Annotated in this window: 60 protein-coding genes and 2 pseudogenes (2 of these 62 cut by a window edge); 10 read left to right on the forward strand and 52 right to left on the reverse strand. The window is 37.0% G+C overall.

Annotated features, from left to right (window positions below; translation table 11 throughout):
* The 12 genes from ACKXGF_RS08405 to ACKXGF_RS08460 form a co-directional block, all read right to left on the reverse strand.
* Nucleotides 1–653, reverse strand: the 5' portion of a protein-coding gene (locus tag ACKXGF_RS08405) for a flagellar brake protein (RefSeq protein WP_411953337.1). 4 nt of this gene lie to the left of the window's left edge; 653 of the gene's 657 nt are visible here — the first part of the coding sequence; it begins with the start codon at nucleotides 651–653; the stop codon falls past the left edge of the window.
* A 308-nt stretch (nucleotides 654–961) separates the two neighbouring features.
* Entirely contained in the window at nucleotides 962–2,293 is a 1,332-nt protein-coding gene (gene ypeB / locus ACKXGF_RS08410; protein WP_411953338.1) for a germination protein YpeB, read from the reverse strand.
* 13 nt (nucleotides 2,294–2,306) lie between these two features.
* Complete coding sequence (sleB, locus tag ACKXGF_RS08415; protein ID WP_411953339.1) at nucleotides 2,307–3,125, reverse strand: spore cortex-lytic enzyme; 819 nt, start codon at nucleotides 3,123–3,125, stop codon at nucleotides 2,307–2,309.
* Between the two features lie 124 nt (nucleotides 3,126–3,249).
* Complete coding sequence (locus tag ACKXGF_RS08420; protein ID WP_411953340.1) at nucleotides 3,250–4,209, reverse strand: asparaginase; 960 nt, start codon at nucleotides 4,207–4,209, stop codon at nucleotides 3,250–3,252.
* Nucleotides 4,206–5,195 (reverse strand): YpdA family putative bacillithiol disulfide reductase, encoded by a 990-nt coding sequence (locus ACKXGF_RS08425; RefSeq protein ID WP_167262427.1) that lies wholly within the window; start codon nucleotides 5,193–5,195, stop codon nucleotides 4,206–4,208. The genes ACKXGF_RS08420 and ACKXGF_RS08425 overlap by 4 nt, the downstream gene beginning before the upstream one ends.
* Before the next feature lie 108 nt (nucleotides 5,196–5,303).
* Nucleotides 5,304–6,578, reverse strand: coding sequence for a Glu/Leu/Phe/Val family dehydrogenase (locus ACKXGF_RS08430; RefSeq protein ID WP_411953341.1), 1,275 nt, complete (start codon nucleotides 6,576–6,578; stop codon nucleotides 5,304–5,306).
* A gap of 121 nt (nucleotides 6,579–6,699) precedes the next feature.
* Complete coding sequence (locus ACKXGF_RS08435; RefSeq protein WP_411953342.1) at nucleotides 6,700–7,635, reverse strand: D-alanine--D-alanine ligase; 936 nt, start codon at nucleotides 7,633–7,635, stop codon at nucleotides 6,700–6,702.
* Between the two features lie 15 nt (nucleotides 7,636–7,650).
* Nucleotides 7,651–8,229, reverse strand: coding sequence for a genetic competence negative regulator (locus ACKXGF_RS08440; RefSeq protein WP_167262430.1), 579 nt, complete (start codon nucleotides 8,227–8,229; stop codon nucleotides 7,651–7,653).
* A 147-nt stretch (nucleotides 8,230–8,376) separates the two neighbouring features.
* On the reverse strand, nucleotides 8,377–8,661 hold the full coding sequence (locus tag ACKXGF_RS08445; RefSeq protein WP_411953343.1) for a hypothetical protein: 285 nt from the start codon (nucleotides 8,659–8,661) through the stop codon (nucleotides 8,377–8,379).
* Between the two features lie 5 nt (nucleotides 8,662–8,666).
* Nucleotides 8,667–9,248 (reverse strand): lysostaphin resistance A-like protein, encoded by a 582-nt coding sequence (locus ACKXGF_RS08450; protein ID WP_411953344.1) that lies wholly within the window; start codon nucleotides 9,246–9,248, stop codon nucleotides 8,667–8,669.
* 10 nt (nucleotides 9,249–9,258) lie between these two features.
* Complete coding sequence (locus ACKXGF_RS08455) at nucleotides 9,259–10,698, reverse strand: RecQ family ATP-dependent DNA helicase (RefSeq protein WP_411953345.1); 1,440 nt, start codon at nucleotides 10,696–10,698, stop codon at nucleotides 9,259–9,261.
* Nucleotides 10,691–11,737 (reverse strand): helix-turn-helix domain-containing protein, encoded by a 1,047-nt coding sequence (locus ACKXGF_RS08460; RefSeq protein WP_411953346.1) that lies wholly within the window; start codon nucleotides 11,735–11,737, stop codon nucleotides 10,691–10,693. Before ACKXGF_RS08460 ends, ACKXGF_RS08455 begins: the two co-directional genes overlap by 8 nt.
* Before the next feature lie 116 nt (nucleotides 11,738–11,853).
* On the opposite strand from ACKXGF_RS08460, the gene ACKXGF_RS08465 reads away from it, so the two are divergent.
* Together ACKXGF_RS08465 and ACKXGF_RS08470 are read left to right on the forward strand one after the other, a co-directional pair.
* Entirely contained in the window at nucleotides 11,854–12,078 is a 225-nt protein-coding gene (locus ACKXGF_RS08465; RefSeq protein ID WP_411953347.1) for a ferredoxin, read from the forward strand.
* A 97-nt stretch (nucleotides 12,079–12,175) separates the two neighbouring features.
* Nucleotides 12,176–12,670 (forward strand): inorganic diphosphatase, encoded by a 495-nt coding sequence (locus tag ACKXGF_RS08470; RefSeq protein ID WP_411955572.1) that lies wholly within the window; start codon nucleotides 12,176–12,178, stop codon nucleotides 12,668–12,670.
* Nucleotides 12,671–12,717: 47 nt separating this feature from the next.
* On the opposite strand, the gene ACKXGF_RS08475 is transcribed toward ACKXGF_RS08470, so the two are convergent.
* The 33 genes from ACKXGF_RS08475 to ACKXGF_RS08635 all read right to left on the reverse strand — a co-directional run bounded on the left by ACKXGF_RS08475 (nucleotide 12,718) and on the right by ACKXGF_RS08635 (nucleotide 41,596).
* Complete coding sequence (locus ACKXGF_RS08475) at nucleotides 12,718–14,475, reverse strand: ATP-binding protein (protein ID WP_411953348.1); 1,758 nt, start codon at nucleotides 14,473–14,475, stop codon at nucleotides 12,718–12,720.
* Complete coding sequence (locus ACKXGF_RS08480) at nucleotides 14,475–15,191, reverse strand: response regulator transcription factor (protein WP_411953349.1); 717 nt, start codon at nucleotides 15,189–15,191, stop codon at nucleotides 14,475–14,477. Before ACKXGF_RS08480 ends, ACKXGF_RS08475 begins: the two co-directional genes overlap by 1 nt.
* Before the next feature lie 26 nt (nucleotides 15,192–15,217).
* A complete protein-coding gene (gene ccsB, locus ACKXGF_RS08485; RefSeq protein WP_411953350.1) occupies nucleotides 15,218–16,408 on the reverse strand; it encodes a c-type cytochrome biogenesis protein CcsB in 1,191 nt (396 codons plus the stop codon).
* A 27-nt stretch (nucleotides 16,409–16,435) separates the two neighbouring features.
* On the reverse strand, nucleotides 16,436–18,067 hold the full coding sequence (locus tag ACKXGF_RS08490) for a cytochrome c biogenesis protein ResB (RefSeq protein ID WP_411953351.1): 1,632 nt from the start codon (nucleotides 18,065–18,067) through the stop codon (nucleotides 16,436–16,438).
* Nucleotides 18,068–18,083: 16 nt separating this feature from the next.
* A complete protein-coding gene (resA, locus tag ACKXGF_RS08495; RefSeq protein ID WP_411953352.1) occupies nucleotides 18,084–18,626 on the reverse strand; it encodes a thiol-disulfide oxidoreductase ResA in 543 nt (180 codons plus the stop codon).
* A 66-nt stretch (nucleotides 18,627–18,692) separates the two neighbouring features.
* Nucleotides 18,693–19,436 (reverse strand): pseudouridine synthase, encoded by a 744-nt coding sequence (locus ACKXGF_RS08500; RefSeq protein WP_411953353.1) that lies wholly within the window; start codon nucleotides 19,434–19,436, stop codon nucleotides 18,693–18,695.
* 83 nt (nucleotides 19,437–19,519) lie between these two features.
* Nucleotides 19,520–20,047, reverse strand: coding sequence for a spore maturation protein (locus ACKXGF_RS08505; RefSeq protein ID WP_411953355.1), 528 nt, complete (start codon nucleotides 20,045–20,047; stop codon nucleotides 19,520–19,522).
* Nucleotides 20,044–20,637: a nucleoside recognition domain-containing protein gene (locus tag ACKXGF_RS08510; RefSeq protein WP_411953356.1), complete on the reverse strand. Its 594-nt coding sequence runs from the start codon at nucleotides 20,635–20,637 to the stop codon at nucleotides 20,044–20,046. The genes ACKXGF_RS08505 and ACKXGF_RS08510 overlap by 4 nt, the downstream gene beginning before the upstream one ends.
* Nucleotides 20,631–21,536: a D-alanyl-D-alanine carboxypeptidase family protein gene (locus ACKXGF_RS08515; protein ID WP_411953357.1), complete on the reverse strand. Its 906-nt coding sequence runs from the start codon at nucleotides 21,534–21,536 to the stop codon at nucleotides 20,631–20,633. Before ACKXGF_RS08515 ends, ACKXGF_RS08510 begins: the two co-directional genes overlap by 7 nt.
* Before the next feature lie 365 nt (nucleotides 21,537–21,901).
* Nucleotides 21,902–22,363, reverse strand: coding sequence for a DUF3907 family protein (locus ACKXGF_RS08520; RefSeq protein WP_411955573.1), 462 nt, complete (start codon nucleotides 22,361–22,363; stop codon nucleotides 21,902–21,904).
* 38 nt (nucleotides 22,364–22,401) lie between these two features.
* Nucleotides 22,402–22,974, reverse strand: a complete 573-nt coding sequence (scpB, locus tag ACKXGF_RS08525) for an SMC-Scp complex subunit ScpB (protein WP_411953358.1) — start codon at nucleotides 22,972–22,974, stop codon at nucleotides 22,402–22,404.
* Nucleotides 22,961–23,713, reverse strand: a complete 753-nt coding sequence (locus ACKXGF_RS08530) for a segregation/condensation protein A (protein ID WP_411953359.1) — start codon at nucleotides 23,711–23,713, stop codon at nucleotides 22,961–22,963. The genes scpB and ACKXGF_RS08530 overlap by 14 nt, the downstream gene beginning before the upstream one ends.
* A gap of 568 nt (nucleotides 23,714–24,281) precedes the next feature.
* Entirely contained in the window at nucleotides 24,282–24,626 is a 345-nt protein-coding gene (locus tag ACKXGF_RS08535) for a GNAT family N-acetyltransferase (RefSeq protein ID WP_411953360.1), read from the reverse strand.
* 181 nt (nucleotides 24,627–24,807) lie between these two features.
* Nucleotides 24,808–25,239 carry a peptidylprolyl isomerase gene (locus tag ACKXGF_RS08540; protein WP_411953361.1) on the reverse strand — a complete coding sequence of 144 codons (432 nt, stop codon included), beginning with the start codon at nucleotides 25,237–25,239 and terminating at the stop codon, nucleotides 24,808–24,810.
* 20 nt (nucleotides 25,240–25,259) lie between these two features.
* The gene (gene lysA / locus ACKXGF_RS08545; RefSeq protein ID WP_411953362.1) at nucleotides 25,260–26,537 is read right to left on the reverse strand and encodes a diaminopimelate decarboxylase; all 1,278 of its coding nucleotides are present in this window, start codon (nucleotides 26,535–26,537) and stop codon (nucleotides 25,260–25,262) included.
* Between the two features lie 125 nt (nucleotides 26,538–26,662).
* Nucleotides 26,663–28,078, reverse strand: a complete 1,416-nt coding sequence (locus ACKXGF_RS08550) for a spore germination protein (protein ID WP_411955574.1) — start codon at nucleotides 28,076–28,078, stop codon at nucleotides 26,663–26,665.
* 65 nt (nucleotides 28,079–28,143) lie between these two features.
* Nucleotides 28,144–28,494 (reverse strand): stage V sporulation protein AE, encoded by a 351-nt coding sequence (spoVAE, locus tag ACKXGF_RS08555; protein ID WP_411955575.1) that lies wholly within the window; start codon nucleotides 28,492–28,494, stop codon nucleotides 28,144–28,146.
* A 2-nt stretch (nucleotides 28,495–28,496) separates the two neighbouring features.
* Nucleotides 28,497–29,507 (reverse strand): stage V sporulation protein AD, encoded by a 1,011-nt coding sequence (spoVAD, locus tag ACKXGF_RS08560; protein ID WP_411953363.1) that lies wholly within the window; start codon nucleotides 29,505–29,507, stop codon nucleotides 28,497–28,499.
* A gap of 10 nt (nucleotides 29,508–29,517) precedes the next feature.
* Nucleotides 29,518–29,970 (reverse strand): stage V sporulation protein AC, encoded by a 453-nt coding sequence (spoVAC, locus tag ACKXGF_RS08565; RefSeq protein WP_411953364.1) that lies wholly within the window; start codon nucleotides 29,968–29,970, stop codon nucleotides 29,518–29,520.
* Between the two features lie 16 nt (nucleotides 29,971–29,986).
* Nucleotides 29,987–30,409, reverse strand: a complete 423-nt coding sequence (locus ACKXGF_RS08570) for a stage V sporulation protein AB (RefSeq protein ID WP_279588355.1) — start codon at nucleotides 30,407–30,409, stop codon at nucleotides 29,987–29,989.
* Nucleotides 30,396–31,007 carry a stage V sporulation protein AA gene (locus ACKXGF_RS08575; RefSeq protein WP_411953365.1) on the reverse strand — a complete coding sequence of 204 codons (612 nt, stop codon included), beginning with the start codon at nucleotides 31,005–31,007 and terminating at the stop codon, nucleotides 30,396–30,398. Before ACKXGF_RS08575 ends, ACKXGF_RS08570 begins: the two co-directional genes overlap by 14 nt.
* A gap of 124 nt (nucleotides 31,008–31,131) precedes the next feature.
* The gene (gene sigF / locus ACKXGF_RS08580) at nucleotides 31,132–31,884 is read right to left on the reverse strand and encodes an RNA polymerase sporulation sigma factor SigF (RefSeq protein WP_411953366.1); all 753 of its coding nucleotides are present in this window, start codon (nucleotides 31,882–31,884) and stop codon (nucleotides 31,132–31,134) included.
* Nucleotides 31,885–31,889: 5 nt separating this feature from the next.
* Nucleotides 31,890–32,330 (reverse strand): anti-sigma F factor, encoded by a 441-nt coding sequence (gene spoIIAB / locus ACKXGF_RS08585; RefSeq protein WP_167262453.1) that lies wholly within the window; start codon nucleotides 32,328–32,330, stop codon nucleotides 31,890–31,892.
* Nucleotides 32,327–32,680, reverse strand: a complete 354-nt coding sequence (gene spoIIAA, locus ACKXGF_RS08590; RefSeq protein ID WP_243864201.1) for an anti-sigma F factor antagonist — start codon at nucleotides 32,678–32,680, stop codon at nucleotides 32,327–32,329. The genes spoIIAB and spoIIAA overlap by 4 nt, the downstream gene beginning before the upstream one ends.
* A gap of 101 nt (nucleotides 32,681–32,781) precedes the next feature.
* Entirely contained in the window at nucleotides 32,782–33,924 is a 1,143-nt protein-coding gene (locus tag ACKXGF_RS08595; protein ID WP_411953367.1) for a D-alanyl-D-alanine carboxypeptidase family protein, read from the reverse strand.
* Nucleotides 33,925–34,077: 153 nt separating this feature from the next.
* Nucleotides 34,078–35,382 (reverse strand): pyrimidine-nucleoside phosphorylase, encoded by a 1,305-nt coding sequence (locus ACKXGF_RS08600; RefSeq protein WP_411953368.1) that lies wholly within the window; start codon nucleotides 35,380–35,382, stop codon nucleotides 34,078–34,080.
* A gap of 14 nt (nucleotides 35,383–35,396) precedes the next feature.
* Nucleotides 35,397–36,218: a purine-nucleoside phosphorylase gene (locus ACKXGF_RS08605; RefSeq protein WP_167262457.1), complete on the reverse strand. Its 822-nt coding sequence runs from the start codon at nucleotides 36,216–36,218 to the stop codon at nucleotides 35,397–35,399.
* Between the two features lie 75 nt (nucleotides 36,219–36,293).
* Nucleotides 36,294–37,472: a phosphopentomutase gene (deoB, locus tag ACKXGF_RS08610; protein ID WP_411953369.1), complete on the reverse strand. Its 1,179-nt coding sequence runs from the start codon at nucleotides 37,470–37,472 to the stop codon at nucleotides 36,294–36,296.
* A gap of 111 nt (nucleotides 37,473–37,583) precedes the next feature.
* Nucleotides 37,584–38,471, reverse strand: a complete 888-nt coding sequence (gene xerD, locus ACKXGF_RS08615; protein WP_411955576.1) for a site-specific tyrosine recombinase XerD — start codon at nucleotides 38,469–38,471, stop codon at nucleotides 37,584–37,586.
* A 146-nt stretch (nucleotides 38,472–38,617) separates the two neighbouring features.
* Nucleotides 38,618–39,055, reverse strand: a complete 438-nt coding sequence (locus ACKXGF_RS08620; protein ID WP_411953370.1) for a Fur family transcriptional regulator — start codon at nucleotides 39,053–39,055, stop codon at nucleotides 38,618–38,620.
* Nucleotides 39,056–39,165: 110 nt separating this feature from the next.
* On the reverse strand, nucleotides 39,166–39,798 hold the full coding sequence (gene spoIIM, locus ACKXGF_RS08625; RefSeq protein ID WP_411953371.1) for a stage II sporulation protein M: 633 nt from the start codon (nucleotides 39,796–39,798) through the stop codon (nucleotides 39,166–39,168).
* A gap of 78 nt (nucleotides 39,799–39,876) precedes the next feature.
* A complete protein-coding gene (locus ACKXGF_RS08630) occupies nucleotides 39,877–41,040 on the reverse strand; it encodes an endonuclease Q family protein (RefSeq protein WP_411953372.1) in 1,164 nt (387 codons plus the stop codon).
* A gap of 4 nt (nucleotides 41,041–41,044) precedes the next feature.
* Nucleotides 41,045–41,596: an NUDIX hydrolase gene (locus ACKXGF_RS08635; RefSeq protein ID WP_411953373.1), complete on the reverse strand. Its 552-nt coding sequence runs from the start codon at nucleotides 41,594–41,596 to the stop codon at nucleotides 41,045–41,047.
* Nucleotides 41,597–41,948: 352 nt separating this feature from the next.
* Between ACKXGF_RS08635 and ACKXGF_RS08640 the strand changes: the two are divergent.
* The 4 genes and pseudogenes from ACKXGF_RS08640 to ACKXGF_RS08655 all read left to right on the forward strand — a co-directional run.
* Nucleotides 41,949–42,196: pseudogene (locus ACKXGF_RS08640) on the forward strand (IS1595 family transposase); the annotation flags it as partial.
* Between the two features lie 83 nt (nucleotides 42,197–42,279).
* The gene (locus ACKXGF_RS08645) at nucleotides 42,280–42,552 is read left to right on the forward strand and encodes a DUF4190 domain-containing protein (RefSeq protein WP_411953374.1); all 273 of its coding nucleotides are present in this window, start codon (nucleotides 42,280–42,282) and stop codon (nucleotides 42,550–42,552) included.
* Nucleotides 42,553–42,759: 207 nt separating this feature from the next.
* A pseudogene (locus ACKXGF_RS08650) lies at nucleotides 42,760–43,622 on the forward strand (MBL fold metallo-hydrolase).
* Nucleotides 43,623–43,741: 119 nt separating this feature from the next.
* Nucleotides 43,742–44,656 carry an aldo/keto reductase gene (locus ACKXGF_RS08655; RefSeq protein ID WP_411953375.1) on the forward strand — a complete coding sequence of 305 codons (915 nt, stop codon included), beginning with the start codon at nucleotides 43,742–43,744 and terminating at the stop codon, nucleotides 44,654–44,656.
* A gap of 644 nt (nucleotides 44,657–45,300) precedes the next feature.
* Here ACKXGF_RS08655 and ACKXGF_RS08660 read toward each other — a convergent pair.
* Together ACKXGF_RS08660 and ACKXGF_RS08665 are read right to left on the reverse strand one after the other, a co-directional pair.
* Nucleotides 45,301–46,263 carry an MBL fold metallo-hydrolase gene (locus ACKXGF_RS08660; RefSeq protein ID WP_411953376.1) on the reverse strand — a complete coding sequence of 321 codons (963 nt, stop codon included), beginning with the start codon at nucleotides 46,261–46,263 and terminating at the stop codon, nucleotides 45,301–45,303.
* Between the two features lie 58 nt (nucleotides 46,264–46,321).
* Nucleotides 46,322–47,947: a M20/M25/M40 family metallo-hydrolase gene (locus ACKXGF_RS08665; protein WP_411953377.1), complete on the reverse strand. Its 1,626-nt coding sequence runs from the start codon at nucleotides 47,945–47,947 to the stop codon at nucleotides 46,322–46,324.
* A 70-nt stretch (nucleotides 47,948–48,017) separates the two neighbouring features.
* On the opposite strand from ACKXGF_RS08665, the gene ACKXGF_RS08670 reads away from it, so the two are divergent.
* The 4 genes from ACKXGF_RS08670 to ACKXGF_RS08685 are packed head-to-tail and all read left to right on the forward strand — an operon-like array spanning nucleotide 48,018 to nucleotide 52,091.
* Nucleotides 48,018–48,737 carry a glycerophosphodiester phosphodiesterase gene (locus tag ACKXGF_RS08670; RefSeq protein ID WP_411953378.1) on the forward strand — a complete coding sequence of 240 codons (720 nt, stop codon included), beginning with the start codon at nucleotides 48,018–48,020 and terminating at the stop codon, nucleotides 48,735–48,737.
* A 6-nt stretch (nucleotides 48,738–48,743) separates the two neighbouring features.
* Nucleotides 48,744–49,763, forward strand: a complete 1,020-nt coding sequence (namA, locus tag ACKXGF_RS08675) for an NADPH dehydrogenase NamA (protein WP_411953379.1) — start codon at nucleotides 48,744–48,746, stop codon at nucleotides 49,761–49,763.
* A gap of 24 nt (nucleotides 49,764–49,787) precedes the next feature.
* Nucleotides 49,788–50,714 (forward strand): ribonuclease Z, encoded by a 927-nt coding sequence (rnz, locus tag ACKXGF_RS08680; protein ID WP_411953380.1) that lies wholly within the window; start codon nucleotides 49,788–49,790, stop codon nucleotides 50,712–50,714.
* A gap of 3 nt (nucleotides 50,715–50,717) precedes the next feature.
* The gene (locus ACKXGF_RS08685; protein WP_411953381.1) at nucleotides 50,718–52,091 is read left to right on the forward strand and encodes an aldehyde dehydrogenase; all 1,374 of its coding nucleotides are present in this window, start codon (nucleotides 50,718–50,720) and stop codon (nucleotides 52,089–52,091) included.
* Nucleotides 52,092–52,584: 493 nt separating this feature from the next.
* Here ACKXGF_RS08685 and ACKXGF_RS08690 read toward each other — a convergent pair whose 3' ends face one another.
* The 5 genes from ACKXGF_RS08690 to ACKXGF_RS08710 form a co-directional block, all read right to left on the reverse strand.
* Complete coding sequence (locus ACKXGF_RS08690; protein WP_411953382.1) at nucleotides 52,585–53,814, reverse strand: DNA polymerase IV; 1,230 nt, start codon at nucleotides 53,812–53,814, stop codon at nucleotides 52,585–52,587.
* A 706-nt stretch (nucleotides 53,815–54,520) separates the two neighbouring features.
* A complete protein-coding gene (locus ACKXGF_RS08695; protein ID WP_411953383.1) occupies nucleotides 54,521–55,642 on the reverse strand; it encodes a M20/M25/M40 family metallo-hydrolase in 1,122 nt (373 codons plus the stop codon).
* 19 nt (nucleotides 55,643–55,661) lie between these two features.
* Nucleotides 55,662–57,209, reverse strand: a complete 1,548-nt coding sequence (locus ACKXGF_RS08700; RefSeq protein ID WP_411953384.1) for an acyl-CoA carboxylase subunit beta — start codon at nucleotides 57,207–57,209, stop codon at nucleotides 55,662–55,664.
* A gap of 11 nt (nucleotides 57,210–57,220) precedes the next feature.
* On the reverse strand, nucleotides 57,221–57,619 hold the full coding sequence (gene mce / locus ACKXGF_RS08705) for a methylmalonyl-CoA epimerase (RefSeq protein WP_341770949.1): 399 nt from the start codon (nucleotides 57,617–57,619) through the stop codon (nucleotides 57,221–57,223).
* Nucleotides 57,612–57,671, reverse strand: the 3' end of a protein-coding gene (locus ACKXGF_RS08710) for a cobalamin-dependent protein (RefSeq protein WP_167262476.1). 348 nt of this gene lie beyond the right edge of the window; the window shows 60 of its 408 coding nt (coding positions 349–408); its start codon lies beyond the right edge, outside the window; the stop codon is at nucleotides 57,612–57,614. The genes mce and ACKXGF_RS08710 overlap by 8 nt, the downstream gene beginning before the upstream one ends.

A 57,671-nucleotide genomic window follows, 5' to 3' on the forward strand; every position in this document is an offset into this window, starting at 1 on the left:
GATTTTAGTTTTCGACGGCGTTGTAATTGTTGATCAAAACAAAATTTAATAATGGCTTCCCGCTTCTCATCATCAATGGAATTAAATTTGATCGATAATTTCCAACTAGAACCATCCATCTGACTATAGCGAATGACTTCACCTATAGCATCTAAATAAATATATTGATTAGCTTCAAGTGGTAACACGATCATCAAGTCAAGTTCTTCACCTTCATTAAAATTGATTTCATGAGCTTTAACAGCGATGCCCCCACCACTTATATCTAGTGTGCAAGATATTAAAGGCTCACGTTCTTCATCTAATGGATATAAAGCAATATCTAAATTCGTGTTGACACGGACATATTCACGACGCTGTATCTTCATTAATTCATCTTTTTGAGGATAATCTAATTCGAGTACAGCCATTCCTTGCCATTTACGACGCTTGACTTCCGAATAAAATTGAAAAACGACTTCATGATCGGATACGAATGATACCCTAACTTTTGTATTCTCAATAAAATAATGAGTTCTACCTGTTTGTTGATTCACAGGATAATCAATAAAAACGTGATCATTCGTCAGGTCAAATACTTTAGAGTGTAATTTTTCTTCTATTTGTTCCCCTTTGACTGTCTCAATGGAAAGTTTTTTACCTACTGACAGCATAGAACGTATCTCCTTTTTCCCCAGCTATTATAATTATGACAAAAAAAACTAAAAAGGAAAAGGTAAAGTTACCTTTTCCTCTAATTATTTATTAATTGCTCTGTTAAACTTTAATGTTTATTTTCAAATGATGTAGCACGGAGTTGTTGAATTGGGAGAAGCGAAGGTGGCGACTCCTTCGGGAATAGCACGAGTCTCGAGACCCCCGCAGGCCACGTTTTTTGGCCGAGGAGGCTCGAGCCGTGCCCGCGGAAAGCGTCCACCGAAAGCGGATCACAATATCAACAACGGACATTAACAAAATTTTATTAATAAACTTCTTCACTTTGGGTTAAACGCTCAACCCGTTCTTCAAAGCCGTCATTAGCATTAATATAAACACGATAAGTCGTACCATCAATTGTCCCTAACACTTCATATGCTAAGACTTCTCCGCTCTCTTCCGTTTCGATCACTGCTAACCGAGTTGTTTGTACATCTATTTGATCATGTATATAATCGATTGCCTCTTCCTCAGTCAGAGTTGGTTCAAATTCACGTTTTTCTCGTTTATTTTCATTTAATATAAAATCCCTTGCTGTCACTCCTGTTACTTGACCATCATCTAAAGCGACTTTTACTTGAATTTCATCAGGATAATAATAAATGTCATCATGAACATGAACAAACTTATAAACGCCTACTTTTTCATATTGCTTACTTTCAACCATTTTAACTTGTTCATAATCTAGGTCTTTTAATAATGTTTCAGCAACTAAACGTCCATCATGTAAGCTTTTTGTTGATTCACCAATATCTCGATTTAACAAGTATGATAAGACATTTCCACCTTGCTCCGTAACTTCCGCGTAGCCATGAAAAGAATCCGTATCGAATGAAACATTATAAATAGGTACTTCAGAACCCTCACCAGTTTCTGTAACTGTTAATTCTGTTTGTTCATTTAGCTCAAAATAATCCGTAACAACTTGTTTAATATCACCTTGATTATAGGTTTCACCATCAAGTTCAACTTGTTTCTTATCATTTTCACTATCATTTAACTGACTTAAACCATCAAACTGACCAGCGTCTTCTTCTACTACCTCTAAACCTTTTAATACTTCATCGTCACGTTGATCATTTGTTGCAACACTGACTTCAATATCCATCCACCTAACACCATCTGTTAAAACTTGATTTTGCACCTGTCTTAAGTCACTTTTCATTTGGTTTGATTGATCTTTAAGCTCTCTCAACACTTGTAATTCTTGATCATTTAATGGCTGATCATTTAAATCTCTAATCGATACATCGTAAGCGAAATCACCAATTTGATTTAACAGTTGTTTTGTTTGATTAAAGGGTAATAATGACAACGGAAGCTGCGAAACATCTGCTTTCGCTTCAGAAGTGATCTTCCAAATATTAGCCATCTGAGGCGAAATATTACTTGGTGCATTCATTGCTAGTACAGTTGAGATTTTCTCATCTAATTCATCCATACGGTATGTTAAATCATGAAATGCTCGTTGATAATTATTCTCCGCTTTAATTAATATCGCATTTTTCTCCTGTTGTTCTTGGTAACCCCAAATAATTGCTCCAACTAATCCTATAAGCAGTACAATATATATAATCCAACGTATCCATCCTGGCATTAAATTCACCTTCCTACTTCATAAAGATATGCTTACCAATTCGTTTGATTTGAGGTCTTGACCAAATCCAATCTGATGTTGCCGTTTCAGGGTTGAAATAATAGATAGCACCACCTGAAGGATCCCAGCCGTTTGTAGCATCCATTACTGCTTCACGCGCTTCTGCATTCGGCTGCATATTAATCTGACCATCTGCAACTGCTTCAAACGCAAGAGGTTCATAAATGATTCCTGAAATTGAATCTGGAAAATCGGGGTGATCTAGTCGATTAATTATGACAGCCGCAATCGCAACTTGACCATTATATGGTTCTCCTCGTCCTTCTGCATAGACAGCTCTAGCCATTAAATTAATATCATTCTGAGAGAAACCACTAGGTACATTAACTGCTTGTGGTTCATTGGTAGCTGCGTCTTGATTGTTTTGCGTTTCTTGTGATTCTTGTGTTGGTTCATTGGTTTGTTGATCAGGTTGTTTACCACCTTCATAGTTAACATCACGATTATTATTGATTTGTTGTTTAATATAACGCTCATCATATTCTGTCGCATTCACTAGCTTTTGTTTAGTTTTATCGCCTACTAAGCCATCTACACTCTCTAAACCAAAAGCTTCTTGAAAATTACGCACAGACCAATAAGTTCCCCAACCAAATACGCCATCAATTTGTCCTTCATAGTAACCGTTATATTGTAAACGCGCCTGCAATTCAATGACGTCATCACCTGTAGCACCTTTTTGAATCACTTGGTCGGAAAAGCCACTAACCGTCATGTTTGTTCCTAGTATGACTAAACAAATAATGATGATCCCTAATAATTGTTTCATCATCTCATGATCCTCCTGTTCCTTAGCTCACGTTAAGGCTTAGTTTCTACTTTTTGTAACAGATTATACAAAGGAACTAAGGTCAAAAGAAAACCCCCGACAACTAGTGTCGAGGGTCTAATAATCGTTATGAGAATGTTAGTGAGGCATTGTCATCTGCTAATTGTACAGCTAACCTTACACGAGCTTTTTTACTATCATAGTCACTTCCTAGAATGACCCCATAATTAAATAAATCATAAGCACTGCCTTCATAATCGTAAGTTGGATAAACAGCTCCTTCTTCTGAGGCTGTGGTAATGACAACTTTGATTCTCTTATCTAAACTACGCTTAATCGCAGGCATCATTTTAGGGGGGACCTGCCCACGGCCTACACCTTCTAGTATGATACCTTGAGTACCTGCTGCAACCAATGCATCGATCATAACACCATCTGAATCGGTATAACATTTTACAATATCCACACGTGGTAAAGGGTGAGATACTTGATGAATATCACGTTGGATTGGACGTTGGAATACCTTAACTAGATCATTATCAATAATGCCTAAATAACCAAATCCAAATGAATTGAATCCTTGTATATTACTAGCGTGTTCCTTTTTAACATGCTTGGCAGCAAAAATTCGTTCATTGAACACAACAACAGTTCCTGCATGGTGTAGATCAGGACTACAAGCTGCATAAATTGCATGTCGCAAATTAATATAAACATCGCTGCCTAAATCAGAAATTGAACGTTGAGATCCTGTTACAACTACAGGGCGCTCGTCGTTAATTGTTAAATCAAGAAAATAAGCCGTTTCTTCTATCGTATCAGTGCCATGAGTCACTACGACGCCTGATACATCAGAATCTTCAAAATAACGATCAATTGTTTGTTTTAATAAAAGCCAATCGTTTGAATCAAGATGTATACTAGGTTTTTGAAAGGCTGAATCAATAACAAGTTCAATTTCATTTGGTAATTCACATAATGATGCTAATTCTTCACCAGTCATTTCCCCCGACGACAGCTTACCACTCGGTTGCTTAGGTTTACTCGCAATGGTTCCGCCTGTCGTGATTAATACAACTTTATTCATCGACTCACCTGTTCCTTCTCAACAATATGTTGTGCGATTTGTTCGCCGTGATGACGACCATTTTCAATAAATATTTCATTATTATTATAACCTGCCGCAATAACACCTGAAACATAAATATTACTTATATTCGTTTCCATTGTTGCATCATTAAATTCAGGTCTTCCTGTTTCAGATTCAATATTAATTCCAATCGACTTTAAGAATTCATGATCCGGATGATAACCGACCATGGCAAATACAAAGTCTGCCTCAGTTGAATAGTTAGCTTCACCTATTTTGTAATGTACTTTTTCTTCGGTGATTTCCTGTACTTCAGCATTAAAAACCATTTGAATTTTATTATGTCGAACTAATGCTTCAAAATTTGGCAATATCCACGGTTTGACACTTGAAGAATAATCAGCTCCACGATATAAAACGGTCACATGAGCTCCTGCCTTTTCCAGTTCTAAAGTGGCATCAACCGCTGAGTTTTTCCCACCGATAACCACGACGTTCTGGTTATAAAATGGATGTGCTTCTTTAAAATAATGGGAAACATGCGGTAATGATTCACCTGGAACACTTAAACGGTTAGGATGGTCATAATATCCTGTAGCGATTACTAAGTATGTTGTGAAATAATAATGCGTTACATCATTTTGGTCCACCGTGCTTATATGATAACCGTCAGGATTTGATTGCATATTTAAAACTTTTTCATAAGTGTTGATTCGTAACTCAGTTCGATCCGCCACCGTTCTGTAATAAGTTAAGGCTTCATTACGCACTGGTTTTTGTCTTTCAGAAATAAATGGAATTTGTCCGATTTCTAGCTTTTCGCTTGAACTAAAAAAGGTTTGATGAGTGGGATAATGATAAATTGAATTAGCTACATTCTTCTTTTCAATTATAAGTGGATCAAAACCTTGACGTTTAAGTTCAATGGCTGTTGAAAGACCACACGGGCCACCACCTATAATGATGATCTTTTCTTCTATCATTTATAAAACACCTCTATGTATTGGCTTCATCATGTTGGTTCATGACAATTAAAAACTCCTACCAAATTAATGATAGGAGATTTTGATTCGCGATTCAACTGTTTTTAATTAAATCCAACCTCTAAAGCGAGCTGCTTCTGTCATCTTACGCACTCCAACCATATATGCCGCAAGACGCATATCAATATTACGGTTTTGAGACGTTGTATAAACGTTATTAAATGCTTTAACGAGTACTTCTCTTAATTTTTCTTGGACTTCTTCCTCTTTCCAGTAATAGCCTTGATTGTTCTGGACCCATTCAAAATAAGAAACCGTCACACCACCAGAAGAAGCTAACACATCTGGAACGATTAAAATTCCACGCTCTGTTAAGATTTGGGTTGCTTCTAATGTCGTTGGCCCATTTGCTGCTTCAACAACAATTTTAGCATTAATATTATGTGCATTATCTTCACGAATCTGGTTTTGGATCGCTGCAGGAACTAAAATATCCGTTTCTAGTTCAAGCATCTCGTCATTTGTAATGGTATCTTCAAATAAGTTAGTGACTGTACCAAAACTATCGCGACGATCTAATAAGTATTCAATATCTAACCCATCTGGATCATGTAGCGCGCCTTCTGCATCTGAGATTGCAATAACCTTAGCACCCATTTCATGCATGAATTTAGCTAAGAAACTTCCGGCATTACCAAAGCCTTGCACAATCACACGTGCTCCTTGAAGTTCAATACCTTGTTTTTTACAAGCTTCTTCAATACAGATGGTAACCCCTTTAGCTGTTGCTGTTTCACGACCGTGCGAACCACCTAAAACAATTGGTTTACCTGTAATAAAACCAGGATTATTAAATTCGTCAATACGACTATATTCATCCATCATCCATGCCATAATTTGTGAATTGGTAAAGACGTCTGGTGCTGGAATATCTTTCGTTGGGCCAACAACTTGTGATAAAGCCCGAACATAACCACGACTTAAGGCTTCTAATTCTCGGAATGACATCTCACGAGGATCACAGATAATGCCACCTTTACCACCACCATATGGTAAATCTACAATACCTGATTTCAACGTCATCCATATAGATAAAGCTCTAACCTCTGTTTCTGTAACATTAGGATGAAAGCGGACCCCACCTTTTGTTGGACCAACTGCATCACTGTGTTGAGCTCGGTAACCAGTAAAAACTTTAACTTTTCCATCATCCATACGTACTGGTATTCTCACCGTAATCATACGTACAGGTTCTTTCATTAATTCATAAGCTTCATCAGGATAACCTAATCGTCCCAATGCGTCTTGAACGACTTCTTGTGTCGATTTTAGAATATCATTGTCTTTTTCTTTTTTAGAATCTTCTGAGTTCTGGGCCACCATTTGTTTACCTCCTATATTTATGCAAACAATGTTGAGTTAAAAGCTTTCAATGTTTAGTATACATCTTAAATAAGAATATGCAACAACATAACAGGACAAATTATCCATTCTTATATGAAATTTAGCTATATTTCTCCAAGCTCAAATCAATAAATAGTTGGACCATTTCCGTATAACTGATCCCTACCGCCCCAGCAGCATCTGGGTATAAACTCGTCGGTGTCATACCTGGCAAAGTGTTCACTTCTAATATAACAGGACCATGCACCTCACTTAAAATGAAGTCTACACGAGAATAAGTTTCACACCCCAGTGCTCGATGCGCTTGGTTTGCGTAGTGTTGAATCGTTTCGGTTAACTCTTCACTGATCTCAGCTGGAACTATATGTTCGCTTCCACCTTCAGCATATTTGGATTCATAATCATAATATTTACTTTTAGGTACGATTTCTATTATAGGCAGTGCTTGTTCATCACCTTTATTACCTAAAACTGAAACAGTTAATTCTCTTCCACTCACATAGTCTTCTACAATAATGTCCGAATCATGTGTGAATGCCATTTGAACAGCGTCAGCAATTTGTTCATCCGATTCTACAATGGTTAACCCTAAGGTTGAACCTTCTTGATTAGGTTTTATCACAAAAGGTTTTGTGAAAGTTGTTTTTATGGTATCAACCATACTTTCTCTAGCTTCTTTATAATGGAAAGATTGACTTCTCGCAACAGGGATGTCGTGCATAGCAAATATTTGTTTAGCTTTTGATTTATCCATAGCCAGTGATGAAGCTAAAACGCCTGAACCAACATAAGGAACTCCCATCAATTCAAGCATCCCCTGAACTGTCCCGTCTTCACCTTGTTTACCATGTAAACCAATTAAAACAAGATCTACTTCCTGTAATTGTTTCCATAACTGTTCCATTTGATTCGGGTCAAAGTCAATAGCCACAACATCATGATCCAACTGATCTAATGCTTGAATCATCCCTTTTCCTGTTGATAGAGACACTTCTCTTTCTTTTGATGTTCCACCGTATAACACTGCGACTTTCATTTGTTCACCTCAAATTTAATTAAAATGTTGATTAATGGTCTTGATTGCATTTTCCAATACAACATGGTTTCCATATTCGATTAAAACATGCGATGTCATTGTACTAGGCGAACCAAATTCAGACAAAATAGAAATTAGATCTTCTCGTTGACTACTCGCTAGATCGTGATCATCGATTTTCATATAATACAACTGTTCAAAATGGTAAATTGATGAAGACATTTCATTCATTGACTTTAGAGTTTTGGCAACTTGAATAACAGATTCGAATGTATCGAAGGAAAAGATGAGTTCTTGACTTTCATCCATTGTTACTTTTAACTCAATATAGTCGTCTCCATCTTCGATTTCACTTTCATTTTGTGTCACAACAATGATCATACCTTGAGCTTGCAACATATGAACACGAACGATTAATCGTCCATCCAATTCCATTTGTAATTCCTCTGACGCTTCATGCAACATATCTTGAAAAAGACGGTTTGCTTGAGGAAGATTATTCCATAAGTCGTCTTTCGAATAGCCTCGATCATAAAGATCATCGTAGGTTAAAAAGATTTTAAACTGGTTTATGCTAATACGTTCTAATCTCATGTCACCACCTCCAAGATTATTACTGCTATTATATGTGATGGATACAGCGAAAATTGCCTGTTTAAGTATGTATAATTTAATACATACTAATATTCTAAAGGATAAATGCATATTTAAAAACGGTTTATCGTGAAATCATCGAAAAACTTAATTATTAGCTAACATAAAATAATAATAAATTGGAATAGCCATACTTAATAAAAGAAATAAGATTAGAACGATATGAAGAGTTAATCGATGATAAAAGAGTGACGGTTCCTGTTCGATTTCTTCTTTTTCATTTGTTGGTTCATGTTGATCATATTCTGAGGCTGAGTTTTGCTTATGTTTAATGTTTCTTCGCTTTGTTCGATGTACTTCTCGGCGTGGTGGCAATGACATGACATCAGCAGAGTCTGACGATTGCAATTCTTGTTGATTTGATGCTGACACTAAAATCACCTCATTTTTTTCCAATAATAAATACCTAACAATAAATCAATCGTGTAATGCGCAGTAATAGTAACCATTAAGTTGTTAGTTATATGATACATATACCCAATTCCAAATGATAATAACACAACAGACAATAACAATACCCATTTACGCAAATATCGAACATGAACTAACGCAAATAATAGACTTGCAACCCAAAAACCAAAGTGTGTTTGGATCACGCCACGAAATAACACCTCTTCAGATAGAGCTACTACTAGTGTCAGTAAAGCAATATGTGGAAGCGAAATCGATGTAAATAAGCGACGATTGATCCCGCCATCATCATATAATCGACCAGGTAAAAATTGAATCATAATAATGTCAACAAGGACGATTATGACGCCTGGTACCAGGCCAAACCAAAAAATTTCATGAGCATTAAAATGAAATAACGTCCAAAAATCGCCCCATTTATTAAATAGAAAAAGGCCGACAATATAAGCAATGACAAGGAATAAACCTTGTGATAAATAAACGTTCCACAACAATTCCTTATCAGATAGTTGTTTGACTAGATCAGCTTGTGTTGGTCTTCTAGACATATAATTTCCATCACCTTTTATTAAACAATTCCTTTAAACGTTTTTCCCAATTAACTTCTATAGAAAATGAACCATCATCAGGTAATTCCCAGTTCTCAATGTTAAATCCACATTGATCACAACAATCAAATTCAGGGTTTTTAACCTCTTCCTGAAATTTTTTATAAAGCTCTTGACGTCTACATTGATCCGTATGAATCCATTTCAATAACCCCATAATACTATCTTTTTTTACAGCTAACCTTTGATCACGAACTTGCCTAATGGTGAGAAATAAATCATTAGATAAATATCTATTCTTTTCTGTTTGAAATACTAAAAATCGCTCTTGTGTTTCTGTCAACTTGTCACTCAAATCTTCAGACTGTAAAAAAGCACTGATCATCTCATCTTCTGGTAATTCTTGACCAATTAAATGAAATGGTAGGGTTTCGTCGCCACGTTGATATAACAAACAAGCTAAACTAGGTTGACCGTCTCGTCCTGCTCTCCCTATTTCTTGAATATAAGATTCTAAATCAGATGGCATGTGATAATGAATAACCAATCTTATATTCGCTTTATCAACGCCCATCCCGAATGCACTGGTGCAACAAATAACATCCAATTGATCGTACATGAACTGTTGTTGTATTAACAATCGGTCTTCTGATTCCATGCCACCGTGATAAAATGCGATTGCTCTGTCAGGGAATTGTTGTTGTAGCATATGGCAAACAGACTCACTTTTCATGCGACTGGAAAAGTAAATCATAGTAGGCATTCGCTTCTTTTCTAAGAGTTTCGTTAATTGCCGATGTTTTTCCTCAACGGTTTCAACATGACTGACCGACAGTGTAATATTAGGTCGATCAATTGGATAGATTATTTTCTCAAAAGGAAGATTAAAATGATTAACGATATCCTGCTGTACGTCATCTGTTGCCGTTGCACTGAGAGCTAATAATGTCGGTTGGCCTAATTCATTATGTACAGCATTTAATTTTAAATAATCTGTCCTAAACTCATGCCCCCATTGCGATAAACAATGCGCTTCATCGATGACAAAATAATTAACGTGTTGTTGTTTTAAATAATGGATGACTTGACTTTGTTGCAACATTTCAGGCGAGCAATAGAGCAATTGAACATTTGATAATTGATTTAATATCTTTTGTTTTTGATGACTATTATGCAAACTAGTCAATGTAGCTACTCGTTTGATTCCTTTTGCTTTCAGTACTTTAACTTGGTCAATCATTAATGATAATAAAGGTGAGACAACAATCGTTATTCCAGTCGTTAGTAAAGCAGGCAGTTGATACGTAATCGATTTACCACTACCTGTAGGTAAAGTAGCTAACGTGTTATGGCCTGCTAACACCGATTCAATAATTGATTGTTGACCTGCTTTAAATGAGTCAAAACCAAAATATGTTTTAAGATAATGTTCTAATTGATGCTCAACCATTCGAAATCGCCTCTTTTTCTTGTCCTAAACGTGCTATCACCAAACGAATTTGAAAATAAGACAATTGATCATCCAACTGTTCTTTAATCCTTCTTAATCGCTTTGTTGTGTCTTCTTCCAAGACTTGGCGAATTCTCTTTTCATCTTCTAAAGAAATAAATTCACGAATTGAAAATAGATATTCTTTCATAGCAAGCTCTACAATATGATCTTCTATCGTACTTGGTTTCAGGCCTCTCTTTTCAACGATTTGATCAATCGACATTCCTTTTTTATACATATGTTTTGTCACTAAAGCTGATTCTGTTAGTCGATTTTCCTCTTGCTTTGGTATTAACTGTTTAATGAGATTAAATGAATCAGGGTTAGAACTAATATACCTTAACCACTGATGTAAGGCTGATTGAACGGATAATTCAATCATAATCGGATCCGTCTGCCATTTTTCAGCTAATTGCTGATAACTTAAACCAATTTGATCAGACCCTGAGATAGTTAGCATCATTAAGTTTGCTTCATTTTCATTCAATAGTCGAAACAATCGATTAAGTTCGTCATATAGCACGTCACCATTTTGAGCTAATGGATCATAGTCATTAAATAGTTTCTTAATACTTGCTTGCACCGATTCATTGTCTGTAATCGGAAAGAATTGTGTTTGTTTATGTATTAAATTTGATACGGATTGAATGAGTAATTGTAATCGTATATAAAAAAGTCTAGTAATAGCTCCATAGTCCATACCGTTCAGCTCAAATTGCCAATCATCCTGACAAAGTTGTTCACCCATTTCTGTTATTACGACGAGTGAGTCTTGCTCTTCTATTAAGCCATCCTTTTTTAGTTGATTAATCGCTTGATCAAATGTCTCAACAGATAATTTGGGCAGTACGTGATAAAAAGCTGTTAAACGAAACAATCGACTATCTTGAAAGGTTTGAGCGGATTTTTTTCCTCTTAAAATATGAAGAACAGAACGCGGGGTACGCTCACCTTCGATTTGTTTTAAACGGGGTAATAACCACCTTGAAAATGACATATGGATGACTCCTTTTAGTCAGGAAACTAAATTTTTTGCAACAGTTAGATATAGTAGATAGAATATAATGAGATACTTTTATTATAGCATGTCATAATGCTGGAGGAACGAACAATATGCCTAAATTCACAAAAGTTGACCCTGACACCTGTATAGCTTGCGGTGCATGTGGTACAAGTGCGCCCGATATATTTGATTATGATCTTGAAGGAATAGCCTTCTCAAAATTGGATGAAAATAAAGGAAAGACACCAATACCCGAAAATTTATTAGATGATTTTGAAGATGCTATAGAAGGATGTCCAACTGAATCAATTAAACAATCTAATGAACCATTTTAAACTATTTGTCGAATGACTAAAACTATTTTCCAAGTTTCTTTTCTTACTAGTGAAACATTGGTATAATAATCAGTGAATTTGAAATCAAGGAGGAAGTATTGTGGCAAACAACAAAATTATTGATGTATTTGTCGAAATCCCGACAGGTAGTCAAAACAAGTACGAGTATGATAAAGACAAAGGTGTTTTCAAATTAGATCGTGTGTTATTTTCATCACAGTTCTATCCAGCGGAATATGGTTACATTGATGAAACATTAGCCTTAGACGACGACCCATTAGATGCTCTAGTGATTGTAACTAACCCAACATTCCCAGGTTGCGTCATCGAATCTAAAATTCTTGGTTTCTTAAACATGGTTGACGACGGTGAAGAAGATCAGAAACTTATTGCTGTTCCAGTAGAAGATCCTCGTTTCGAAAATGTAGAGACATTAGACGACTTACCTCAGCACAAACTTGAAGAAATCAAGCATTTCTTTGATACTTATAAAGACCTTCAAGGTAAAGAAACACAAATCGGGGAATATGAAGATGCTGATGCAGCAAGTAAATTAATTGATGAGTGCCTAGAGCGCTATCAAAATAATTAAATCATTAAAAATGAACCGCCAATAATTTGGCGGTTCATTTTTAATCTTTATTCATCCAATGTTAAAGGTAAAGTAAATGAAAATGCCGTGCCTTCTTCATATTTACTTCGTGCAACAATCGTTCCACCATGTGTTTCTACAATGTGCTTGGCAATGGATAACCCAAGACCTGTTCCTTTTTTCGATTGATGACGAGTTCTTGCTTTGTCACTTTTATAAAAACGTTCAAAGACAAACGGTAAATCTTCCTCAGCAATTCCTTTTCCATTATCTGCAACTTCAAAATATAACTCATTGTCACTTTTCCAAACAGAAACATGAATCATTCCTTGCTCTTCTGTATGTCTAAATGCATTATCAATTAAATTTGTTAAGACTTGTTCAATTCTGTCTGGATCGAACATGACAGTTGTTTGATCTAAATCAAAATGAGAATTGAAGTCAATTTTTTGATTTTGAGCTAACGTTGTAAATTTGTTCATAACACGCTGAACAAAAGTTACTACATCTACTTCTTCAGGATTCAATTGGATATGACCTGCTTCCATTCGTGCAAGATCAAGCAATTCATTAACTAAGCGATTCATCCGCAATGATTCATCATAAATAATCTGAGCTAATTCTTGTTTTTCCTCTTTCGATTCGGCTACATCATCAACAATCGCTTCTGAGTAACCTTGCATCATCGAAATTGGTGTACGTAGTTCATGAGAGACATTGGCTAAGAAGTCTTTACGTAACTTATCTAATTGCCGCTCATCTGTCATATCACGAATGATCGCAACAATTCCGACGATTACAGCATTATCATAAAGCGGCGACATGACTAAGACATATGAACGCCCTTGCACAGTTAGTTCAACAGATTGCTCTTGTTCATGCACTAAGACATCATTAAAATATGTGGTTAACATTTCTGGTAATGGTTCTTCTGCTAAATCATGTTCGTATTTAAGTTGTTCAAGAAATTGTTCTGCTGGTGGGTTAATAATTAAGACATCAAATTGTTTATTAACTGTAATCACACCATCAGCCATCGATTTCAAAATACTGGATAACTGAGATTTTTCTTGATTAAGAGCATTGATATGATAATTTAATTGTCTACGCATTAAGTTAAATGAATTAGCTAATTCACCGATTTCATCATAGGTTAGCACGGGAACCTTGGTATGAAACTCTCCTTTGGCTAATTCCGATGCCGCTTTACGCATACGAATCAAAGGTGCTGTAATCCGTGTTGATAAGAAGAAAGCAAAAATCGTTGTTAATACGATTGCAATTGTTGCTGCTAACAAAATAATATCTGTCGTTTGATCTGTTGTTTCTTCAACTACATTTAAAGATTGATAAACATATATTGCACCCTGTTCATCCTCTGTTGGGATTCCCACAACCATGATTTCTTCATCAGAATTGGGTAATGTTGTAATCTCTCTAATCTGTTCATCTTCTGATAATGATGGGTTAATATCAGAGTTAGCGATAAACCAACTTGGCTCGAGTTCAAAGCTTTGGCCCTGTGTAGGTTCATTTTGCCAATAATCATGCTCATCAAAGAAAATAGTAGCACGTGTTGAAGGGTCCATTAATTGGTTAACCGTTTCTATACTAACATCTTCTTGTTGATGACTCTCCACCAATGATTGAACACTTTCAGCTTGATTAACTAAATTTTGTTCAGCATCGTCGATATAAAAGTTCTCGAAAAACTCAAGCAATAATACAGTCAAAATCATTAAAACGAATGCAACAAGAAGAATAATGGTAGACCATAATTTGAAAACAACACTTTTCCAAAACATTATGCGTCTGTTACCTCAAACTTATAACCGACACCCCAAACAGTCACAATCATACTACCTGCAGCCTCAGAGACTTTGTTTAATTTCTCGCGCAATCGTTTAACGTGAGTATCCACAGTTCTTAAATCACCAAAGAATTCATACTCCCAAACTTCTTTCAACAATTCTTCACGGTCGAATACTTTATCTGGTGCTTTTGCTAAATAATATAATAGTTCATATTCTTTCGGTGTTAAACTGACTTCAATATCATCTGCGAGCACACGATGAGCGTCTTTATCGATCGTTAAGTGTGGGAATACTAAAACATTCTGCGTATCGGGTTTTGTTTCTAAATACTTTGTCGCAGAAGCACGTCGTAATAGAGCTTTGACCCGTAAAACGACTTCACGCGGACTGAATGGTTTAACAATATAATCATCTGCACCCACTTCAAACCCTTGGACTCGGTTAGATTCTTCACCTTTTGCTGTTAACATAATGACAGGTGTAGCTTTTTGTTCTCGCAATTGAGCACAAACATCCACCCCGTCTTTTCCAGGCAACATCAAATCAAGAAGAATCAAATCATAATCGGTTGCTAATGCTTTATCTAATGCTTCATCACCATTCGCAGCTTCATCGATCTGATAACCTTCCCGATCTAGATATAATTTTAATAAACGTCGAATCCGCTCTTCATCATCGACCACTAAAATATTTGCTTCTTCTGACATATACAACATCTCCTTTTATTGGACGATTAAGCATAAGAGTGTAATCCAGCAATGACTAAGTTGATCACAATTAAATTAAACATAATAATTGCAAATCCAACGACTGCAAGCCATGCGGATTTCTTTCCATGCCAACCACGTGTTAAACGTAAATGTAAAAATACAGCGTAGAATAACCAAGTCACGAGAGCCCATACTTCTTTCGGGTCCCAACCCCAGAAGCGGCCCCAAGCTTGTTGTGCCCATATAGAAGCAAAGATTAATCCACCAAGTGTAAATAATGGGAAACCAATAGCAATTGCTCGGTACATTATATCATCAACGACATCTGGGTTAATCTTATCGAATTTTTCATTTAATAAAGCAGAAATTCGACGTCCCTTTAAGATTAAACGTAATAATCCATACAGTACACCGCCAAAAGCTAGTGATAAAAATAACGTATTTAATTTCGAACCAGCATCAGCACCTTGCATCCAACCAGGTGTTTCGATACCAGAGTTAAAAGCACCTTCTGTAACTAACTCTGAATCATGAGGCTGGAACAAAGCTGGCATAGAATAAGTCACATCAACGGTTTGCTCTTCTAATTCTTTAGTAAATGTTGCTTCATAATCCATAGCACCGAAGCTACTAGATAAAATAATATAAGCGATTGTAGAAACAACACCAAATAAAATCAGTTCTAAGAATGTCGTTTCTTTACTAGATTGAGATTGATCGACTCGTTTGATTAAAAATAACAAACCAGCTATGAAGCTTATCGATAATATTGCTTGAGCTAAAGCAACCGTCGTGACGTGAATATATAACCAATTTGATTGTAATGACGGAACTAATGGTGATATCTCTTGAGGGAACATACTTCCATAGCCAATAATAACTACAGCTATTGGTAATGCGATTAAGCCCAATGTAGGAATACCATAAATGAAATAAATCACCACGAAGGCTAAAATAAGCATCATACTAAAGAAGTAGATATACTCAAACATGTTACTGACTGGAATATGTCCAGCTTGAATCCACCTTAGAATATACGACGTCATTTGAGATGCAAAGCCAATAATCGTAAACGTCATAGCAATCTTAGTTGCTTTTGATTTTTTATTGGATTCACGATTTTTTCCTAGAGTTAAACCAAAAAATGCTGTCGCAATTAAATATAAGAAGAATGTAATATTTAAGAACAAACTACTTAATTCATATAAATCCATGAAATGCCTCCTAAGCAAACAATCTCATTACTTCATTTCTTGTTGATCAATAAATGGTTTGACATTCGTTCCTTTTGTGATTTTATCAAGTTCTTGGTTCATACCATACCAGTTTTTATTCGTATGAACACCAATATGATAACCCCCATCTTTTGGATGAATCCATATACGTCTATGATACCAATATAAACCTTGAGATACACCAATCATGAAAATACCTGCCCCTAGTCCAAAGAGCGGTAATGTATTATCTTTTTTCACCGTTAAACCAGAAGCTGAACGGCGATCAACCTCTGAGACATTAACATTTGCTTGGTTATTATCTGCTAAAGGTATCACTTTTTCTTGTAAATAAAAGAAACGTTCGTCTTCTTCTAGCTCAGGACTACTGACTGTAAATATAATACCTGGATTACGTGGATACTTCGAAAATGATGATGGTCCTTCTTCTGTAAACTCTAATTCAGGATACCAATTGTCAATTGTAATCGTTGTATCACTTTCCTCTAACTCAAATTCAGATGGTGCTTCATCGGTATCAAATGTGAAGGCTCCCAGTGATTCATTATTCAGCTGTAATTCCATAGAAATAGAATTATACTCTGATTCTACTTGTGTACCTGATTGGTAAAGAGAATAGCCATCAAAAATAACAGGTTGATTTAACCTAATTTCTCCTTCGGTTACCCTTTCTAATTCCGGTTTTTCCCCTAATATTGGGTCATTGGTTGCTCTGTAAATTGTAGCATTCGTTTGGAAATTTTTGGGAACTGATTCTTCTACGTCCTCTAATGCTCTCGTGAATCGTTCTTCAGTCTCTGGATCATAAACTTCATAAATAAACTCATTATTTTCAACAAAATACTCTTGATCCGTTCCTGGAATTGCTTGAACCTCACCTTCACGCACCCAAACGTAATCATCAATGTGCATGACTTCAAACATTCTAAAAATCGAAGCTATTAAAATAATAATCAAACCGATGTGATTAACGTATGGGCCCCATCTGGAAAAGCGGTTTTTTTCAGCGAATATATGGCCATCTTCTTCATGTACTTTATACCGTTGTTTCTTTAAGTTAGTTTTTAACGTGTTCAAATCGTTTTCAGAAAGTTCATTGTCGAAACTAACGACTCGTTGACGTTTAACAAATATTTCATTCTTCTTAGTCTTTTGATTCTTTAAAGCTCTACGTAAAGGAACATAACGATCAATACTTGAAATAATAATTGAAACGCCAATTAGCGCAACTAAAGTTATGTACCACCAAGAATCATACATATTATGAAAACCAAGTTGATAAAATATTTTACCAGTCAAACCGTATTCTTCTTCATAGAAAGCAGACGATGGTAAAGGTGAATTCTTAAACTGTTCTTGTGGATATATGGTACCGAGCGCAGAAAAAATAAGCGTCAATACAATTAACCATACACCAACCTTAACTGAAGAAAAGAACCCCCAAACCTTATCGACAAAGGTTCGTTTATAAGTTTGAGAACGGCGAGCGCCACCTTCGTAACGCATTTCTAGAACCTGTTGTTGATCATTACCGTCGATATGCTGGTTTTCTTTAATTGGTTTACCACAGGCTTCACACAGTACAGTTCCTTCTTTATTTTCATGTCCACATTCACATCGTATTGTTTCGTTAGCCATTACGATCCCTCACACTTTACGACTTCTCGGGTAATATTTCTTGAAAGTAACCTTCTAAACTCTCTAATGTTACTGGACCACGAACAATTCGTTCAATGGTTCCATCTGGATTAATAAAGAAAGAAGCGGGCAAATTCGTCACCTCGTAAACATCCATCACGGTTTCTTGTCGGTCAATTGTACTTGGAAAGGATAAATCTAGGCTATTATAAAAGTTATTAATGACTGATTCATTTCGGTCTACACTGACAGCGACAATTTCAATTCCTTGATCTTTATAATCTTGATAGAGTTGATCCATATAAGGCATTTCTTTCTTGCATGGTTCGCAATAAGTCGCCCAAAAGTTTACCATGACACCTTGTCCACGCAACTCTTTAAGTTCGATTGTTTCTCCAGATTTATCTAAGCGATCTAATTTAAAGTTAGGCGCTTCTACCCCTTCTTCTAAATCAGGTCGTTCAGAATTCGCATTAACGATTAAAACGAAGACTAATGTTCCAACCAAAAGTGTTAAGACAACACTTCTAAATACTAGACGTTTTTTCTTCTTATTCACCGATAACCCTCCCACATTAACATTGTATCACGAGTGATTTTATCAGCATTTTGTGATGTTTGAACATTATTTAACATTTTGCTTCGTCAAATCTGCCAATTGTTTGACTTCATGTGGTGTTAACTCTCGATAATCACCAGGTTGCAAATTACCTAATGTTAATGTTCCAAATTGTTCGCGTCTTAATTTCTCAACTGAATAACCTAAGCTTTCAAACATTCGTTTCACTTGACGGTTCTTGCCTTGATGAAGGACAAGTTCAACTTTTGAAATATTTTTACGTTTATCAATTTCAATAATTCGTGCTTTCACAGCTTTTAACCGTTCACCTTCATGTTCTACTCCCTTTTTTAGCTGTGTTAAATCTTTCTTATCAAAAATCCCTTTTACTTTAGCTACGTAAACTTTGTCGACTCCATACTTAGGGTGAATTAACTTATTCGTCAAATCACCATCATTAGTAAGCAGTAACACACCTGTCGTATCGTAATCTAAACGTCCAACGGGATAAACTCTTTGTTCAATGTACGGTGAAAGAAGATCAGTAACAACTTGGCGACCTTTATCGTCTTGAACAGAAGATAATGTTTGACGTGGTTTATTGATTATATAATATACTGGTTGTTCTTTCTCAATTACGATCTCATCGACTGCCACGCTATCTTGCTTGGAGACTTTTGTACCTAGCTCTGTCACAACTTTATTATTCACTTTGACTCGTCCAGACTCAATCATGTCCTCTGCTTTTCTTCTAGATGTGACACCACTATTGGCAATAACTTTTTGCAAACGTTCTTTATTTTCACTCATACTGACACCTCTTCATTTCTTCATTAATTATATTATGGCATAAGAAAAGCGCTAACACTACGGTTAACGCTTAGCTACTCTCATTATGATCCAAACAATAGATAACATGCGATTAACGATGCTATTATACCAATTAAATCCGCTAACAGTCCAACTTTAAGTGCATCCCCCATTTTTTTAATACCTACGGCACCAAAATAGACAGTTAACACATAAAGTGTTGTATCAGTACTCCCTTGCATGGTTGAAGCTAGCCTTCCTATAAATGAATCTGGTCCTTCGGTACGAATTAAATCTGTCGCAATACTTAATGAAGCTGTGCCAGAAATCGGTCTTGTTAGTGCTTGCGGAACGATTTCAGGTGGTACATTAAATATAGCTAATAAAGGGTCTATAACATTGACAAATGCATCTAATGCCCCTGATGCTCGGAATATACTAATAGAAACGATCATCCCTAACAAAAAAGGAAGCAAAGAGATTGCCATCTTCACACCCTCCTTGCCTCCTTCAACAAACGTTTCGTAAGTTGGCACGCGTTTATAAGTCCCATGAAGAAATACCGTAAGTAAAAGAAGCGGAATAATCCAGTTACTGATCTGTACAATCATACAGCTTGTCTCCTCTTTCTTCGATAGTAAAAATAGCGATCAATCAAAATAGCCCCAATAGAAGAAACGAGTGTCGCTAATATCGTAGAAATCACAATATCAGTTGGACTAATTGAATCATATCGCATTCGAATAGCAATCATTGTAGTGGGGACTAGTGTTACACTCGAGGTGTTTATGGCGAGAAAGGTTATCATAGACCTTGAAGCTACTTCACTATCACCATTTAATCTTTTCATTTCGTGCATCGCTTTAATCCCAAGTGGCGTCGCAGCGTTACCTAAACCAAAAAGGTTTGCAGATACATTAGATAAAATATAACCCATTGCTGGATGGTCAGCTGGAATGTCAGGAAACAAGCGCGTGAATAACGGTTTAAATAATTGGGCTAATGAATTTAATAGTCCTGACTTTTCAGCAATTCTCATAATACCTAACCAAAAAACCAAAACACTAACTAAGCTTATAGTTAATGCTACTGCCTCTTCTGCACTTTTGAAGATAACTTCATTGACTTCTTCAATAGTCCCATTAAAAAACGCATAGATAATACCGATTACAGCTAAACCAACCCAGATAATATTTACCATGTTGGACCACCTTGTAATTGTTGAAAAGCATCCGAAATCATTGTGCGAAATGATGATGATGGCTTTTGTTCTTCCTCTGTAAAGGTAATCGGTATTTCTGGTTGATCTTCTATTTGTTCAAACCCATATTCATAAAGTTCTTTATGGTCTTGCCAGTCACGCTTAGCATCGATCGTTACCACAACAAGTTCGTGATGATCTTGTTTAGCGGTTGTTACTAAAGTCCGTCCAGCTGTACTTGTATAGCCTGTTTTACCCCCCGTACAAACATCATCATACGTCATCAATAATTTATTTTTATTATGCCACGGATAATCTTCTTCTTCAGATAGATATGTTTTAGAACCGAAAATCTCTCTAAATACTGGCTCTGAATTCATAGCGTACCGTGTTAACTTAGCCATGTCTAAAGCACTTGAATAATGCCCTTCTTCATCTAAGCCATGCGGGTTTTGAAATTGACTTTGTGTCATACCTAACCAATCAGCTTTCTCATTCATTAAATAGGCAAATCCACCCTCACTACCTGCTATATGTTCTGCAATCGCTACTGCAGCATCATTGCCTGAACGAAGCATTAATCCATAGATTAAATCTCGTAATGGATAGTGATCTCCTGGTTTTGTATAAATCGAAGAACCAACTGTATTTGCCGCTTGTTGTGATATTTCAACAGACTGATTAAGATCTCCATGCTCAATAGCTACAATAGCCGTCATGATTTTGGTAATACTCGCTATGGATTCTTCAGAGTTGGCATCTTTATTAAATAAAACTTCTCCTGTTTCCATATCAATAACGACTGCATGATGAGCCGATAAACTTGGTTCTGCTTGTACAGAATGTGGTGAAACATAAAATAAGATCATCATCACTATGAATATACGTATCAGTTTCATCATTCATCCCCTATCCCTAAACCTTGTCCTTTCCTAAAGCATTCTATGTTTGGGTCATTTGAGATATGAAAATCATGAGAGAAATAATGTTAAATATACAAAAGACGATTGTTTGAAATAATTATAGTTAAGCAGTATCAAAGCGGAATCAAAACACGTAGACGCCTGCGGGAACAGCACGCGTCTCGAGACCCCACAGGCCACGCTTTTAGGCCGAGGAGGCTCAAGCCGTGCCCGCGGCAAGCGAAGTGTTTTGATGGAGCGTTATATAAATAGATACCCCAAACGATTTTTACAAAAAATAAATCGTTCGGGGTTTACTTTACATTATTAGGTTTTGTCTCAACCTCGAAAAAATCGAATCGTTAAACAGCTTCTAAGTAATCTAATTGTTCCCGTAAATCTTGAAAAGTAGGTTCAATTTGTTGCGTCAAATCAAGCAAATCATCACCTGGGTCAGCTTGGAATTCTATTGATCGTTTGTCACGATAAGAAGCCCGACTGTCTTCATACCATAAATCATCTTTTGGTGAGAAAAACTGATTAACACACTTGTGATAAACGCCTTTAAGAATCTTTTCAAGCATATTAATATCTAAGGTTTCGGAGCGGATCAAACGTTTTAAAGCGTTTTTTCCCTCCATACAATAAACTTCTAAGAAACGAAACTGTTTAATCACTGCTCCAATATATTCATCATTCAATGATTTATCTTGTTCAACGATTGAAGTAACACTCTTCTCATTTAAAAAGCAAGTTAATTTTTGTTCAATCTCTTGTAATTGTTTATAAATTTGCTCAGCCTGTGAGAATAATTGTGTGCTCATTGGCACTGATTGACCTCCCTAATTGACTAAGTTTTAAATTAATGGTTTTCGATTTCATTAAAGAATAAATCAGCTTCTTCTAAAGCGTGATCCACATCTTCATTCGGTAATGGTGGTAATTCTTCCAGTGAAGTCAAACCAAAGAATGTAAGGAATTCTTTAGTTGTCTGAAACAAAATTGGACGCCCACTTGTATCTTTACGACCACATTCTTCAATTAAAAATCGAGATACGAGCGTTTGGATGGGACCATCACTTTTAACACCGCGAATATCTTCTATCTCTACTCTCGTTATTGGTTGTTGATAAGCGATAATAGAAAGTGTTTCTAATGCCGCTTGTGATAATTTTGATTGAGAAGTCGACTCTTGCATCTTCTCAAAATATAACGCATGTTCTGACTTAGTTGTTAAATAATAAACACCTTTTCTCTCTAAGAGCGATAATCCCCGTTGACTATGTTCATAGTCGTATTTCAATTCTTCTAATAAAAGTTGCGCTGTTTTATCATTTACTGAAAGGACTTGTTTGATTTGATTCATCTCGAGTCCCTCATCACCTGAAGCAAATAACAAGCCTTCCAAAACGCCTTTAAATTCAGTCAATTCCATGTTCTTCCTCCATTAGTGCAACTGTGATGTCTGAAAAGTTATCCGATTGATAACACATAATCGAACACGTTTTCATGAGCTCTAATAATGCTAAAAATGTGGTGACAACTTCAAATTTTTCTTGATAGGAAAAAAGATCATAAAAAGATGATCGCCCTTTTAATCGTTGAAGCGTATGTAAGACATCTTCCATACGATCTTCGATTGATACTTCCTGTCTTTGAATAGTTGTTTCCATAGGTGCTAATAGTTTCTTGCGTCGCAACACTTTTTGGAATGCTTCAGTTAAATCAGTAACTGATAATACATCACTCCGTTTAACAACATATTCCGACTGATAAGGTGTCATATCCATCGGTGGACGAGTGAATATTTGGTTTGACTCTTGTTCTTTCTCTTGTAAGATGTTAGCGGCTTCTTTATATTTCTTATACTCCACTAATCGTTGGATCAATTCTTCTTGAGGGTCTTCTTCATACTCATCTTCAACATCAAGTTCTTGTTTAGGGAGTAACATTTGACTTTTGATTTCAAGTAAAGTTGCTGCCATGACAAGATATTCGCTAGCAATGTCGAGATGTAAATCCTGCATAGTATGGATATAATTTAAATATTGATCTGCTATCTCTTTTAAAGGGACATCGTATATATCAATTTCATATTGATTTATTAAGTGTAATAATAAGTCTAATGGACCTTCGAATGAATCAATCTTAACTTTATATACTGATTCTGACATCTACTCACTCTCTTCACTACGCTTTCCTCTTACTTATCATCGTATCAAAACTGATGTCTAAAAGGAATAGACTTCTGTCATTATTTAATAATAAGCTTTATTAAAGTCCGTTGTTGATATTGTGATCCGCTTTCGGCGGACGCTTTCACCCATAGGGCACAAGTGCAACATCTGTTCAATCTCACTACGTTCGTTTTTCACAGTGTTTTCTATTCAAAGGCAAGGCTCGAGCCAGACAACTACATCGAATAAGCTGCTTTGTTACTTGCACCGAGGAAGCCTACTTCGAAGCTTTGCTAGAAGACGCAGGTGCATCCCTCGGCCCAAAAGCGTGGCCTACGGGGTCTCGAGTCACGCGCTGTTCCCATGACGGCCCGGACGGCCTAATGTCGACGTTGGTCACAGGACGTGACCGAACTTAGTCGACCAGGAGTAGCCGCCTTCGCTACTCACAATTCAACAACTCAGTGCTACATCGTTTGAAAATCAACACTAAACTTTAACAGAGCCAAATAATAAAAAAGGTTTCAGCTTAATGGTCATTAAGCTGAAACCTTTTTTAGTTTATTCAAGCGTGGCATTGTTCATAAAATTCTTTAGTCTGTTCGTTTCCACAAATATTGTATTTCTCGCCATATTGCTCTTTTAATGCTTGAATCATTTGCTTTCCGATTCCTTGATTACGATGTGAAGGGGTCACACTGATGTGTTGAATAACAATGGTTTCATCTTCAAACCGCACACCAAGAGCACCTAAGATATCTTCTTCTTTCCAAAGAAATAACTGCCAATCATCATTGGATTCATATTCTTTGATGGTTGTTTGAAGTTTTTTAACTTCTTTTTCGTCTGGCATAAAAGACAATAAGCCCATCGCAATCTTCTCGAAGCTTTTTTTATATTTAATTAACATAAAAACCCCTCTTTAACTAAGAACATCACGTTATAATGGTATGATTTTGCATTAAACATGTGCGTCTCACTTAACATGTCATAAACAATAATTTGGCATAACATGTAAGCTCACTATAATAGAATACGCCTTTTTTAGCTTTTGTCAATTCATACCGTGATATAGTCTAACGTGATATAAGTTAGGATTCAATTGTCACGGTTTGCATAACGTCACCAGGACGTACACGGTCTACAACATCCAAACCATCTGTTACTTTACCAAATACAGTATGGCGTCCGTCAAGGTGTGGCTGTTGATCTAGACAAATGAAAAATTGACTCCCACCTGTATCTTTTCCAGCATGTGCCATAGATAAACTTCCATGTTCATGTTGATAAGGGTTTCCTTCTGTTTCACATTTAATTGTGTAACCAGGACCACCTGTGCCTGTCCCATTTGGGCATCCTCCCTGGATCACAAAGCCTGGTATTACTCGGTGAAAGGTTAACCCATCATAAAAACCGTCATTTGCCAATTTCACAAAATTATCGACTGTATTGGGCGCACCATCCGGATATAATTCAAACTGAATTTGTTCACCATTTTCAAACTGAATTTTCCCTTGTTTCATGTTAATTCCTACCTTCTATTTTATTCATAACTTAAGTCGAAACGTGTCAAATCTTGCACACTTTCTCTTTGAATCACTAATTGATCTTTACCATTTTCCTCAAACACTACAGCCGCCTTAGGAAAGCGGTTATAATGGCTAGCCATGGCATAACCATATGCTCCAGTAGAATAGACAGCTAATAAATCGCCACTTTCCACTTTAGGGAGAGTTAAATCCCAAATAAGCATATCGCCAGTTTCACAACTTTGTCCAGCAATAGCCACTGTTTCTTCCAAAGCTTGGTCACGTTTATTTATAATCGTAGCCTCATATTCAGCCCCATATAACGCTGGTCGTATATTATCCGTCATACCACCGTTAACCGAAACATACTTTCTTACATTCGGTATATCTTTAATAGCTCCAATTTCATAAATTGTCACGGCCGCTTCACCCACAATTGATCGGCCAGGTTCAATCCAAATTTCTGGAACAGCTAATTGGTACTCTTCAGCTGCCTTTTTAACAGATTTTACTAAGGTATGCACATATTCTGAAAGAGGTAACGGTTCGTCATCTTTTGTATATTGGATGCCGAAACCTCCTCCTAGATTAACAACTTCTGCTTCAAATTGATAACGTTCATACCAATCACTGAGTGCGTGAAACACTTTCTCTGTCGTCATCTCGAAACCTGTAGTTTCAAATATCTGAGAACCAATATGACTGTGAACACCTTGTAAATGAATGGAGTGATGGTCCATTAGATAAGTTAAAGCTTGTTCTGCTTGTCCACTAATTAGATCAAACCCAAACTTGGAGTCCTCCTGTCCTGTTAGTATATATTCATGAGTATGAGCCTCGATACCAGGCGTTATTCGAATAAGCGCATTAATGGTTTGTTGTTTTTCTTCTAATACTTCCTCAAGTAAAGCAATTTCATAAAAATTATCAATGACAATACACCCAACTTGGTAATCAACAGCCATTTCTAAAACCGTGCGACTTTTGTTATTACCGTGGACATGAACCTTTTGCATTGGATAGTTTGCTTGAATAGCCGTATGGAGCTCTCCTTCAGAAACGACGTCTAAACTCATTTGCTCTTGTTTAGCAACTTGAAGCATCGCAATGGAAGAGAAAGCTTTACTCGCATAAGCAACTTGATAATTTATATCATATTGTTTGAAAGTGTCAACAAATGAACGAGCATTACGTCTTATGTGATCCACATCGTAGACAAACAATGGTGTCCCGTATTTTTCTGCAAGTTCAGTCAGTTTTTGATCTGTCATACTAAAAGTTGATTGACTCATAATTTCACCTGTCCGTTTCTGATTGCAATACAGTTAACTTATCATATAGGAAATGTGCAAGCAATTTTTTTACCTCTAAAAAATATAAAACTTGAACCTATGAAAAGTCAATCATAGGTTCAAGTTTAGTTCGGTTTGGTTCTTTTTTGATTTTGTGGATGAACGATACTTGGCCGTTGTTCTGCAAATGGTACAGATACTCGAAATAGTATATGATACATGGCATTTGGGTTAAATGGAATAAGCGGCCATAAATAAGGTGTATTCAACGAATAAGTCCGAGCTAATAGTAAGACATATAGTGTTGATCCTAGAACCAAGCCTATGACGCCCATCGACGCAGTTAGTATTACCAAAGCAATCCTAGCTATTTTATTAGCGACTGACAATTCATAACTTGGTGTCGCATAACTCCCTACCGCTGCAATGGCTACATACAAAATAATTTCAGGTGTAAATAGTCCTACATCTATTGCAATTTCACCAATTAAAACCGCTGCAATCAAACCTAATGCAGTTGAGACAGCTGTCGGTGTATGAATGGCGGCTATCCTCAAAAATTCTAACCCTACATCAGCCATCAATGCTTGGACAACAATGGGAACATTCCCTTCTTCTGATGGTCCGATATAACCAAGATTTTCAGGTAAACGTTCAGGTTCCATAACGAATAATAACCAAAGAGGTAATAAAAACAATGAAGCAAAAATCCCTAAAAACCTTATCCACCGTACAAAAGTTCCCACCAACGGTACTTGACGATATTCTTCAGCATGTTGTACATGGTGGAAAAACGTCGTAGGTGTAATCATAACAGTCGGTGTTGTATCTACCAAAATTAGTACATGTCCTTCAAATAAATGTGCTGAAGCGACATCTGGTCTCTCAGTGTATCGTACCAGTGGAAATGGTGTTCTTCCTTGTTTTAATATATATTCTTCAAGAGTTTTATCAGACATCGACAAACCATCAACGTCAATTTTATCAATTTCACTTCTAACGTTTTCAATTAAGTTCGGATCAGCGATATCATCAATATACATAAGAGCTACGTCCATTTGAGAACGTTTACCGACTTGTTGAATTTCCAAACGAAAATGTTCATCTCTAACACGACGGCGTGTTAAACCAGCATTTTGAATGATATTTTCTGTATAACCATCACGTGATCCTCTTACCACTCTTTCTGTGTCTGGTTCATCAGGGGATCTTCCTGGATAGTTACGGACATCGACTACAAATGCTTGATCAAATCCATCAACAAATACCACGAGTAAACCAGACATAACTTCAGTCATTGCGTTTTCATATGAATCCAATGACTCAAATTGATGATTGACGAGACGGTTCTTAACAATATCTTCAACTTTATCACGTTCAGATTCAACATCATTTATCTCAACAATGTTTTCCAAAATTCTCATCACGAATCGCGTATCCACTAACCCGTTAACGTAGTAAAAATCTACATCTCGGCCTAAAACATTAATTGTCCTGTAACCTATATCAAAGGAAACGCCAATCCCTAATCTATCTTCCATCACTCGACGATTCTTTTTAATCGACTGTTTTATCTGATCTTCTTTCGACACGGTTACTCACACCTTTATCCTTTTGGTTTGAAAATGACGGCTACAATAAAACCGAATAAAATAGCAGATGCAATACCTGCAGACGTTAATTGAAAAATACCGATCGCAATTCCTAAAAAGCCATGTTCTTCTGCTTGTGCCATTGCCCCGTGCAACAAAGAATGGCCAAAACTCGTGATCGGTACTGTTGCTCCTGCACCAGCAAACTCAATTAATCGATCATATAATGAAAAACCATCTAACACAGCTCCTGAAACGACAAATAACGACATCACATGAGCTGGGGTTAAATTAAAAATATCTAATAGTAATTGACCAATGACACATATGGAACCCCCAACAATAAACGCCCAAACAAAATCCATGATCATATCGCATCACTCCGTTTTAATACAACACCATGCGCAATACAAGGAATTGATTCTTTCTGTTGCATCATAGTAGGATTGAGAAGTGCTCCAGTTGCGACAACCAAAACTCGATTCAGATTTCCACTGCGCAATTGCTGAATAACATGGCCATATGTTACAAGTGCTGATGAGGCACAACCACTCCCACCGGCGAAAATATTTTGATCCTGATGATAGATCATTAATCCGCAATCATCATGAACCGTTTCGATATCCACACCAGATTGATACAAAATTTTTTTCAAAATAGGCGTACCTACACTTGATAAATCACCTGTTAAGATTAAGTCATAATCATGTACTTGACGGTTAAAATCCGTTAAATGTTGTATAATGGTATTGGCCGCAGCAGGTGCCATAGCAGACCCCATATCAAGCGGATCATTTGCTCCATAGTCAATGACTTGACCAATTGTTGCCCCCTCTACTTGAATATGGCTCGTTTGTGATGACACTAATGCAGCACCTGCCCCAGTTACTGTAGAAGTTGTTGTTTCCGGTTTTTGACCACCATATTCAGTTGGATATCGAAATTGTCTTTCAGCAGTGGCATAATGACTTGACGTCGCTGCTAAAGCAAACTGATTATCTTGGCTATTAATCAGTGAACTAGCAATTGCAAGGCTTTCCATCGAAGTTGAGCAAGCGCCAAAGACACAAAGCATTGAACTGGAATAGTTTCTGGCAACATAATTACTCGTAACATTTTGATTAAGTAAATCACCACTCACAATTAAATCTAACGCATCTTCGCGAACTCCTGACTTTTCCATACATAAATTTGTTGCTTTGCTTAATAAATTCTGTTCAGCTTGCTCCCATGTTTTCCCATCACAATGAAGCTTTTCATAGGAATGATCAAATGTTGATCCTAATGGACCTTGCTTTTCTTTAGGCCCTGAAACAGTTGCTGTGTCATTTATATAAACACCATTTTGAAACAACCACGATTGCTTCCCTTGTTTCATATTACTCACCTTAACTTCCTAGTAATGTTTGAGCAGTGAACCGAATCAAGCCGACTATATAGGCTGCTACAGTACCAAATACAATCACAGAACCAGCTAACTTGAACATATTTGTAGCTACACCTAAGACTAAGCCTTCGCTTTTGTGTTCCAGTGCTGCACTGGCTATTGAGTTCGCAAAACCGGTAACAGGGACAGCTGAACCAGCACCTGCAAATTGACCCAATTTGTCATATACACCAAAGCCTGTTAGAATCGCTGCGATCAGTATTAATGTAGTAATGGTCGGATTCCCAGCTTCTTTAGCAGAGAACCCAAACAATCCCATGTACAATATCGTTAACCCTTGACCCACCACACAAATCAGACCACCAACAACAAAGGCTTTGATACAATTTTGAACTAATTTTGGTTTGGGTTGATACGGTTTAATTGATTGTTGGTAGTTATCCTTTGTAATCATTAAGTTAGTTGACCTCCTAGCGCGTAAAGATAATCCATTGAAACAATGATCCTATAATTTTTCCAAGCACTAATGCCATTAGTAAATAAGGTATATAATCATGAACATGCATCCTTCGTGCCAAGATAGGAAACACGTTTAAAACTTCTGTCAGCCCTGCTGCTAACATTCCAATAAATATGCCATGTAACAAGCCCCAATAAGCTTCAAATATTGGGTGTGTGACAAACTTCAACTCTCCAAATGACAAATAAATCCCTACCATTGCACCTAAAACAACCGCCCATTCGAAATGTCTGATGAATTCCCTCGCTTTTGATAACTGAACGAGCCTTGGAATGACTCCTAAGACTGTTAAGAATGCTACAAACCCTGAGCCAACCGCTAATCCAGCTGATAAGCCAACAATAATTTCAACGAGATAACTAATGATCATCATGATCCAGCTCATTTTCATTGAACGTGACATATTCATATAAATTCTGATCGTAATTAAACATTTCTACTTCAAGCGGGCTTGGCTCTTCATTGAATTTCTTTTTAAGAAAATGATTAAAGAAAAGAATCATCCCTATTCCTAATCCGAAAGAGTAAGGGACTTGCAACCATAAAACACTACGATCAAGATCGTAAGCAATCATCTCATGTAATTGATCCTGAACATCCGGCATGCTTACATCAAAGTGAAAGTTCATCACAGCCATAGCAGCCCCAATAAACAATAACGTCCATACAAAAAAGACATATAACGGATAAAGTTTAGGCTGACGTTTTTCTATAGCCAAAATAGTTTGTGAAGGACCAACTGTTTCAATATCCACCTCTGGATAAAGCTGTTTTAGTTTTTGGATGACATGGTATACATCAATAACTTTATACGTTAAATCAGATGCTTTAACTTCGTATATAAATAGGGTTAGGACTTTTTCACGTAATTCTTCTTTACAACATACCCACGCAAGATCGCCCAAACGAATGTGGTGACCTTTTTGAACGGAAATTTTTTGTTTTAGACGAACGTACACCACATCTGACATATTAAATCCTTCCTTAATTGATTTTCAGTTATATTATGTCCGATTCCATTTAAAGCATGTATTAACAATCCTTATAAATAACAAAAAGCGATTTCGTATTTTACGAAATCGCTTTTGTCATCACCTATGAATTCAACCAATCTTCGAGTTTGGCTAAAATACTTTTTTCTAACCTTGAAACTTGTACTTGTGATATCTGCAGTCTTTCGGCAACATCTGCTTGTGTTTGATCTTTATAATAACGCATGTAAATAATTAATTGCTCTCGCCGATCGAGTTGTTCAATTGCTTCTCTAAGTGCAATGTGATCAAACCAATTCGAACCTTGATCGGCAATTTGATCCATTAAAGTTATCGGATCTCCCTCATTCTCATAAACGGTTTCATGAATCGAATGAGTCCCTTGATTAGCTTCAATCGCCAAAACAAGATCTTCTTCGGGAATCTCTAACGCCTCACTTAGCTCCTTCATGGAAGGTGAACGATTAAGTTGCTTTGTTAATTCCTCGGTTTTGGCTCGAATTTTATGATTTAATTCTTTTAATGAACGACTGACTTTTATAGTACCATCATCTCGAATAAACCTTTGAATTTCACCGATAATCATAGGAACGGCATACGTGGAAAAACGAACTTCATAACTTATATCAAATTTATCTATCGATTTAATTAAACCGACACATCCTATTTGAAATAAATCATCTGTTTCATAACCTCTGTTAATAAAGCGTTGAACAACAGACCAGACCAGTCGAGTGTTGCGTTCAATAATCTTATCACGAGCTTCAGTATCTCCTTGCTGACTTTTTTGGATTAACGATATCAGTTCTTCATGAGACAGTGCTTGTGATGCTTGTACCTGAGTATTTTCTCTCATACACATCACTTCGCAATTGGCCGATGATCATGATTAAACCGTTTAACCAATGTGACTGTTGTCCCTGTTTCAGAAGAATGGACATCAAGTTGATCCATAAAATTCTCCATTATAGTAAAGCCCATACCCGACCGTTCTAATTCTGGTTTTGATGTATACATAGGTTCCATCGCTTCGTGAACGTCATCAATTCCACGACCAAAATCTTGAACCCAAATAGTCACTTCATCATCTTCAATTGAACACGCTAAAATAACGACTCCCTCTTCATTTGCTTCATAACCATGGATAATAGCGTTCGTTACAGCTTCAGATATAACTGTTTTAACTTCTGTTAATTCATCTAAGGTCGGATCAAGTTGTGAAATAAAAGAAGCAATAACAACACGAGCAAATGATTCGTTTTCACTTTTGGCTGCCATTTCGACTTTCATATGATTAGTCATGATGCCACCCCCAATCGAGATAAGGCATCAGCTTCATTTGCTTCAGTTTGCACAACCTTAAAAAGACCAGAGAGTTCAAACAATCGTTTAACTGAACGATTAATTGAACACACCACCATTTCACCCTCTAAAGCTTTAACTTGTTTATATCGACCTAAAAACACACCCAATCCTGAAGAATCCATAAAGCTTAACTGTTCCATATTCACAATGACATGCTTTATGTCTCCTGTACTAAGATAACTTTCCCAGTCCGTTTTCAACGTTTCAGCTTCATGGTGATCGAGCTCTCCAACTAAACGAATTAACAAAACATTTTCTTTTTGTTCAAAATAAGAAACAAGACCCAATAGCTTTTCCTCCTTTTTCAACATGCTATTGAACCTTGTTCTTCTTCGATCATTCTTATTCCTTCTAAAAAACAAAACTAGTGTCAATTCGACGCAATAAGCTAATTATTTAATTGTTTCAACATACGACCCCATAAAGTCCATGCGGAAGAAGGATGAATCTCATCTCTTACAATAAGTGGTGTTTCATTAATGACTTCACCGTCTCTCTTCACTGTTATCTGCCCTAACTTATCCCCTTTAGACACTGGCCACCTAGATTTTTTAAGTGCGATATCTGTTTCTATATCATCAGATGTTTCACCTTTTTTTAGTAATAAAGTGACATCACGCTTAGGTGTGAGGTGGATTGGGTTTTGACTTGATTTCACATGATCATATTCATAAACTGATTCTTCGCTAGAATAAAGTGGGTCAACATGGTACTGGCTAAATGCATAATCCAATAATGCCGTTGTATCCGCATTACGTTTCTGTGGAGTTTCTGCCCCCATAACGACTGATATTAATCGCATATTTCCACGTTTGGCTGTCGCCGTCAAGCAATACTCCGCTTCATCTGTGTATCCCGTTTTCAGACCATCTAACCCTTGATAAAATTTAACAAGGCGATTCGTATTAACTAACCAAAATTCGTCCTCTGTTCCTTCACGTAAATAATCTTCATATATCTTGGTATATTCCGTAATCATGTCGTATTCTAATAGCGCTCTTGCTATTACAGCCATATCATTAGCGGAACTATAATGATCCTCATCTGGTAAACCTGTCGTATTTTGAAATTGTGTATTTTCTAAACCTAAGTCATTTGCTTTTTGATTCATTTGATCAATAAATGCTTGTTCTGTAACAGCCACTGCTTCAGCTAAAGCGACTGTAGCATCATTTGCTGAAGCCACAGCAACTGCTTTTAACAATTCTTCTACTTTCATTTCTTCAAAAGCTTCTAAATAAATTTGCGATCCACCCATTGATTCGGCATTTTCACTAATCTGAATAGTCTCATTTAATTCTAATTCGCCTTCATCGATTGCTTCTACGATTAATAACATCGACATAAGTTTAGTCATACTTGCGGGAGGCAACCGTTTATCACCTTCTTCATTAAATAAAACTTCACCTGTATCTGCTTCCAGTAAAACAGCAGATTTTGCCGATTCAACTAATGATTCCTTCTCATTAGCAAATATAGTCGTTGGCCATAGTACACTGAATAATAATGTTATGATACATAGTTGACGCATTATTCAATCCCTCCATTTCTGATAGATATTTTTTCCAAAGAAACAGAAATTATGACAAATAAATCGTAATTATAGAAAAGAGGAATTGAACGAAACATAAAAAAACCCAAGATGTCTCGTTAGATACGAAACATCTTGGGTTCGGAATCTTATTTATTCAGAAACAATCGTTTTAATTAACGATGGTGCTTCAATTTGTTCACGCGTAATGGTTATATTGTGGTAAAGCTTTTCTTTGATTGAATCAACGTCTTCTTGATTACTATGGATTGTACAAAGGGATTCGCCTTCTTCTACGTAATCGCCGACTTTCTTATTAAGAACTAATCCTACAGCTAAATCAATGACAGAATCTTTTGTCTGACGTCCTGCACCTAATAGGCTAGCTGCTTGACCAATTTCATCTGCAATAATTTCACTAACATAACCAGATGTCTTAGCTGGTAGTTCAATTTGATATTTAGCATGTGGTAAACCATCAACATTATCCACGACGGAAGCATCGCCACCCTGAGATGAAAGGAACGTTTTAAAGGTCTCGAGTGCTTGACCATTCTCGATCACAGCTTCTAATTTTTCACGAGCTTCAGCTAATGTTTCAGCTTGTCCACCTACTACTACCATCTGACTACCAATAGTTAATGATAATTCAGTCAAATCTTCTGGTCCTTCACCGCGTAATGTCTTAATGGCTTCTTCTACTTCTAAAGCATTACCAATTGCTCGACCTAGTGGTTGGCCCATATCACTAATGACTGCCATCGTTTGGCGACCTACATTATTACCGATCGATACCATTGCCTTAGCGAGTTCAATGGATTCCTCTTCGCTCTTCATGAAGGCGCCTGCACCTGTTTTAACGTCTAAAACAATCGCGTCAGCACCTGCAGCAATCTTCTTACTCATAATTGAGCTTGCAATGAGTGGAATCGAATTAACAGTCGCTGTTACATCGCGTAGACCATATAGTTTTTTATCGGCAGGTGTTAAGTTACCCGATTGGCCAATAACCGAAATCTTGTTTTCATTAACTAAACGAATAAACTCATCATTTTCAATTTCAACGTGAAAACCAGGAACAGCTTCAAGCTTATCGATTGTGCCGCCTGTATGACCTAGTCCACGACCACTCATTTTAGCAACTGGAACACCAACTGCTGCCACTAAAGGCGCTAATACTAAAGTAGTTGTGTCGCCTACACCACCAGTAGAGTGCTTATCAACCTTGATTCCTTCAATTGGTGATAAATCAATGGTATCGCCTGATTCAACCATACGCATAGTGAGAGTTGCACGTTCTTGTTCGGTCATTCCGTTAAAGTAGATTGCCATTGATAAGGCACTTGCTTGATAATCCGGAATGGTACCATCAGTATAACCATCAATAAAGAAGTTAATCTCTTCATCTGATAAAGCTATACCATCACGTTTCTTTTCAATAATATCGTTCATGCGCATTAGAAGCGCCTCCTTTACATCGTTTGTAAGATTTGTTTAACGAGTTGAATGAATTGTTGTCTTACTTTTTCAGTTGTTTCAATAACTTCATCGTGAGACAACGGTTGATCTAAGATACCAGCTGCCATGTTTGAAATGCATGAAATACCCAACACATCGATACCAGCATGATTAGCTACAATAACTTCTGGTACTGTAGACATACCTACAGCATCGCCACCTAAAGTTCTTAACATTTTAACTTCACTTGCTGTTTCATATGTTGGTCCAGTGTTCCCTACATAAACCCCTTTACGAACAGACAAGTTCAAATCTGCAGCTGCAGCTTCCGCTAATTTACGTAAATCACGGTCATACGCTTCAGACATATCAGGGAAACGCGGTCCAAGTTCATCAATATTTTTTCCGATTAGAGGGTTGTCTCCCATGTTGTTAATATGATCTTGAATAATCATTAAATCACCAGGATCAAATGATTCATTAATGCCACCTGCAGCATTTGTCACTAATAGCTTTTCAACACCTAATTGCTTCATAACACGTACTGGGAATGTCACATGTTGCATATCATAGCCTTCATAGTAGTGAAAACGCCCTTGCATAGCGACAACTTGCTTTCCTTGTAGTTCGCCAATAACTAATTGCCCTTTATGACCAGAAACGGTCGATTGAGGAAAATGCGGAATTTCAGAATATGGGATTGTAACTGGGTTTTCAATCTCTTCAGCTAATATGCCTAAACCAGAACCTAGGATTAGACCGATTGTCGGTTTAGACGCGTTTAATTGTTGAGAAATATACTGCTCAGATTCTTGAATTTGTTCTAAGACTGACATGACTCCATCTCCTTTTGGTTATCTAATCAAAATCCAGGGAAACAGTTTCAGCTAACTGTTTCCCATACTATTAAATTATTTAGTTAAATCATCTAAAAAGCTTTCACCATGTTCCGGTTGCTTAGTCTTAAAGTTTTCAGCAACTGTTGCACCAATATCAGCAAATGTTTGACGTTCTGATAATGCTTGTCCAGCAGAAATGCCTTTATGATAAGCGACTAACGGTACATATTCACGAGTGTGATCTGTTCCGTGATGAATCGGATCATTACCATGGTCAGCTGTAATGAGTAATAAGTCGTCTTCCTTTAATTTATCCAAGACTTCAGGTAAACGACGATCGAATTCTTCTAAAGCTTCACCATAACCTTGTGGATCACGACGGTGGCCGTATTTAGCATCGAAATCAACTAAGTTTAAGAAATTTAAACCGTTAAAATCTTTATCCATTGAAGCAACTAGTTTATCCATACCGTCAGAATTATCATCTGTACGAATGGCTTCAGTCACACCTTCTTCATCGTAGATGTCTGAAATCTTACCTAAAGCAACAACATCATAGCCATCGTCTTCTAAGAAGTTCATCACAGTACGACCAAACGGTTTTAATGCATAATCATGACGATTGGATGTACGTTCAAACGATCCAGGCTCACCTACAAACGGACGTGCAATGATACGACCGATCATATATGGTTCGTCTTTCGTAATTTCACGTGCAAATTCACAAATTTCATGTAGCTCTTCAACTGGGATCACTTCTTCATGTGCCGCAATTTGTAAAACCGAGTCAGCTGATGTATAAACAATTAAAGCTCCTGTTTCAACGTGTTCAGGGCCTAATTCTTTAATAATTTCAGTACCTGAAGCAGGTTTATTACCGATTACTTTTCGACCTGTTTTTTCTTCTAAACGCTTCACAAGCTCGTCTGGGAATCCGTCTGGAAATACACGGAATGGTTGATCAATACGTAGCCCCATGATTTCCCAATGACCTGTCATTGTATCTTTACCAGCTGATGCTTCTACCATACGAGTATGATGAGCTTCTGGTTGATCAGCGGCTTGAACACCTTCTACTTCACGAATATTACCTAGACCCAAACGTTCCATGTTAGGCATGTTCAAACCACCCATATGTTGCGCTGTATGACCAAGAGTGTCTGCACCAACATCGTTAAAATGTTTAGCATCTGGTGCTTCTCCAATTCCTACAGAATCCATAACAATTAAAAATACTCGGTTAAATGACATGTTATAAACCTCCACTTTCTATCCTTTATCTTGATCTTTCTGTAACCGCTTTAATTATAAAAGCGATCTTATCTAAGGAAACGATTATCACTATATCATAATCTTATTCCATTATGCACGTGGATGAAAATCTTTATAAATTTCTGTCAATCTTGCTTTTGATACATGTGTATAAATTTGAGTCGTTGATATATCAGCATGACCTAACATCTCTTGTACTGCTCGTAAATCAGCCCCATTCTCTAATAAATGCGTTGCGAATGAATGGCGTAACATGTGAGGTGTTATTTCTTTAAAAATATGTTGATCACGTGCATGTTTTTTTAGTACTTTCCAAAAACCTTGCCTAGTCATGGTATTCCCTCGATGGTTTAAGAATAACGCTTGATTTGTTTGATTTTTTAACAACTTGTGACGTCCATGATCAACATAATTTTGAATGGCTTCTTGTGCATGCTTACCAAGGGGAACAATCCGTTCCTTTCCTCCTTTACCAACAATTCGAACGAATCCCATCAAAAGATGAAGATCGTCAATTGTTAATGACAGCAATTCAGAAATACGTAACCCTGTCGCATAAAGGGTCTCAAACATGGCGTGATTACGTAAATCTATCGGTTTATCACCTGAAACACTCAATAATCGTTCGACCTCATCATTAGTTAAAACTTTTGGAAGTTGGCGTTCTGGTTTTGGTCGTTCAATATGTAAAGTGGGATCATGTGAAATTTGATATTCACGCACAATAAATTGATGAAAAGATCTTAAGGTTGAGATCATTCTAGTGATACTAGCTGATGATTTACCATTTACTTTCATCTCATTTAGTAAGCCTCTAATATGGTGACGTTCTATTGCTTCAAGCGACGATATACCTTCAGTTTCGGTTAAATAGAATATGTACTGCTTTAAGTCACGGCGATACGACTGAATCGAATTATCTGCCAACCCTTTTTCTATTTTTAAAAAATGTAAAAAATCCTGAGTGGCATCATTTATCATAAATTAAGACCCCTTTTAGATTAAGCTAACGTACATCAAATTTAGTATAACATGGCTCACCCTAAATGTACGTCAACTTGCTTCTTTGTGACTAATCACAAAAGGCCTTTTTCGGTTCGAAAAAGGCCTCATCACATATCATTTTAATTATGGCAATTCTTGCATACCCCATGAAAGGTTAAACGATGGTCACGAACATCAAATTCAAATTTTGATTCGACAATGTCTTCTACATCACCAAGCAAATCTTCTTCAATTTCAGTAACTGAACCGCATTCAACACAGACTAAGTGGTGATGAAAATGCTCAGCTCCTTCTTTTCTTAAATCATAACGTGAAACCCCGTCACCGAAATTGATTTTATCAACAACTTTAATTTCGGTTAATAATTCTAGTGTCCGATAAACAGTCGCCAAACCAATTTCTGGCGCTTTATCTTTCACGAGGAGATAGACATCTTCTGCACTTAAATGATCTTGTTCACGCTCTAGCAACACACGGACAGTCGCCTCGCGTTGAGGTGTTAATTTATAACTTTGTGAGTGCAATTGCTTTTTTATGTTTTCAATACGGTCTTCCACTCGTATCTCTCCCCTCAAGTCATACACTCATATTATAAAAAACGGGAGATAGAGTGTCAAATTATAATAATTTTAAATTGGTCATAAAAATTATTATTTCTTTATAATAATTATAATTTGTCAGCCATCCAACTTAAGGCATGAAAGGAAACCGAAACTTCCACCAATGAACCGAAACAAACTAACACAATCCCAATTACATAGGATTTTAAATAATGTCGGGTTGCCTCACCTAAAGTGCGTGAACTTTGATGCTTAATAAATAGAATTCTCAAGACATGTAACGTAAATACGATACTACTTGTTGTCATAATGAGATAAGCTGCAACGATCAAAACGTTTTGTGGTGCAATAGCTAATAAAGATAAGAAAAAACCTTGCCATGATAATTGGTGGACTAAGAACCCTACCGTAAATCCTACGACAACACCTTTAAAAAATAACAAAAACCAAGCAACGGGTAATCCTACAAATGATAAACCAAATAGAAATATAAATGTTAGAAACTTACCATGTGTCCATAGTGAGTCTGTTAGATCAGACAGCCATACTCTTGATTCGTTTTGAACGGATTGAAAATATTGTTCAACAAAGAAAAATAAATCTTGTTGTTGTAAGAAATCAAGACTACTCACCATCATTGAACCAAACACAACCCCGATTGACCACAAAATAAATAGAAAAACGTAAAGACTCAAATAAGGTTGGACAGGTATTGTTAGTGCATTAGGCCAATACTTCATGCGATATCCTCCATTCATTTCAACTCTATTAAAACCCTATGTTAATAGAAATGAATGTAGAACATCGATCTTCTAAAATTAATCTATTTTACCATATCGGCCCCCACCGCCAGGCGTAATAACTAAACTACCTTCCCTTAGTGTCATGATTCTAGAAGCAACTTGCTCATTTGTTACAGTTTGGATCTCTTCAAAGCTTGCATCATGAATCACATACATATCATGATGTAGTTGTCTTCTTAATTTTGATAATGATTTAGGGCCCAGTCCGGGAATATATTTTAAAGGGACTTGTGAGACATAAGGAGGTCTCTTGGGTTTGACGATATGGCCTTGGCTCGTAGCTATTTCATTTATACGATTGGGTACACCCTTTAATACTTTGGTTGAATGGCAATATTCACATTGTGACGGATTATGAATTTGTTGATGACAAGATTGACATACTGACGAGTAATACTTGCCTAATTTGGGATTCAAACCGTAGTTATAACTTACTTTCGACTCGCCATTCTCTAATAAGACTTGTTTAAACGAATTAAAGCTTGGTTCTTGCAATAATAACGCTTGATACTCACGACCAATCATCTCTAAGGAATGTGCATCTGAATTCGTAAGGAAAGTGTAATCTTTTAATTCACTAATTGTGTTAGCCATAGATGTATCGCAACTCAAGCCAAGTTCAACTGCATCAATATAATTGGGATCAAAAACTTCAGACAGGTGTGTCTTAACGCCTTTTCCGTACAAGCTTTTAAACGGTGTGAAAATATGCGCTGGTATGAATAATCCATTACGCGCTTTTACTTCATGCTGTAACGTTTGAGCATCACAATAGATTCGTTGTGAACTCAAGTGAGGATTGCTCACATAAGACTGATACCAATTCGAGAATGATTTCATCTGTTTTAATGTAGGAAAATAACACAAAACGTGAATGGGGCCAGAGCAATTGTGGTCATAGAGTTCAATTTCGCTACCAAATAAAATGGTTAACTCTCCATCTGATAAACCACCGCCTTCTAATTCCTCAAAGTCATGATCCTGTACTAGCTCAAAGCACTCTTCTAAAACATGGGGAGAATGTGCATCAATTATGCCAATCATATCAATCCCCTTCGCTTCTTTCACAAATGAGATAATGTGATGAAGGGTTAACTGGTCTGATGCTGTAATTTTCACAGCCTGATTTTCTTTCGTACGACCGATATGAATATGGCCATCAAAATAATAGGTTTGCATGTAACTAGTCACCCTTTATACGTTCAACCATGACGTGGTAAATCGCTTGGATCGTTTTCGCATCATGAATACGTTCTTGCTTTATTAAAGCTAACGCTTCTTCTACTGTTAACTCAATTAGATCCACAAATTCATCTTCGTCCATATCAGGACGTTGTTCTAATAGGTTTAATCCTGTTGCTTGATATAAGTATATAATTTCATCCGCAAAACCTGGTGACGTGTAATAGGAAACCAAATAGTCTAGTTGGTTAGCTCGATAACCTGTTTCCTCTTCTAATTCTCGGCTTGCTGTTATTTCAGGCTTTTCTCCTTCTTCCAATTTTCCGGCTGGAATCTCAATAATACTTTTCCCTAATGCTTTACGGTATTGTTCGACCATCACGATCCGACCTTCATCTGTAAGGGCTAAAATACCAACAGCTCCAGGATGCCTCACTAATTCACGCTTTGATACCTGCCCATCAGGAAGTTCAACATCTTCTACATCAACATTAATAACTTTTCCTTTATAAATCGATTCTGTATGGATTGTTTTCTCGAAAAATTTACTCAAGTTAGTTCACCTCGTATTTATTTTATCATAATTAAGTCAGATTATATGGTGTATCGAGCACACTTTACTAGTCAGATGAGAGAAGATCATATCAAATATAATACAATACGTTTTAATATGTAACGATCTCAAAATGATTTTTCCATTTTTGTTCATGCTCTTTTTTAAAGGCTCTGTTAAAGCTTGTTGTTGAAATTTGATTTCTTAGTACAAACATTCTGTAATAAGGTCAAATAAATTGAGGTGATAGCAGTGAAGTAACAAAGCAGCGTTATAGTTGTAAAGCTTGTCGAAAGACGTTTACCGACCTTACAAACACCACTCTATACCGCACTCGCCATTCAGATAAAAAGTCAGAACGAAAGGGTAGTACTACATTCAAAACGTTAATAACTACCACCGACGCCTTAAAGGTTTGATACAACGTTTTAATGGCGTAGCAACGAAGCATTTGGACAATTACTTAACGTAGTTCCAAACCTCAGAAGGCTTAAGCACCTACGAAATGAAGTTACAATTAATGACTTTATTATTTCTGGGAATTTAATACCAAATTTAGAAACCTATGATACAATTAGATTATCTAACTTTACTGTATAAAGGCTGTTTCTTTATTCAACTAACAGGGAGAAAAGTTCAAGAAGTGATGTGGTCTTTATTATTAATTATACGGGGGATTTTTAATGATTGATAAAACTAAAACAAATAGTAATTCTGTAATTTCTTTGACTATAGGTATTTTATCAATACTTATACCATTTATCGGTTTGTTTCTTGGTGTTTTCGGAGTTGTTAAGTCAAGAAAAGCTATAAAAGAAATAGAAAAAAACAGAGAAGATGGTAGAGGTCTAGCAAATTCGGGTTTAATTTGTAGCTCAGTTGGAATTGTCATACAATTGTTCGTAGTGTTAGGGTATATCGCTTTTATCTCTATAACGACTGAAAACATAGGCTAAATAAATTTTATTCAACGGGAACGTTAGTTGTAGAAGACAATAAAATCAAACGGAACTTCCAGTTTTATGGGAGTTCCGTTTTTTCTATAAATATCAACATTGAACTTTAACAGAGCCTTTTTAAAAGAAATTAAACGTTATGATAATTACTTTAATATTAGGGAAAATAAAGTAGTATCTAGATTATTTTGAGGAGGCTTCTTTTAAATGGATAAGGATTTGAATTATGGTGATGATTATAAATATATCCTGGCAACTTCTATAGGAAGCGGTGTCGGAATTAATGTTTTGCCAGATTTGTACAGCCATACTGCCCAGATCGTTAATATAATTTTAGTTGGCAGTAATAAGGATGACTTTGTATTAGTCGATGCAGGAATGCCTGAATCAGCAGATGAGATCATTTCTGTTGTAGAAGAACGTTTTGGTTCAAACGTTCAAACAGTCGCCCTAAGGCAATCATTTTAACACATTGTCATTTCGATCATGTTGGTGCGCTAATTGAACTGGTGGAATATTGGGATGTTCCTGTTTATGCTCATGAATTAGAGTTACCTTTTTTAACAGGAGAAAAGAGCTATCCAGAACCAGATTCTTCTGTTGAAGGTGGTATGGTGGCAAAACTATCATCCATGTTTCCTAATGAGCCTGTCAAATTAGGAAATCACGTAGAAAAACTCCCTTCTGATGGAAGTGTTCCTTATATACCTGGCTTCAATTGGATTCATACACCTGGACACACGCCAGGACATATTTCGTTATTCAGAGAAGATGACAGAACGCTGATTGTAGGAGACGCATTTATTACAGTTAAACAAGAATCTCTTTTGAAAGTGTTAACCTAGCAACAGGAAATAAGCGGACCTCCAAGATACCTCACACCTGATTGGAAAACTGCAAAGGAATCCGTGATGAAATTACAACGGTTGAACCCGTCTGTTGCCATTACAGGACACGGAAAGCCAATGTCTGGTGATTTATTAACAGAGAGTTTAGAGAAATTAGTCCGCGACTTTGATCGTATTGCTGTGCCCGATTACGGTGAGTATGTTAATAGGGATGAACATTAACAAAGACTATATTGTAAATAACGTTTTTTCTATCGAAATTTATTAACGGCTCAGAACATAGTGACGTTTGTTTTTAACTTTAATGAGCAGTAAAATATGATTTAAGGAGGGATCAAACGATGCAAACAAATAGATTAGGACAAACAGACTTACATGTTTCCGAAATTGGCTTAGGTTGTATGAATTTAGGAACAGATGAACAAAATGCTCAAGCTATTATTAAGGAAGCTACTCAAAATGGAATCAATTACTTAGATACAGCTGATCTATATGGTTTTGGAGAAAATGAAAAATTAGTCGGTAAAGCTATAAAAGGAAATCGTGACAACCTCATAATTGCGACCAAAGGTGGCAATCATTTTGAACCTGGTCAAGACAATTGGTATTGGGACCCTTCTAAAGCTTATCTAAAAGAAGCAGTTAAAAATAGTCTACTTCGTTTAGGCTTAAATGATGTCGATCTATACCAACTTCATGGCGGAACAATCGAAGATCCAATAGATGAAGTCGTTGAAGCATTTGAGGAGTTACAACAAGAAGGGTTAATTCGTCATATCGGATTATCTTCAATTCGCCCTAATGTGATTAAAGCATTCATTAATCGTACGAATATAACTAGTGTGATGATGCAATATAGTATGATCGATAGACGACCTGAAGAGACTATGCTCGACTATTTAAATGATCATCAAGTTAGTGTGGTGGTTCGCGGTGCATTAGGCAAAGGAATGCTAACGGACCAAGGGCTAAAACAATGGGAAGCAAAGGGTCAGAATGGTTTTCTGGATTACAGTGCAGAAGAACTGAAACATTTGGTTGAACAGGTACAACTCACCGCAAATAAACACGAGGTTTCTCCTCAAGCTCTAGCTATGAGTTATGCATTAGAACATCCTGCTGTTTCAAGTTTGATTTTAGGAGCAAGTCGTCCAGAACAAGTCAGAAAGAATCTTGAAGCTTATCATAACCGTCCGACAGAATCATACATTTTCAACAATCTACTGCCTTCATTAAAAACACAAATATATGAGTAGCACCGTGCTTAAAAACTAATGAGGCTGGGTCAAATGATAATCAGCTATTCAAAAAACGAATGTTTGAAAACAATTATAGTTAAGCAGTAATAAAGCGTAATCAAAACACGTAGACGCCTGGTCGACTAAAAGCGGTTACATCCTGCGCCTGCGAGTACTCGGCGCAGAATTAGGCAAAGAAGCTTATGAAATCAGCTTTTGTGACCAACGCCGACATTAGCCCGTCCGGGTCGTCACGGAAACAGCACGCGTCTCGAGACCCCCCAGAGGCCCACAGGATGTGGGTCACTTCGGCGTTCGGACAGGACGTCCGGTAGTTAGCCGAAGTTCCTTTAGTCGTCGAGGGATGCACCTGCGTCTTCTAGCAAAGCTTCGAAGTAGGCTTCCTCGGTGCAAGTAACAAAGAAGCTTATTAGAGAGAAGTCGCCTGGCTCGAGCCGTGCCCCGGTAAAGGAAACACGGCGATAGCCTCAGCAGAGCCGATGCTGAGCTTATGTCACGTAGAACCAAGCGAAGTGTTTTGATGAAGCGTCATTTAATCAAAAACCCCTGAACGCTTTATTAAAAAATAAGTCGTTCAGGGGTTACTTTGTATCGTTTGGTTTTGTCCCATCCTCATTATCATAAACGTAATGACACAACATTTATGTATATAATGGTGTCGCTTTATACGTTAACACACCGTTTCGTATGATTGAGTCCACATATCCCGCTTCTTCCAAATAATCGAGTTGCCCAATCGTTTCAGACATTGTTAACCCAAATTGTTTATTGTAATGTTTCGGGAATAAAAACTGACAAACTTCAAAGGGTGTTACCTCATGTTCTCGAACATAATTCAAAACTTTTTGAGCACGTTCTTCTTGCCTCTGCAATCGATGATCAATTATTTTAGGTTGAAAATTAAATATATCACCATGACCAGGCAAAACTGTTTCAATACTGAATGACTGTAACTTCTTTAAGGTTCTTCGATAATGTAACAACGGTTTCGGTCGTTCATTTCCTGGAAGTGGTGCTTCTAAAATCGGATTTGATGAAATGTGTTTTAATAAATGGTCGCCAGCCACCATTGTGTGGTCTTTTTCATTTAGAAAGGACAAATGACTTTGTGCATGACCTTTCGTTTCTATAATATGCCAGTTCTTAAGACCAGGTATCTCTTGACCTTCATCAATAATGTTCGTTAATTGACGCTTTCCTTGGAAACGAAAGGCATTTTGAATCGTTTTTTGAACATTACGGTATTGTTCGGGAACTGCGAACTGGTCATATAAAGTTGAAAAATAGGATTCATAGTGAGCAAAATAGGATTTATCTTGTTTTAACCACAAATCTGTCATACGATGCCCATACACCGCATTCACATGTTCAAATCGATGAATAAGTCCTGTATGATCAGGATGGTGATGAGTCAGAACAATTTGTTGAATGTCATTCGGTTTCAATCCAATTTCATCTAATTGATGCACCATAGCGTCCCAAGCTTCATCTGTGTCAACACCTGCATCAAACATCGTGATTGGATCGTCCTTTAATACATAGCAATGCACGTCCCCTACTGCATAAGGTGTAGGTAAAGTTATTTGATATATCGTATTATCCATAAAATAAGCCACCTTCACAACGTTTCTTATTATTATACTACAATATTACTAATAAAATCTAATTCGATTTCGATTCATGAAAAACCTTTTCGATCGCACTGGACAAAATATCAGGTAATACGTTGAATGAATATCCTAATTCTAATCGCTCTGTCCACTGATGAGGATCTTTTCCGTACGGACCAATATTAACGGTTGGAATAGCGATATTTGATTTTGTAATATAATGTCCGTGAACACGCTGCAAGGGCATGTTTTGAGCTAATAAACTGATATCATATTCCTCGTTCAATTGTTCTCCTATAAAACTCAAATCAGATATACCGTTAAAATAAAATTTTCGTTTACTATCATAACCTTCTGCTGAAATAGCGGATTGAACCTCATCTATAATGTTCGTTACTTTTTGACTATTACTAGTAACAGCAGGATAAAACGGCGGACTATAAAACAACACCATCATAGGTGCCATGTGTTGGCAAAATTTAGCAAGTTCTTGTACAAATTGGATCGTTAATTCACGTTCAGTTAACTGAGAATCATTTTTTATTTGTTCTAATTTATGATCAACAATTTGTTCGCCATGACGTTTTATAGCTTCATCATACAATTGAGAAAATGTGAATGCATTAACTGAAACATGATAAGAAGAGCCTTCTAAATTGGCGACTTTTTGGTATTGGTTATATTGTTTTAGTATATGATTTTCGATGTCTTCTTTGGCTTCTTCCATTATCGAAAATAGCTTAGCATTTATATTAGAAACCGTTTGTTTCATAAATAATATATTATACATGGCTACAGCACTCACCGTCGTTTTAACCGAATAATCTTCTTTTAAATCTCGCATCATTAAGCTGACAGGTGGTGGTGTCACTTCCTCCCCTACTTTTTCAATAAAGTCTGTATTTAATTCAAGCTTATGATTGAGAGCACTGAGCATGAAATTCGCATTTACTCCTTGAAATGGTTCGCCAACATGCGTTTCTTTTCCAAAACACAAGAAACCCGGTAATGCTTTACCTAAAGATCCTGTATATACATAGTTTTGCTCGTCTTCCCTGTGCTGACGGAAAGTCGATTCACTATTGATGCATAGTTGTAACGTTAAATTATGTCGTTTTTGAAAATCAGCTAAAAACTTAACTGATTCGATCATGCCTTGTGAATTCACTTCTTCATCTGGTACGACTAGTATTAATACATTACCAGAATACGTTCCATTTAAGGCTCGCTCTATCATGGATAGATGCAAAGCCGTCCCAGCTTTCATATCCATAGTACCTCGACCGAATAGCCAGTCTCCACTCCTTAAATCTTCTCTAGCTTCTTGCGGTAATGCATCTTGATGTTGCTTAAGTGAAGTGGTTAATTGATTGGGAGAAAAGGCTAAATTCTGAAACATGCCAAATCCTTCAGTATCAACTACATCTATATGGCTAAGTAAAATCACCGTATCTTCAGTTTCTAGCTCTGCTTTAACTAAGCCCATCAGAGCTTCACGTCCATCACTTAGCGGAATTTTGTTAAGATCATCAGGATGTTCTTGAAAATATGAAGCTTCATGAAGCCAATCATAAATTCTAGTCACGATATCTTTTTCAGACTTAGAATATGTTACACTTGGAAATTCAACAAGCTCTATTAATAACTGTTTTAATTCTTCTTTTGACTGCCATTTCATAATCGTCACCCTTTATATTGACTTTTCTGACATCATACACCACAATCATAACAGAGAATTGAAAGAGGTGTTGGCAATTCATACGAAAATTTTTGCTCACCGAGGCGCAAGCCGATATGCACCAGAAAATACGATGTCTGCTTTTCAGTTAGCTCATAAACAAGGAGCAGATGGAATTGAACTTGATATACACTTATCACGTGATAATGAAATCGTCGTTATTCATGACGAAACGCTAAAACGAACGACAAACCATTCTGGATTAGTTAATCATTTCACCCTTCAAGAACTCCAAGCCCTCGATGCAGGCAGCTGGTTCCATCACGATTATAGCCAAGCCGTCATACCGAGTCTTGAACAAGTGTTAAAATGGATTAAAACAACGGATTTGCACCTTAATATTGAATTAAAAACAGATACCATTCCATATCATCAAATTGAAGATCGGGTAGTTGAGCTCCTACAACATTTTAAATTAGAAGATAGAACAATCTTATCCTGTTTTAATCCATCAACTATCCATCATTTGCATTCAATTCAAAATCACATAGAGCTGGCTTGGTTAAGACAAAAGCGAACCAAAAACTTAGCTTATCAGTTAGGTGCTATTGGAGCAGATAGTATCCATATCCATCAGCGTCTTTTAGGTGGCCATATGACTCAAGAAATTCAGACGAAACAGATCCCTTTTCGAGTTTTCACTGTTAATAAAGCCAAGCAATGGCAACAATGCTTAAATTTAAATGCTAACGGGTTAATAACAGATATCCCAGATCTAATGAAGGAGTGACAAACGTTGGATACTAAACTTTTTTCACCTATTATATTTGATAATATTGAACTTAAAAATCGTATTGTCATGTCACCAATGTGTATGTACTCATGCCATGATCAAGATGGTCGTGTGACACCATTTCATATCACGCATTACGAAAGTCGGGCGGTGGGTCAAGCTGGACTCGTTATACTTGAAGCATCAGCTGTTCAACCTGAGGGCAGAATTTCATATGAAGATCTTGGGATTTGGTCTGATGAACAGATCGATGGCCTACAACAAGTGACTTCAAGAATACATGCTCACGGGGCTAAAGCAGCCATCCAATTAGCTCATGCTGGACGTAAAGCTAATTTATCGGAAACGATTCATGCACCATCTCCGTTACCATTTAATGAACAATTACCTGAGCCTAAAGAGATGGCACAGGACGATATAAAGAATACAATTAGCGCCTTCCGTGATGCTGCTAGACGCGCAAGTGAAGCAAACTTTGATATTATCGAAATTCACGCTGCACACGGCTATTTAATCAACCAATTTCTATCACCCTTAACGAATACACGTGATGATCAGTATGGTGGAGATTTACATAATCGAATGCGCTTCTTACTAGAGATTATTGAAGCTGTCCAGCAAACTTGGAACGGACCCATTTTTGTTCGCCTTTCAACAGCTGAATATCATGAAGAAGGCAATCAATTATCTGATATTATTGATATATCCGAAGTACTCAAACAAAAAGGTATTTCTCTAATCGACTGCAGTTCAGGGGGCGTTGTACCAGCTCGAATTAAACCTTATCCAGGTTATCAACTTCCTATGGCGGATCAAATTCGAAACCAAGCTGAAATATCAACTGGTGCTGTAGGTCTTATTACAACAGGCATTCAGTCTGAAGAAATCCTGCAAAATAACCGAGCTGATTTAATCTTCATCGGCAGACAAATGTTACTTAATCCATATTGGGCTAAACAAGCTGCCCTTGAATTAAATGAAACAATAGATAGTCCAAAACAATATGAACGTGGTTGGCAATAAAAGCATTAATAGGAGGCATTCATCGTGGAATTAACTTTTTTAGGAACTGGTTCAGGCGTTCCTTCTAAACAACGGAATGTATCTTCATTGGCATTACAAATGCATCAAGAACGTGATGAAATTTGGCTTTTTGATTGCGGTGAAGCTACTCAACACCAAATCTTACAGACGACCATTAAACCTCGTAAAATTACAAAGATTTTTATCACTCATATTCACGGTGATCATATTTTTGGCTTACCAGGATTACTAAGCAGTCGTTCATTTCAAGATGGCAATTCTGCTTTAGAGATCTATGGCCCTAAGGGTGTTCAGGAGTTCGTTGAATCTGCTCTAACATTATCTGAAACACGCCTAAAGTATCCAATCCATTACCATGAACTTTATGAGGGGGTCATTTTTGAAGATGAACAAATTCGTGTTAAATCGATGCAACTCGTACATGGGGTTCCATCATATGGGTTCGTCATTGAGGAATCCGACCAAATTGGTCCCCTTCTACCAGACCGTTTGAAAAGCTTTGGTATCAAACCTGGTCCTATTTACGAACAAATCAAAGCGAATGAGGTTGTGACTTTAAATGATGGAACAACGATTAATCGTGATGACGTGACAGGGCCGATGATTCCAGGCAGAAAAATAGCTATTTTAGGTGATACTTTGCCATATGATCGGATTGTTGATTTCATTAGAGATTCCAATGTGTTAGTCCATGAGGCAACATTTATCGATGAAGATGCCCATTTAGCGAGCGACTATAATCATTCTACTAGCACACAAGCTGTTAAAATTGCAGATGAAGCGCAAGTCAAACATGTCATGTTAAATCATATTTCTAGCCGTTATTTACGACATGATTTAGAAAATGAGCTAAATACACTTAAACAAATACACCCTTCAGTCAATTACGTCTATGACTTCGACTCTTTTCATATCCAAAAGGAGGGATAAAACGTGAATTCAATCGAATCAACCATTCAAAAACAAAAAACATTATTTAAAGCAGGCAAAACGATGACTCATACTTTTCGTGCCCATCAATTGCAGCGATTGAAGCAAATGTTAAAACGCCATGAATCAGATATATACGAAGCCCTTAAACAAGATTTAAATAAATCAAGCTATGAGGTCTTATTAACTGAACTCGGTTATTTATATAATGAAATTGATGAAACACTACAACATTTACAGAGCTGGATGGAACCCGAAAAGGTTAAATCCCCTGCTTCTCATAAAGGTGCTAAAAGTATGATCTACAAACAACCTTATGGCGTCAGTCTAATCATCAGCCCATGGAATTATCCACTTCAGTTGGCGTTAGCCCCCTTAATTGGAGCAATTGCTGGTGGAAACACGGCCGTGATCAAGCCATCTGAATTCACGACTCACACTAGTCAATTATTAGAAACAATGATCGAAGAAACATTTGAAGACCAATACATTAAGGTTTTTCAAGGTGAAAAAGATGTGAGTGAAGCACTGCTCGAACAACCATTTGATTACATTTTCTTCACCGGAAGTACACAAGTCGGAAAAATCGTTATGGAAAAAGCGAGTAAACAACTCATTCCAGTAACTCTAGAATTAGGCGGGAAAAGTCCTGTTATCGTTGATGAAGATGCGAAGATTCAACTGGCGGCTCGCAGGATTGCTTGGGGTAAATTCATGAATGCTGGGCAAACTTGCGTGGCTCCAGACTATGCACTCGTCCATCGCAATGTGAAAGACCAACTAATCGAAGCACTTAAAACGGAAATCGAGACGATGTACTCCGCAAACCCGATTCAAAACGAGGACTACACTAAAATTGTTAACGATCGTCATTTTGAACGACTCTCAAACTATTTAACAGAAGGTCGTATTTTGTATGGCGGTCAGAAGGATCAAGCTAGTCATAAGTTTAACCCCACCATTGTCGATGATATTGATTGGGAGTCAAAGGTTATGCAAGATGAAATATTCGGTCCGATCTTACCTGTTATTTCATTTGATTATCTTGAAGAGGTTGTTGATCATGTAGAACAGGCGCGTAATCCTCTAGCGCTCTATTATTTCTCTGAGAATAGTAAAAAGCAGGATTGGGTGATCAAGAACTTGTCATTTGGTGGCGGATGTATTAATGATACGATTATGCACTTAGCTAATCCGCATTTGCCATTTGGTGGCCTTGGGACAAGTGGGATTGGAAGTTATCATGGTGTTCATAGTTTTGAAACATTCACACACCGCAAAAGTGTTGTAAAACAAACAACTAAATTTGACCTATCATTCCGGTACCCTCATTCAAAAATTGCTGAAAAAGTCTTTAATAAATTGTTTAATAAATAACTTGTTGAAGTCCGTTGTTAATATTGTGATCCGCTATCGGTGGATGCTTTCACCCATAGGGCACAAGTGCAACATCTGTTCAATCTCACTACGTTCGTTTTTTACAGTGTTTTCTATGCAGGGGCACGGCTCGAGCCTCCTCGGCCACTAAAGGAACTTCGGCTAAGTTCCGGACGTCCTGTCCGAACGCCGAAGTGACCCACATCCTGTGGACCTCTGGGGGTCTCGAGACACGTGCTTTTCCCGTAACGGCCTGGACGGCCTAATGTCAACGTTGGTTACAAAAGCTGATTTCATAAGCTTCTTCGACTATTCTGCGCCGAGTACTCGCAGGCGTAGGACGTGACCGAACTTAGTTGACCAGGAATCGCCACCTTCGCTACTCACAATTCAACAACTCAGTGCTAAATCAACCTAAAACAATACTAAACTTTAACAAACCATAAGAAAAATGACCACCTCGCTCATCACAACTTTCTGATGAATGAGGTGGTTATTTTTTCTTTCTTTCACTTAAAAAATCCTTTTGAAAACTGGTAGAAATCGGTGTTTCTTCTTGGTGATTTAACTTAACGAAAGTTTCCTTCCCGTATTTATCTTCTATTTGTTCAATCGCTTTATATAGTGGCTCTTTCTCAGCTTCTTGTTCATACGTGAATAGATCAAGTTGTTTGCCTATTTCCTCTTTATGGGTTAAGTGTTGCATGGTTACACCTATTAATCGCAAAGGTTCTTCTGTCCAGTGTGCATGAAATAAGTCTAAAGCAAGTCGTTCGATATCTGCTTCAGAATCAACATAGTCTCTTAAAGCACGACTACGTGTAATCGTTTTATGATCATGATAGCGAATCATAATTTGAATATTTTCAGCTACAACTTGTTTAACTTTCATACGTTCAGCCACTCTACTGCTTAGCTGTTTGATCAAGGGATGAATATCTGTTACTTCCGTTGTATCATATGGCAAGGTTTGAGAATTACCGATACTTTTGAAATCATGGACAGCTTCTGGATCTACTTCTCGCTTATCAATCCCATTAGCTCTCATATGCAATCTTTCACCATTCATACCCAATAAGTTCTTAATCGTTAAAACATTCTTATGAGCTAAATCTCCAATCGTTGCAATATCCATTTGTTTTAGCTTCTCAGCTGTTTTATTACCTACACCATACATTTCTTCAATTGGCATGGGCCAAAGCTTATCTTGTATTTCTCGTTTTCGTAAAACCGTGATTCCCAGTGGTTTCTTCATATCTGAGGCCATCTTAGCTAGAAATTTATTCGGTCCAATCCCAATAGAACAGGGTAAATCCAATTCTGACGTTAATTTCTCTTGAATCCATTCTGCTAACTGAGGTGCCGTTAATTCACCGTCATAATCCGTCACATCCATATACCCTTCATCAATAGAAATCGGTTGAACATAAGGCGTGACCGATTCTAAAACAGAAAAAATCTGTTTCGATGCTTCACGATATCTTGGAAAATTTGGTTTTAAGGCAATAAGCTGGGGACATTTCTCATAAGCTTGCCATAAAGGCATCGTCGTTTTAACACCATATGCCCTTGCCTCGTAATTACTCGTTACAACGATTCCCTTACGTTTTTCTGGATCACCCGCAATTGCCACAGGCTTCCCTTTGAGATCGGGTTGATAAGCCATTTCAACAGAAGCGTAAAAACTGTTCATATCAACGTGGAATATTATTCGTCTTTTCATGAATTTTTCACCAACATTATAAATCCTTATATTAAAGTAATGATAAAGGGCAGATTTGTTATGAGCAATCTTTAAACTTATTAAAGTGACTAAAACATCATTTATTAGTCACTATTTTGGTCATTTGATTTCCTTAAATTTGAAGTCTATATTGTAACATTAAGGTTAATTTTTGTTATATTAGTATTAGGTTTAAAGTTTAATTAGATTTGAGGTGTGAATTATTAGTTACGAAACAATTGATAATATTATAGAAAACATAAGTATTATACTTTTGCTAATTTCAAATCTTGTTGAATCAAATGCATTGTTTTACTTCGGTGCTGTACCGCTAGTGATCACTAGCATAATAAGTTTAATTATCAATCCATCTAAAAAAAATATATTCTTTTTCACCTTTTTCTCCACTATTGTAGGTATTATATGGTTTTTAGTTGTCGGAATGTCGTTTGATATTTATTCATAATATTCATATTGTCACTTTTATTAACGGTTATTATATGTAGTCGTTTCATCTCCATGTGTATCCACTATTAATCCTAACTTCAATTCTAACCATCACAATTACCAAGAGGACAACAAATAACACAAAGCCCCCTTCATAATCACGTGGAAGTTAACGCATCCCTTCCCCAGAACCAACACCTTCTTTAAAACAAAATAATCGAGCGCAAGATTAAATCCTACACTCGATTATAACACGTTTTTATTTAGCTGCCTCTACTGAAATTGCCGTAAGCAATTCAGCAATTTTCACTAATTCCTGTACAGGTATTCGTTCTTCGGTTGTATGGATATTTTCGTATCCGACACATAGATTGACCGTTGGAATGCCATAACCTGCGATTATATTAGCATCACTTCCACCACCACTTGATAAAAGCTCGCTATTACGTCCGATTTGTTGCGCTGCTTGCTTAACAACTTCCACAACACGTTCGCCATCTTCATGTTTATAACCAGGGTACATATGACGAACTTCAACTTTTATAGAGCCACCAACTTCATCTTCCGCTTGACGACAAGCTTCTTGCATTTGCTGGATCTGTTGGTCAAGTTTGCTCGCCTCTAGTGACCTCGCTTCAGCTAAAATATAGGCTTCGTCACAGACAACATTAGTCGCTTGACCACCTTCAAATCGACCAATATTAGCCGTTGTTTCGTCATCAATTCGACCTAAAGGCATTTTTGAAATAGCTTTTGCAGCTAATGTAATCGCTGAAAGACCTTCTTCTGGAGCAACACCAGCGTGTGCTTTTTTGCCTTGTGATGTTATTTCTAGCTTAGCTTGTGATGGAGCTGCAACAATCATGTTTCCGACTTTTCCGTTAGAATCAACAGCATAACCATATTTAGCTGTTAATAATGATGAATCAAGAGCACGTGCTCCTACTAAACCTGATTCTTCTCCGACTGTAATGACAAGTTGAATGTCCCCATGTTCTATTTCTTGTTCTTGTAAAGTACGAATCATTTCAATAATAGCGGCTAAACCAGCCTTATCATCAGCTCCCAATATTGTCGTGCCATCCGAAACGATATAATCTTCTTCAATCGATGGAGTAATCCCAACACCTGGTGCTACTGTATCCATATGTGATGTGAAATATATAGGTTCTACTCCTGCTTTTTGTCCCTTTAATGTACAAATTAAATTATTAGCCTCATGACCTGTCTGTTCCTCAGCCTGATCCTCTTCAACAATCAAACCAAGATTAGTAAACTTAGTTTTTAGGGCTGATGCAATCTTCGCTTCATGTTGTGTTTCTGAATCAATTTGAACGAGTTCCATAAACTCATCAATTAATCGTTGTTCATTGATCTGCATGTTCGTTTACCTCCGACATCTATAATGGAATATTTCCGTGTTTCTTCTCTGGTCTTTCTTCTTTTTTATGCTGTAGCATTTTAAGACCTTGTTTTAATTTAATTCTTGTTTCTCTAGGGTCAATCACATCATCAACCATGCCTAAACCTGCTGCTACATATGGATTAGCAAATTTCTCACGATATTCATCGATTTTCTCTTGTCTGACTGCTTCAGGATCATCAGCGTCTTGAATGTCTTTTGCAAAAATAATATTGGCTGCGCCTTCAGGACCCATCACCGCAATTTCAGCATTTGGCCAAGCAAAAACAAGATCAGCACCTATTGATTTACTATTCAAGGCAACATAAGCGCCGCCATACGCTTTTCGTGTGATAACCGTCATCTTAGGAACTGTTGCTTCAGAATAAGCATATAAGATCTTCGCACCATGACGGATAATCCCACCATGTTCTTGTTTAACCCCTGGGAAAAATCCTGTCACATCTTCAAAGGTAACAATCGGAATATTATAAGCATCACATGTTCTAATAAATCTTGATGCCTTATCACTTGAATCAATATCTAACCCACCAGCTAAAAACTTCGGTTGATTACAAACTAAACCGATTGATTCACCATTAATTGTTGCAAAACCGACGACGATATTTTTAGCGAAATTAGGATGAATCTCAAAGAAAGATTCATGGTCGACCACTTCTTCTATGACAGACCGGACATCATACGGTCTAATCGCATCAAAAGGGACTAAGTCAGCTAATTCTGGCCTTAAATCCTCTTTTTCATCATAGGATTGTAACGGTGTTTTTTCTTGGCTATTTTGAGGTAAATATTGAATCAATTGCTTGACTTGATCCAATGCTTCTTCTTCACTCTCAGCTTTTAAGTGGGCATTTCCGCTTTGACGGTTATGTACATCAGCACCACCTAGTTCCTCTGATGTAATCTGTTCACCTGTTACTGTTTCGATTACTTTCGGTCCAGTGATAAACATTTGTGACGTTTTTTCAACCATAATGACAAAATCGGTGATCGCTGGTGAATAAACAGCTCCTCCTGCCGAAGGTCCCATAATGACAGAAATTTGTGGAATCACACCAGAATAAATAGAGTTACGATAAAATACATGACCATAGCCATCAAGCGATGCGACACCTTCCTGAATTCTCGCCCCGCCTGAGTCATTCAAGCCGATAAATGGTGTGCCATTTTTAGCGGCTAAATCCATAACAGCTGCAATCTTCTTACCGTGCATTTCACCCAAAGCACCACCATAAACCGTAAAATCCTGAGCAAATAAATAAATCGGACGGTCATTGACGGTTGCAAAACCTGTCACAACACCTTCGCCTGGGACTTCTTTTCCGTCCATACCAAAGTCTGTGACACGATGTTCCATGAATGGATTAAGCTCAACAAATGACCCTTCATCCACTAGATATTCAATCCGTTCACGAGCTGTCATTTTACCTTTATCACGCTGTTTCTGGATTTTTTCATCGCCGCCACCAAGTTCAACTTTGCGACGTTTATCATACAGTTCATTGATTTTATCAAACATATCCATAAGCGATCCTCCTATTTTTGCTGACATAATTCAAATAAGACACCATTCGCTGCTTTTGGATGAAGAAAAGCAACTTGACTATCGTGAGCACCTGTTTTCGGCTCTTCATGAATCAGGGGTACCCCTTCTGATTTTAAATGATTTAAACGCTCTTGAACATCATCAACATCAAATGCAATATGATGAATCCCTTCACCTTTCTTCTCAATATATTTCGCAATTGGTGACTCGTCACTCAACGGTTCGAGTAATTCAATCGCGCTTTCGCCTATTTTAAAGAAAGCGACATGTACTTGTTCACTGTTCACTTGCTCTTTTCCTTCAAATGTCAAACCTAATTGATCTCGATAAAACGGAATCATCTCATCAAGTGACTTAACGGCAATGCCAATATGTGCTATTTTATTCATCATCTTCACCTCTTACAGTTGATTTAATGAAATCGACTGTTTCTGTCGTAGG

Origin of the sequence: Alkalibacillus sp. S2W (assembly GCF_046764385.1) — a bacterium.
GTDB classification, from domain to species: Bacteria; Bacillota; Bacilli; order Bacillales; family Alkalibacillaceae; genus Alkalibacillus; species Alkalibacillus almallahensis.

What these genes read in the sequence shown, in the direction of transcription:
- ypeB (WP_411953338.1), bottom strand. Translation starts at nt 2,293, where the DNA reads ATGCCAGGATGGATACGTTGGATTATATATATTGTACTGCTTATAGGA.
- sleB (WP_411953339.1), bottom strand. Translation starts at nt 3,125, where the DNA reads ATGATGAAACAATTATTAGGGATCATCATTATTTGTTTAGTCATACTA.
- ACKXGF_RS08420 (WP_411953340.1), bottom strand. Translation starts at nt 4,209, where the DNA reads ATGAATAAAGTTGTATTAATCACGACAGGCGGAACCATTGCGAGTAAA.
- ACKXGF_RS08425 (WP_167262427.1), bottom strand. Translation starts at nt 5,195, where the DNA reads ATGATAGAAGAAAAGATCATCATTATAGGTGGTGGCCCGTGTGGTCTT.
- ACKXGF_RS08430 (WP_411953341.1), bottom strand. Translation starts at nt 6,578, where the DNA reads ATGGTGGCCCAGAACTCAGAAGATTCTAAAAAAGAAAAAGACAATGAT.
- ACKXGF_RS08435 (WP_411953342.1), bottom strand. Translation starts at nt 7,635, where the DNA reads ATGAAAGTCGCAGTGTTATACGGTGGAACATCAAAAGAAAGAGAAGTG.
- ACKXGF_RS08440 (WP_167262430.1), bottom strand. Translation starts at nt 8,229, where the DNA reads ATGAGATTAGAACGTATTAGCATAAACCAGTTTAAAATCTTTTTAACC.
- ACKXGF_RS08450 (WP_411953344.1), bottom strand. Translation starts at nt 9,248, where the DNA reads ATGTCTAGAAGACCAACACAAGCTGATCTAGTCAAACAACTATCTGAT.
- ACKXGF_RS08455 (WP_411953345.1), bottom strand. Translation starts at nt 10,698, where the DNA reads ATGGTTGAGCATCAATTAGAACATTATCTTAAAACATATTTTGGTTTT.
- ACKXGF_RS08460 (WP_411953346.1), bottom strand. Translation starts at nt 11,737, where the DNA reads ATGTCATTTTCAAGGTGGTTATTACCCCGTTTAAAACAAATCGAAGGT.
- ACKXGF_RS08465 (WP_411953347.1), top strand. Translation starts at nt 11,854, where the DNA reads ATGCCTAAATTCACAAAAGTTGACCCTGACACCTGTATAGCTTGCGGT.
- ACKXGF_RS08475 (WP_411953348.1), bottom strand. Translation starts at nt 14,475, where the DNA reads ATGTTTTGGAAAAGTGTTGTTTTCAAATTATGGTCTACCATTATTCTT.
- ACKXGF_RS08480 (WP_411953349.1), bottom strand. Translation starts at nt 15,191, where the DNA reads ATGTCAGAAGAAGCAAATATTTTAGTGGTCGATGATGAAGAGCGGATT.
- ccsB (WP_411953350.1), bottom strand. Translation starts at nt 16,408, where the DNA reads ATGGATTTATATGAATTAAGTAGTTTGTTCTTAAATATTACATTCTTC.
- ACKXGF_RS08490 (WP_411953351.1), bottom strand. Translation starts at nt 18,067, where the DNA reads ATGGCTAACGAAACAATACGATGTGAATGTGGACATGAAAATAAAGAA.
- ACKXGF_RS08500 (WP_411953353.1), bottom strand. Translation starts at nt 19,436, where the DNA reads ATGAGTGAAAATAAAGAACGTTTGCAAAAAGTTATTGCCAATAGTGGT.
- ACKXGF_RS08505 (WP_411953355.1), bottom strand. Translation starts at nt 20,047, where the DNA reads ATGATTGTACAGATCAGTAACTGGATTATTCCGCTTCTTTTACTTACG.
- ACKXGF_RS08510 (WP_411953356.1), bottom strand. Translation starts at nt 20,637, where the DNA reads ATGGTAAATATTATCTGGGTTGGTTTAGCTGTAATCGGTATTATCTAT.
- ACKXGF_RS08515 (WP_411953357.1), bottom strand. Translation starts at nt 21,536, where the DNA reads ATGAAACTGATACGTATATTCATAGTGATGATGATCTTATTTTATGTT.
- ACKXGF_RS08520 (WP_411955573.1), bottom strand. Translation starts at nt 22,363, where the DNA reads ATGAGCACACAATTATTCTCACAGGCTGAGCAAATTTATAAACAATTA.
- scpB (WP_411953358.1), bottom strand. Translation starts at nt 22,974, where the DNA reads ATGGAATTGACTGAATTTAAAGGCGTTTTGGAAGGCTTGTTATTTGCT.
- ACKXGF_RS08530 (WP_411953359.1), bottom strand. Translation starts at nt 23,713, where the DNA reads ATGTCAGAATCAGTATATAAAGTTAAGATTGATTCATTCGAAGGTCCA.
- ACKXGF_RS08535 (WP_411953360.1), bottom strand. Translation starts at nt 24,626, where the DNA reads ATGTTAATTAAATATAAAAAAAGCTTCGAGAAGATTGCGATGGGCTTA.
- ACKXGF_RS08540 (WP_411953361.1), bottom strand. Translation starts at nt 25,239, where the DNA reads ATGAAACAAGGGAAAATTCAGTTTGAAAATGGTGAACAAATTCAGTTT.
- lysA (WP_411953362.1), bottom strand. Translation starts at nt 26,537, where the DNA reads ATGAGTCAATCAACTTTTAGTATGACAGATCAAAAACTGACTGAACTT.
- ACKXGF_RS08550 (WP_411955574.1), bottom strand. Translation starts at nt 28,078, where the DNA reads ATGGAAGATAGATTAGGGATTGGCGTTTCCTTTGATATAGGTTACAGG.
- spoVAE (WP_411955575.1), bottom strand. Translation starts at nt 28,494, where the DNA reads ATGGATTTTGTTTGGGCGTTTATTGTTGGGGGTTCCATATGTGTCATT.
- spoVAD (WP_411953363.1), bottom strand. Translation starts at nt 29,507, where the DNA reads ATGAAACAAGGGAAGCAATCGTGGTTGTTTCAAAATGGTGTTTATATA.
- spoVAC (WP_411953364.1), bottom strand. Translation starts at nt 29,970, where the DNA reads ATGATTACAAAGGATAACTACCAACAATCAATTAAACCGTATCAACCC.
- ACKXGF_RS08570 (WP_279588355.1), bottom strand. Translation starts at nt 30,409, where the DNA reads ATGATGATCATTAGTTATCTCGTTGAAATTATTGTTGGCTTATCAGCT.
- ACKXGF_RS08575 (WP_411953365.1), bottom strand. Translation starts at nt 31,007, where the DNA reads ATGTCAGATGTGGTGTACGTTCGTCTAAAACAAAAAATTTCCGTTCAA.
- sigF (WP_411953366.1), bottom strand. Translation starts at nt 31,884, where the DNA reads ATGAGAGAAAATACTCAGGTACAAGCATCACAAGCACTGTCTCATGAA.
- spoIIAB (WP_167262453.1), bottom strand. Translation starts at nt 32,330, where the DNA reads ATGACTAATCATATGAAAGTCGAAATGGCAGCCAAAAGTGAAAACGAA.
- ACKXGF_RS08595 (WP_411953367.1), bottom strand. Translation starts at nt 33,924, where the DNA reads ATGCGTCAACTATGTATCATAACATTATTATTCAGTGTACTATGGCCA.
- ACKXGF_RS08600 (WP_411953368.1), bottom strand. Translation starts at nt 35,382, where the DNA reads ATGCGCATGAACGATATTATTGAAAAGAAACGTGATGGTATAGCTTTA.
- ACKXGF_RS08605 (WP_167262457.1), bottom strand. Translation starts at nt 36,218, where the DNA reads ATGTCAGTCTTAGAACAAATTCAAGAATCTGAGCAGTATATTTCTCAA.
- deoB (WP_411953369.1), bottom strand. Translation starts at nt 37,472, where the DNA reads ATGTCATTTAACCGAGTATTTTTAATTGTTATGGATTCTGTAGGAATT.
- spoIIM (WP_411953371.1), bottom strand. Translation starts at nt 39,798, where the DNA reads ATGAAGTATTGGCCTAATGCACTAACAATACCTGTCCAACCTTATTTG.
- ACKXGF_RS08630 (WP_411953372.1), bottom strand. Translation starts at nt 41,040, where the DNA reads ATGCAAACCTATTATTTTGATGGCCATATTCATATCGGTCGTACGAAA.
- ACKXGF_RS08645 (WP_411953374.1), top strand. Translation starts at nt 42,280, where the DNA reads ATGATTGATAAAACTAAAACAAATAGTAATTCTGTAATTTCTTTGACT.
- ACKXGF_RS08655 (WP_411953375.1), top strand. Translation starts at nt 43,742, where the DNA reads ATGCAAACAAATAGATTAGGACAAACAGACTTACATGTTTCCGAAATT.
- ACKXGF_RS08660 (WP_411953376.1), bottom strand. Translation starts at nt 46,263, where the DNA reads ATGGATAATACGATATATCAAATAACTTTACCTACACCTTATGCAGTA.
- ACKXGF_RS08665 (WP_411953377.1), bottom strand. Translation starts at nt 47,947, where the DNA reads ATGAAATGGCAGTCAAAAGAAGAATTAAAACAGTTATTAATAGAGCTT.
- ACKXGF_RS08690 (WP_411953382.1), bottom strand. Translation starts at nt 53,814, where the DNA reads ATGAAAAGACGAATAATATTCCACGTTGATATGAACAGTTTTTACGCT.
- ACKXGF_RS08695 (WP_411953383.1), bottom strand. Translation starts at nt 55,642, where the DNA reads ATGCAGATCAATGAACAACGATTAATTGATGAGTTTATGGAACTCGTT.
- ACKXGF_RS08700 (WP_411953384.1), bottom strand. Translation starts at nt 57,209, where the DNA reads ATGGATATGTTTGATAAAATCAATGAACTGTATGATAAACGTCGCAAA.
- mce (WP_341770949.1), bottom strand. Translation starts at nt 57,619, where the DNA reads ATGAATAAAATAGCACATATTGGCATTGCCGTTAAGTCACTTGATGAG.